General features: G+C 71.8%; 43 protein-coding genes and 1 tRNA gene. 18 read left to right on the top strand and 26 right to left on the bottom strand.

What is annotated here, in order from left to right; translation table 11 throughout:
- Positions 1–151 precede the first annotated feature (151 nt).
- The 3 genes from DVR05_RS11860 to mca form a co-directional block, all read right to left on the bottom strand.
- Positions 152–2,185, bottom strand: a complete 2,034-nt coding sequence (locus tag DVR05_RS11860; RefSeq protein WP_116245912.1) for a thioredoxin domain-containing protein — start codon at positions 2,183–2,185, stop codon at positions 152–154.
- A gap of 80 nt (positions 2,186–2,265) precedes the next feature.
- On the bottom strand, positions 2,266–2,508 hold the full coding sequence (locus tag DVR05_RS11855; RefSeq protein ID WP_116245911.1) for a hypothetical protein: 243 nt from the start codon (positions 2,506–2,508) through the stop codon (positions 2,266–2,268).
- Positions 2,509–2,513: 5 nt separating this feature from the next.
- Positions 2,514–3,392, bottom strand: coding sequence for a mycothiol conjugate amidase Mca (gene mca / locus DVR05_RS11850; protein WP_198659144.1), 879 nt, complete (start codon positions 3,390–3,392; stop codon positions 2,514–2,516).
- Positions 3,393–3,547: 155 nt separating this feature from the next.
- Between mca and DVR05_RS11845 the strand changes: the two genes are divergently transcribed.
- The 3 genes from DVR05_RS11845 to DVR05_RS11835 all read left to right on the top strand — a co-directional run bounded on the left by DVR05_RS11845 (position 3,548) and on the right by DVR05_RS11835 (position 5,364).
- Positions 3,548–3,964: a DUF4307 domain-containing protein gene (locus tag DVR05_RS11845; protein ID WP_116245910.1), complete on the top strand. Its 417-nt coding sequence runs from the start codon at positions 3,548–3,550 to the stop codon at positions 3,962–3,964.
- Between the two features lie 139 nt (positions 3,965–4,103).
- Complete coding sequence (gene greA / locus DVR05_RS11840) at positions 4,104–4,604, top strand: transcription elongation factor GreA (protein ID WP_116245909.1); 501 nt, start codon at positions 4,104–4,106, stop codon at positions 4,602–4,604.
- A 157-nt stretch (positions 4,605–4,761) separates the two neighbouring features.
- Positions 4,762–5,364 (top strand): RDD family protein, encoded by a 603-nt coding sequence (locus DVR05_RS11835; RefSeq protein ID WP_116245908.1) that lies wholly within the window; start codon positions 4,762–4,764, stop codon positions 5,362–5,364.
- Positions 5,365–5,416: 52 nt separating this feature from the next.
- Here DVR05_RS11835 and DVR05_RS11830 read toward each other — a convergent pair whose 3' ends face one another.
- Both DVR05_RS11830 and DVR05_RS11825 read right to left on the bottom strand, forming a co-directional pair.
- The gene (locus tag DVR05_RS11830; RefSeq protein ID WP_116245907.1) at positions 5,417–6,808 is read right to left on the bottom strand and encodes a hypothetical protein; all 1,392 of its coding nucleotides are present in this window, start codon (positions 6,806–6,808) and stop codon (positions 5,417–5,419) included.
- Between the two features lie 127 nt (positions 6,809–6,935).
- Positions 6,936–8,090 carry an FIST N-terminal domain-containing protein gene (locus DVR05_RS11825; RefSeq protein WP_116245921.1) on the bottom strand — a complete coding sequence of 385 codons (1,155 nt, stop codon included), beginning with the start codon at positions 8,088–8,090 and terminating at the stop codon, positions 6,936–6,938.
- A gap of 157 nt (positions 8,091–8,247) precedes the next feature.
- Here DVR05_RS11825 and DVR05_RS11820 point away from each other — a divergent pair, with 157 nt between their 5' ends.
- Positions 8,248–9,666 (top strand): sigma 54-interacting transcriptional regulator, encoded by a 1,419-nt coding sequence (locus tag DVR05_RS11820; protein ID WP_198659145.1) that lies wholly within the window; start codon positions 8,248–8,250, stop codon positions 9,664–9,666.
- A gap of 38 nt (positions 9,667–9,704) precedes the next feature.
- Positions 9,705–10,748, top strand: a complete 1,044-nt coding sequence (locus tag DVR05_RS11815) for a VWA domain-containing protein (protein ID WP_116245906.1) — start codon at positions 9,705–9,707, stop codon at positions 10,746–10,748.
- Positions 10,749–10,766: 18 nt separating this feature from the next.
- Here the strand turns inward: DVR05_RS11815 and DVR05_RS11810 are convergent, their stop codons facing one another.
- A complete protein-coding gene (locus tag DVR05_RS11810) occupies positions 10,767–11,579 on the bottom strand; it encodes a GntR family transcriptional regulator (protein ID WP_116245905.1) in 813 nt (270 codons plus the stop codon).
- Positions 11,580–11,586: 7 nt separating this feature from the next.
- A complete protein-coding gene (locus DVR05_RS11805) occupies positions 11,587–12,315 on the bottom strand; it encodes a GntR family transcriptional regulator (protein WP_116245904.1) in 729 nt (242 codons plus the stop codon).
- A 281-nt stretch (positions 12,316–12,596) separates the two neighbouring features.
- Between DVR05_RS11805 and DVR05_RS11800 the strand changes: the two genes are divergently transcribed.
- Positions 12,597–12,830, top strand: a complete 234-nt coding sequence (locus tag DVR05_RS11800) for a hypothetical protein (protein WP_116245903.1) — start codon at positions 12,597–12,599, stop codon at positions 12,828–12,830.
- Between the two features lie 90 nt (positions 12,831–12,920).
- On the opposite strand, the gene DVR05_RS11795 is transcribed toward DVR05_RS11800, so the two are convergent.
- The 3 genes from DVR05_RS11795 to DVR05_RS11785 form a co-directional block, all read right to left on the bottom strand.
- The gene (locus tag DVR05_RS11795; protein WP_116245902.1) at positions 12,921–14,066 is read right to left on the bottom strand and encodes a cystathionine gamma-synthase; all 1,146 of its coding nucleotides are present in this window, start codon (positions 14,064–14,066) and stop codon (positions 12,921–12,923) included.
- 83 nt (positions 14,067–14,149) lie between these two features.
- The gene (locus DVR05_RS11790) at positions 14,150–14,890 is read right to left on the bottom strand and encodes an acyltransferase (RefSeq protein ID WP_116245901.1); all 741 of its coding nucleotides are present in this window, start codon (positions 14,888–14,890) and stop codon (positions 14,150–14,152) included.
- 140 nt (positions 14,891–15,030) lie between these two features.
- Positions 15,031–16,398, bottom strand: coding sequence for a cystathionine beta-synthase (locus tag DVR05_RS11785; RefSeq protein ID WP_116245900.1), 1,368 nt, complete (start codon positions 16,396–16,398; stop codon positions 15,031–15,033).
- 310 nt (positions 16,399–16,708) lie between these two features.
- On the opposite strand from DVR05_RS11785, the gene DVR05_RS11780 reads away from it, so the two are divergent.
- The 3 genes from DVR05_RS11780 (at position 16,709) to DVR05_RS11770 (ending at position 19,589) form a co-directional block, all read left to right on the top strand.
- Entirely contained in the window at positions 16,709–17,818 is a 1,110-nt protein-coding gene (locus DVR05_RS11780; RefSeq protein ID WP_116245899.1) for an SGNH/GDSL hydrolase family protein, read from the top strand.
- Positions 17,819–17,915: 97 nt separating this feature from the next.
- Positions 17,916–19,136, top strand: coding sequence for an acetyl-CoA C-acetyltransferase (locus DVR05_RS11775; protein WP_116245898.1), 1,221 nt, complete (start codon positions 17,916–17,918; stop codon positions 19,134–19,136).
- Between the two features lie 201 nt (positions 19,137–19,337).
- The gene (locus DVR05_RS11770) at positions 19,338–19,589 is read left to right on the top strand and encodes a DUF4287 domain-containing protein (protein ID WP_116245897.1); all 252 of its coding nucleotides are present in this window, start codon (positions 19,338–19,340) and stop codon (positions 19,587–19,589) included.
- 76 nt (positions 19,590–19,665) lie between these two features.
- On the opposite strand, the gene DVR05_RS11765 is transcribed toward DVR05_RS11770, so the two are convergent.
- From DVR05_RS11765 to pruA, 3 genes are all read right to left on the bottom strand, one after another.
- Positions 19,666–20,613, bottom strand: coding sequence for a Bax inhibitor-1/YccA family protein (locus DVR05_RS11765; protein ID WP_116245896.1), 948 nt, complete (start codon positions 20,611–20,613; stop codon positions 19,666–19,668).
- A gap of 151 nt (positions 20,614–20,764) precedes the next feature.
- A complete protein-coding gene (locus tag DVR05_RS11760; RefSeq protein WP_116245895.1) occupies positions 20,765–21,691 on the bottom strand; it encodes a proline dehydrogenase family protein in 927 nt (308 codons plus the stop codon).
- A gap of 167 nt (positions 21,692–21,858) precedes the next feature.
- Positions 21,859–23,484, bottom strand: coding sequence for an L-glutamate gamma-semialdehyde dehydrogenase (gene pruA, locus DVR05_RS11755; protein ID WP_116245894.1), 1,626 nt, complete (start codon positions 23,482–23,484; stop codon positions 21,859–21,861).
- A 222-nt stretch (positions 23,485–23,706) separates the two neighbouring features.
- Between pruA and DVR05_RS11750 the strand changes: the two genes are divergently transcribed.
- Positions 23,707–25,494 carry a PucR family transcriptional regulator gene (locus tag DVR05_RS11750; protein ID WP_116245893.1) on the top strand — a complete coding sequence of 596 codons (1,788 nt, stop codon included), beginning with the start codon at positions 23,707–23,709 and terminating at the stop codon, positions 25,492–25,494.
- Between the two features lie 46 nt (positions 25,495–25,540).
- Here DVR05_RS11750 and DVR05_RS11745 read toward each other — a convergent pair.
- The 6 genes from DVR05_RS11745 to eno form a co-directional block, all read right to left on the bottom strand.
- Positions 25,541–25,614: transfer RNA gene (locus DVR05_RS11745), tRNA-Leu, on the bottom strand.
- 122 nt (positions 25,615–25,736) lie between these two features.
- On the bottom strand, positions 25,737–27,116 hold the full coding sequence (locus DVR05_RS11740) for an NAD(P)/FAD-dependent oxidoreductase (protein WP_116245892.1): 1,380 nt from the start codon (positions 27,114–27,116) through the stop codon (positions 25,737–25,739).
- Between the two features lie 369 nt (positions 27,117–27,485).
- Positions 27,486–28,463, bottom strand: coding sequence for a Ppx/GppA phosphatase family protein (locus DVR05_RS11735; RefSeq protein WP_116245891.1), 978 nt, complete (start codon positions 28,461–28,463; stop codon positions 27,486–27,488).
- Positions 28,460–29,065, bottom strand: a complete 606-nt coding sequence (locus DVR05_RS11730; protein ID WP_116245919.1) for a DUF501 domain-containing protein — start codon at positions 29,063–29,065, stop codon at positions 28,460–28,462. The genes DVR05_RS11735 and DVR05_RS11730 overlap by 4 nt, the downstream gene beginning before the upstream one ends.
- Positions 29,066–29,105: 40 nt before the next feature.
- On the bottom strand, positions 29,106–29,477 hold the full coding sequence (locus DVR05_RS11725) for a septum formation initiator family protein (RefSeq protein WP_116245890.1): 372 nt from the start codon (positions 29,475–29,477) through the stop codon (positions 29,106–29,108).
- 141 nt (positions 29,478–29,618) lie between these two features.
- Entirely contained in the window at positions 29,619–30,902 is a 1,284-nt protein-coding gene (gene eno / locus DVR05_RS11720) for a phosphopyruvate hydratase (RefSeq protein ID WP_116245918.1), read from the bottom strand.
- 367 nt (positions 30,903–31,269) lie between these two features.
- Between eno and DVR05_RS11715 the strand changes: the two genes are divergently transcribed.
- Entirely contained in the window at positions 31,270–32,727 is a 1,458-nt protein-coding gene (locus tag DVR05_RS11715) for an FtsW/RodA/SpoVE family cell cycle protein (RefSeq protein ID WP_116245917.1), read from the top strand.
- Between the two features lie 36 nt (positions 32,728–32,763).
- Here the strand turns inward: DVR05_RS11715 and DVR05_RS11710 are convergent, their stop codons facing one another.
- From DVR05_RS11710 to cysC, 3 genes are all read right to left on the bottom strand, one after another.
- Positions 32,764–34,137 carry a short-chain fatty acid transporter gene (locus DVR05_RS11710; RefSeq protein WP_116245889.1) on the bottom strand — a complete coding sequence of 458 codons (1,374 nt, stop codon included), beginning with the start codon at positions 34,135–34,137 and terminating at the stop codon, positions 32,764–32,766.
- Positions 34,138–34,469: 332 nt separating this feature from the next.
- On the bottom strand, positions 34,470–35,285 hold the full coding sequence (locus tag DVR05_RS11705) for a MazG family protein (RefSeq protein WP_369974524.1): 816 nt from the start codon (positions 35,283–35,285) through the stop codon (positions 34,470–34,472).
- 9 nt (positions 35,286–35,294) lie between these two features.
- The gene (cysC, locus tag DVR05_RS11700; RefSeq protein ID WP_198659143.1) at positions 35,295–36,854 is read right to left on the bottom strand and encodes an adenylyl-sulfate kinase; all 1,560 of its coding nucleotides are present in this window, start codon (positions 36,852–36,854) and stop codon (positions 35,295–35,297) included.
- A 314-nt stretch (positions 36,855–37,168) separates the two neighbouring features.
- Here cysC and mfd point away from each other — a divergent pair, with 314 nt between their 5' ends.
- On the top strand, positions 37,169–40,765 hold the full coding sequence (mfd, locus tag DVR05_RS11695) for a transcription-repair coupling factor (protein ID WP_116245888.1): 3,597 nt from the start codon (positions 37,169–37,171) through the stop codon (positions 40,763–40,765).
- A gap of 40 nt (positions 40,766–40,805) precedes the next feature.
- On the opposite strand, the gene DVR05_RS11690 is transcribed toward mfd, so the two are convergent.
- Positions 40,806–42,341: a DUF6350 family protein gene (locus DVR05_RS11690; RefSeq protein WP_116245914.1), complete on the bottom strand. Its 1,536-nt coding sequence runs from the start codon at positions 42,339–42,341 to the stop codon at positions 40,806–40,808.
- 251 nt (positions 42,342–42,592) lie between these two features.
- Here DVR05_RS11690 and DVR05_RS27385 point away from each other — a divergent pair, with 251 nt between their 5' ends.
- A complete protein-coding gene (locus DVR05_RS27385) occupies positions 42,593–43,111 on the top strand; it encodes a DUF1707 domain-containing protein (RefSeq protein ID WP_116245887.1) in 519 nt (172 codons plus the stop codon).
- Positions 43,112–43,323: 212 nt separating this feature from the next.
- Here the strand turns inward: DVR05_RS27385 and sucD are convergent, their stop codons facing one another.
- The 3 genes from sucD to DVR05_RS11670 all read right to left on the bottom strand — a co-directional run bounded on the left by sucD (position 43,324) and on the right by DVR05_RS11670 (position 46,143).
- Positions 43,324–44,202, bottom strand: a complete 879-nt coding sequence (sucD, locus tag DVR05_RS11680; protein WP_116245886.1) for a succinate--CoA ligase subunit alpha — start codon at positions 44,200–44,202, stop codon at positions 43,324–43,326.
- Positions 44,203–44,215: 13 nt separating this feature from the next.
- Entirely contained in the window at positions 44,216–45,397 is a 1,182-nt protein-coding gene (gene sucC / locus DVR05_RS11675) for an ADP-forming succinate--CoA ligase subunit beta (protein WP_116245885.1), read from the bottom strand.
- A gap of 344 nt (positions 45,398–45,741) precedes the next feature.
- Entirely contained in the window at positions 45,742–46,143 is a 402-nt protein-coding gene (locus tag DVR05_RS11670) for a cobalamin B12-binding domain-containing protein (RefSeq protein WP_017598034.1), read from the bottom strand.
- 335 nt (positions 46,144–46,478) lie between these two features.
- On the opposite strand from DVR05_RS11670, the gene DVR05_RS11665 reads away from it, so the two are divergent.
- The 5 genes from DVR05_RS11665 to DVR05_RS26585 are packed head-to-tail and all read left to right on the top strand — an operon-like array spanning position 46,479 to position 49,961.
- On the top strand, positions 46,479–47,210 hold the full coding sequence (locus DVR05_RS11665; RefSeq protein WP_198659142.1) for a hypothetical protein: 732 nt from the start codon (positions 46,479–46,481) through the stop codon (positions 47,208–47,210).
- Positions 47,211–47,258: 48 nt separating this feature from the next.
- Entirely contained in the window at positions 47,259–47,540 is a 282-nt protein-coding gene (locus DVR05_RS11660) for a hypothetical protein (protein WP_116245884.1), read from the top strand.
- A gap of 51 nt (positions 47,541–47,591) precedes the next feature.
- Positions 47,592–49,007, top strand: a complete 1,416-nt coding sequence (locus DVR05_RS11655; RefSeq protein WP_116245883.1) for an AlkA N-terminal domain-containing protein — start codon at positions 47,592–47,594, stop codon at positions 49,005–49,007.
- On the top strand, positions 49,004–49,552 hold the full coding sequence (locus tag DVR05_RS11650; RefSeq protein ID WP_116245913.1) for a methylated-DNA--[protein]-cysteine S-methyltransferase: 549 nt from the start codon (positions 49,004–49,006) through the stop codon (positions 49,550–49,552). Before DVR05_RS11655 ends, DVR05_RS11650 begins: the two co-directional genes overlap by 4 nt.
- Positions 49,553–49,610: 58 nt before the next feature.
- Positions 49,611–49,961 carry a hypothetical protein gene (locus DVR05_RS26585; protein ID WP_157982430.1) on the top strand — a complete coding sequence of 117 codons (351 nt, stop codon included), beginning with the start codon at positions 49,611–49,613 and terminating at the stop codon, positions 49,959–49,961.
- The last annotated feature ends 144 nt before the right edge of the window (positions 49,962–50,105 follow it).

Raw genomic sequence — 50,105 nt, 5'->3', positions numbered from 1 at the left:
ACGGTCAAGCCCGTGACCGGAACGGTGTCCGGGTCACGAGCTGAGGTTAAACGCCAAGCTAGGCGGTGTTCCTCGGGTCCTGCGCCGCGCCCCGGACCGGCGCCGGACGCCGGAACGACACCCCCTCGGGGGCCGTTCCACGCGAGTGGTCCTACCCGGACAGCTGCTGCCTCAGCTCCTCCGGCGAGGTGACGGGCAGCCTGCACGTGAAGCCCTCGCACACGTACGCGGTGGCCCGGCCGTCGATCGCCGCGCGCTCGCGCAGCAGAGGCACTCCCCCGTCCTCCCGGCCGTCCCCGCGCGAGAGCACCGTTCCCAGGGGAGCCCAGCGCAGCGCCGTGTTGACCAGCACGTCGACCTGGGGGTCGCCGGGGTCGCCGACGACCGCGACCGCCCGGGGGCCGCTCAGGAGGGCCTCACCCGTGGCCAACCCCCAGCCCGCGAACCGGGCCGCCTTCTCCGCCAGGAGGGAGACCGGGGACAGCGCGGCCTCGGCCGCGTCCCGGTGACGCCGCGACCCGGTCAGCGCCGCGTACGTCAACAAGGCCGAAGCGGCGGCCGACCGCCCCGAGGGGGTGACGTTGTCGGTGGGGTCCTGGGGGCGGCTGAACAGGCGCTCCGCGTCGTCGGCGGTGTCGAAGAAGCCGCCCTCCCCGTCGCCGAAGTGCTCCAGGATCGTGTCCAGCAGCCGCCCGGCCTCGTGCACGTAGCGGGCCTGACCGGTCACACCGTGCAGGGTCAGCAGGCCCTCGGCCATGTCCGCGTAGTCCTCCAGCACGCCCGCGCTGGTCCCGACGCGGCCGTCACGCGAGGTGCGCATCAGGCGGCCGTCGCGGACGTGGACGTCCAGGACCAGGTCGGCCGCGGTCCGGGCGGCGTCCACCAGGTCGGGGCGCTCCAGGAGGACCCCCGCCTCGGCCAGGGCCGCGACGGCCAGACCGTTCCACGCCGCCACCACCTTGTCGTCCCGGTCGGGGGCCACCCGCTCCTGGCGCGCGCGCAGCAGGGCCGCGCGCACGCGCTCGTGGCGCCAGGCGTCGGCGGGGGGCCGCGGGAGCCGGAGGACCGAGGCCCCGCGTTCGAAGGTGCCCTCCTCGGTGACCCCGAACACGCGCGCGGCGAACTCGGCGTCCTCCGGGTCGAGGACCTCGCGCAACTGGGCGGGGGTCCACACGTAGTAGGTGCCCTCCTCACCCTCGCTGTCGGCGTCCAGCGACGAGGCGAAACCGCCCTGGGGGGTGCGCAGGTCGCGGAGCATCCAGTCGGCGGTCTCCTCGGCCACCCTGCGCAGGAGGGCGTGTTCGCCGTTCTCCGCCGGCCCGGAGCCGGGCGGACGGCGGCTCATCCTCGTGTAGGCGCGCAGCAGGAGCGCGTTGTCGTAGAGCATCTTCTCGAAGTGCGGCACCACCCACTCCCGGTCGACCGAGTACCGGGCGAAGCCGCCGCCGAGCTGGTCGTAGATGCCGCCGCGCGCCATGGCCACCGCGGTTCCCCCGGCCATGAGCCCGGCGGGGGTCGGTTCACCGGTGGTCTGCGACGACAGGGTGCGCTCGTGCTGCGCGGTGAGGAACGACAGCAGCATCGACGGCGGGAACTTGGGCGCGGCGCCGAACCCGCCGTTGGTGTGGTCGTAGTCGCTGGCCAGCGCCCGCACCGCCAGATCCAGGGTCTGTCTCCCCGGCGGGGGCGCGGCGGCCAGCGTGCGCGGCCCGCTGAGCGCGTTCACCACCCGTTCGCCCTGCTGGAGGAGTTCGTCACGGCGGTCGCGCCAGGCGGTGGCCACGCCCTCCAGAAGCCGCTGGAAGTGGTCGCGCGGGAAGTAGGTGCCGCAGTAGAACGGCGCGCCGTCGGGGGTGGCGAACACGGTCATGGGCCACCCGCCCTGACCCGTCATGGCCTGGGTCGCCTCCATGTAGACGGCGTCGACGTCGGGGCGTTCCTCGCGGTCCACCTTGACGTTGACGAACAGGGCGTTCATCCGCTCGGCGGTCGCCGGGTCCTCGAAGGACTCGTGGGCCATCACGTGGCACCAGTGGCAGGCGGCGTAGCCGACGGAGACGAGCACGGGCACGTCGCGCCGGCGCGCCTCGGCGAACGCCTCCTCACCCCAGGGCCACCACTCCACGGGGTTGTCGGCGTGTTGCAGGAGGTACGGGCTGGTCGCGTCGCTCAGACGGTTGGGCATACCTCCACTGTGCCACCCGAAGGCCGCTCACCGGGGCTGCCCCTCCCGGTGGAGCGGCCCCGGACGGCGGAGCCCGGCGATCAGTCCCGACCGTTCTCCGCGGTGTCCCCGGAGGCGCCGACCACGGACGCGCCGCTCTCCTCGGTCTCGTCGGCGTCGGCGGACAGGGCGCGGAGCTTCCCGGTCATGCTGCGCATGAGGAAGTAGAGCCCGACACCGACCGCGAACACCGTGAGGAAGCCGAGCACACCCGGGGTCACGAGGCTCCGGTCCATCTGGACCTCGTCCGCCAGCACGGTCGCGGAGGTCAAAAGCGTGTTCATGCCACTCATACTCTCACCGCGTCCGTGACGCCCGCGAAGAGGTCCGTCTCCGGGACCTCCGTGTCGACCAGGGAACGGACCAGGTGGTAGTCCTCCGTCGGCCAGGCCTCGATCCGGACGTCGTTGGGCACCGCGAACCAGAACCCGTCGGGGTCCACCTGGGTGGCGTGCGCCTTGAGCGCCTCGTCGGCGACCTCGAAGTACTCGGCCACGTGGACCTGGGTGGTGATCTCCCAGCGGGGGCGGTCCCGCTCCTTGATCCGGTCGACCCACTCGGCGAACGGGTTCTCCAGGCCGCGTTCGGCGAGCACCTTGGCCAGGGCGTCGAAGCGCTCGGGTGGGAAGGAGACGAAGTAGTAGAGCTTGAGGGGCTGCCAGGGGTCGCCGGAGCCGGGGTAGGCGTCCGGGTCGCCCGCGGTGTCGAAGGCGCGCATCGACACCTTGTGGGTCATGATGTGGTCCGGGTGGGGGTAGCCGCCGTTCTCGTCGTAGGTGAGGATGACGTGCGGACGGAACCGGCGGATCGACGCGACGAGGGGCTCGGCGGCCTCCTCGACGGGGAGGGTGGCGAAGCTCCCCTCCGGGAGGGGCGGCAGCGGGTCGCCCTCGGGGAGACCGGAGTCCACGAAGCCGGCGAACTCCTGCCGGATGCCGAGGATCTCCCTCGCGCGCTCCATCTCCTCACGGCGGACCTGGGCGATGTTCTCTCGGATCTCGGGACGTTCCATCGCGGGGTTGAGGATGTCGCCGCGTTCGCCACCGGTCATGGTGACGACGAGCACGTCGACGCCCTCCTCCACGTAACGCGCCATGGTGGCCGCGCCCTTGCTGGACTCGTCGTCGGGGTGGGCATGAACCGCCATGAGGCGCAGGCGCTCGGACAACGAAGGCTTCTCCTTGACTCGGTGAACGGCTCGATGGGTGGGCCGTCCGGGCACCCCGAATGCACGGCATGGACGACTCACGCGTGGGCCGAGTAGGGGGGTTGTCGGGTCGGGGATATCTTAGACAACACCGTCCCCTCGTTCGGAGATTCCCGATGCCCGCGACCCCGGAAGAAGCCGCCGTGAACAGTGCCGACGCAGCGCCCGCGCTCCGCAAGCGCCATGGCAACGGCCCGCTCTTCTTCCTCTTCGGGACCGTCTTCGCCGTCGTCACGGCGATCGGGTGGGGGTACTCCGTCATGAACTACAACGGGCTGGCCGGTGGGGTGTACCACCAGGTGGTGTCGTTCGAGGCCCGCTCGGCCGAAGAGGCCAGGATCACCTTCGAGGTGAACAGCCGGGGCGGCGCCCACTGCCTCGTCTCGGCGCTGGACGACCAGATGGTGCAGGTCGGTCAGGACAGCGTCACGGTCGAGCCGGGGAACCGGATCGTGACCACGAGCGTTGACACGCTTCGACAGGCTTCCACGGTAGAAGTGGCCTCGTGCAGGGAACAAGACCCGCAGAACTGATCCACCGAACCCTCCCCCTGCCTGGCCCGGTACCAGGGCGGAGTCACGGGACCCGTGTGCGTCGGCACCCGGTGATATTCTCGTGAGTTCAGCTCTGGCCGCCTGGTGGCCATTGCTACTAGTACACCAAGGAGTTCCCGTGACCCAGACCCGCGACGACAACGTCACCTGGCTCACCCAGGAGGCGTACGACCGGCTCAAGGGAGAGCTGGACCACCTGACGGGGCGCGGGCGCGTCGAGATCGCGGAGAAGATCGAGGCGGCCCGGGAAGAGGGCGACCTGAGGGAGAACGGCGGCTACCACGCCGCCAAGGAGGAGCAGGGCAAGATGGAGGCCCGCATCCTCCAGCTCACCGAGATCCTGCGCACCGCTCGGGTCGGTGAGGCGCCCCGGACCGAGGGTGTGGTGGGCCCCGGCATGACGGTCACCATCCGGTTCGATGGTGACGACGAGGAGGTCACCTTCCTCCTCGCCTCGCGTGAGGAGAGCGGGGCCCCCATAGACGTGTACTCCCCGAAGTCCCCGCTCGGCGCGGCCATCAACGGCAAGCGCGTCGGCGACCACGTGAGCTACCAGCTGCCCAACGGCAGGAGCCTGGGCGTGGAGATCATCGAAGCCGTGCCGTACAGCGGGGCCTGAGCACTGCGGTGACCGGTGGGGGGCGGAGGCCCGCCCCCCACCCCCCGCCCGAGGGTGGGCCGGGGCGAGGGACACCGGTCACACCGGCCACGGCCAGCCCGTCGGTACCGTGGGAGGGCACGCCCCGCTTTCCGACGACCGACGCCCGAGGAACCGCATGTCCACCCCCCACTGGAACCCGAAGGATCCCCCGTACGGCCCCCCGCAGGCCCGGCGGGCCGGTTGGGGCCCCGGCGCTCCGCCGTACGGCCCCGCCCCCGCCCCCTGGGGGCACGCCGACCCCGCGGTCCCCGGCGGGCCCGGCGGCCCGGAACTGGCCGGCTTCGGCCGTCGGCTGGCCGCGCGGGCGATCGACTACGTCCTCGCGGTCTTCGCGGCGTTCGCCTTCTTCGTCTTCGTCGTCATCCTGGTCACGGTGCTGACCGGGGGCAGCGACACGAGCGACGCCGAGGCCAACGTGTGGGCGCTGATGTTCGTGTTCGGCTGGGGTCTGCTGCTGTTCTTCTACGACTGGCTGTACCTGGCCGCGTGGGGGCGCACGCTGGGCAAGATGCTGGTCGGGATCAAGGTGGTCAGCGCCGCCGACGGCGGACGGCTCAGCCAGGGCCAGTCCCTGGGCCGGTCGGCGCTGTTCGGTCTCCCCCAGTCCCTGCCGTTCCTGGGGCACCTGTTCTCCCTGGGCGAGTCGATGGCCGCGCTCGGCGACCGGCGCCTGGCCCTGCACGACCGCACCGCGGGGACGGTCGTCATCCGCACCTGAGCGCCCGCCCGGTCTTCCCGCCTCCGGCAGGCGGGGGCGCGCGCCCCGTCCGTCACGGCAGCGGTTCGCAGGCGGGCGCGTCGGCGCCGCCGTCGGCGAACACCGCCGGGACGTAGTTGTCCCGACCGATCCGGTACCAGGTGTCATCCGTCCCGAACGGCCCGCGGGCCGCGTCGCCGACGGCCTGGCAGTCCACGTCCACGACCGCCGTGTGCGCGGCCAGCCCCACCGGGGCGTGGTCGGTACCGGGGCCGTCCCGGACGATCACCGGGTCGCGCCGGCTCTCGGTGGTGATCCTGGTCTTCGACCGGTACTCGGCGGTCCACAGGTAGTCGACCCGCACCCACCCGTTGGTGGGCAGCCGGAGCCCTTCGCGGAACGCGCCGTCGGCCAGATCGATCCCGGCCGGGTTGCGGACCCGGCGGCCGAACCCGTCGAGTCCGCCGTTGTGGCCGTCGGTGTAGGCCGCCTGTGCCTGGGGGCGCCCGTGGCGCAGGTCCGGCCAGGACTGACGGGACTCGTTCCAGTGGTCGTCGGTGACGTTCCACGGACCCACGTCCCACACGGGCAGGTAGGCGCAGCGTGCGACGTGGTCCTCGGGCATGTCCTGGGGGACGGTCGGTCCCAGCGCCCCCGTCGTGCACACCCGGACCGTGTACTCCCCTCCGCCCCGGTTCGCCAGGGCCCGACGTGACGGAAGCGCGACGAAGTGGTCGTCGGGGCGGATGGTGTGCCCGTTGGCGGTGCGTCCGCCGACCAGACCGATCCGTGTGGCGAAGAGACGGGCCGAGAACGGCCCGACCCGTGTGTCCGGCTCGCCCTGTCCCTCCTCGCCCTCGGGCTCCTCCGGCCCTTCCTCGCCCTCCGGCTCCCCCTGGTCCCCGTGCCCCTCCGGCCGGTCCCCCGGCGTGTCCTGCCCGCTCCCCGGCCCGCCCTCGTCCGGTGCGCCGTCCCGCGGATCGGCCACGCGCAGCCCCAGCCCGGTCAGGGCGGTGTCGTCGCCGCCGAGTTCCACCCGCACCTGCACCCGGGAGACGTGTTCGGGCAGGGTGATCGTGCCGCCGCCCCGCGCGGGGTGCCACTCGGTCCACATCCCGTCGGCGCGCACCCCGCGCGCCTCGGCCAGCACGCCGCGGTCGTCCCCCTCGGCCCGCACGCGCACGTCCACCGTGTCGGTGGGCGCGCCCAGGTCCTGTTCGGGGAAGGTGGCCAGTCCGGTGTCGGTCCGCGCGTGCTCCCTGCGGGCCCCGACGCGGTCCTCCGCCCCGGCGACGCCGACGCGCAGCGCGCCGTCGTCGAGCAGCAGACCGACCCGGTCCGCGGAGGCGAGGTCCTGTGGGATCCACGCGGTACGCGCCTGGGCCGGGACCGCGGGCGCCAGCAGGGCGAGAACGCCCAGGGCGGCCAGAGTCCGCACGGTGGTCGGACGGCGTCGGTCGGACATCGCGTATTCCCTCACCCGAAAAGGAGCACATGGTCACTCTCAGTAAGCGTTCTGGTGTGCGCGTACTCAAGGAACTCGTGTCGGGTGTTGGTGATACGACGGTAAAGGTCCGGTGGGTCGGGTGCCCTCAGTCGGCGAAGGCCAACAGGCAGGCGGTGAAGCCGTGGACGTGGTTGACCCCGCCGACCGGGCCGATCTCCCCGGCCGCGAAGAAGCCCCCCACCGCCTCCACGCCCAGGATGCGGCGGACGGCCAGCACGTCGTGGTCGGCCTGCGGGAACAGGGCCTCGCCCCGCCCGTTGCAGGAGAAGAGCAACCCCGCGCCGACCTCGTGCTCGGCGCCGAAGTCGGCCAGTCTGCGGGCCAGGTCCTCGTCGGCGGTGCCCGCGTCACGCACCTGGAAGCGCACGGTCTGGCCCACATCGACCATGTCCCCGACGGCCAGCGCGCCCATCTCCGGGTCGACGCCGCTGAGCGCGCGGATCAGGAAGTCGCCCTGTTCGTGCTGCTCGGCGTACTCGTCCATGGCGATGCCCACGTGCAGCCCCTGGACGGCCAGCGCGCGGTCCTCCTCGCTCAGCGAGTCCACCAGCTCCTCCAGTTTCTCGTAGGCGTTGGTGCCCGCGAGTTCCAACAGGAGGTTGCCCTCGGCCTTGGTGACGGTCATGTTCGGGCCGATCGGGCGGCAGCCCTGACTGACCACAGTCCCGAGCACGCCCTCCCCGCCGACCAGCACGCCGACGGCGCCGCTGTCGACGGCCTCGCCCTCGTAGAACAACCGCACGGAGTCCTCCCCGCGCATGCCGTCGGCCATCCCGCCGACCAGCGGCAGCCCGCCGAGCGCGGGGGTGGACTCGCGGACGAAGGCCTGGGTGGGGAACTCGTAGGGGTTGGCGAGCAGGATCGCCACCCGGTCGCGGGGGCCGGGCTCACGCATCCCGACCACGGCGAGGTGGTCGTCCTCCAGGACCGTGTCCAACCGGAACGGCGTGAGCTCCACGCCCGGGAGCCGCGCGCACCACACGCTGACCGCGCCCTGGTTCTCCACCCCCCGGCCGCCGCCGATCACACCGGTGGAGCTGCACCCCACGCAGACGGCGCCCGAGGCGAGCTCCATGACGCGCCTGCCCGCGAGGGTGACCTCGTCCGGATCGGAGCCGCTGACGAAGAAGCACACCAGGTCGACCGGCCCCCGCACCTGCTCCAGGGCTGCCAGCACGGCCCGTTCGGCCGCGTTCACGAGGTCGGCCCCCGTCGTCAGAGCATTGCCGAACCGTGCCACCAGCCGCCACCCCGCCTTCACCGGCCACCGGCCGGACCTCGGACCGTACCTTCTCCTCCCATTCTTCCACTCCCCACACCGCCCTGGGGGGTTTCACGCCCACCGCGCCCGTCGCCGGCCACCACCCGGAACCCCTAGACTCCGTCGGGTGAGTCCCATCACGCCTCCCGCACCGCCCGAGGACCTGCCGAGCACCCTGGCCGCACTGCGCGAGTCCGGGCACGTCCACCGCCCGGTGGCCGCAGAGGTCCGGGACAACCTGCTGCGCCGGATGGGCGCGGGCCGCCCCCGCTTCCCCGGCCTGCACGGGTTCGACGACACGGTGCTCCCACAGGTCGAACGGGCCCTGATCGCGGGGCACGACATCGTCCTGCTGGGCGAGCGCGGCCAGGGGAAGACACGGCTGATCCGCACCCTGGCCGGGCTGCTGGACGAATGGTCCCCCGCCGTCGCCGGATGCCCGGTCAACGACCATCCGTTCGCCCCCGTCTGCCCGGGGTGCCGCGCGCGGGCGGCCCGCGAGGGCGACTCCCTGCCCGTGGTCTGGCGGCACCGCACCGAACGGTACGGCGAGAAGCTCGCCACCCCCGACACCGGAGTCGGTGAACTGATCGGCGACGTGGACCCGGCCCGGTTGGCCGAGGGCCGGTCGCTGGGCGATCCCGAGACCATCCACTACGGCCTCGTCCCCCGCGCCAACCGGGGTGTGTTCTGCGTCAACGAACTGCCCGACCTGCCCGCGCGCGCCCAGGTGGCGCTGTTCAACGTCCTGGAGGAGCGCGACCTCCAGGTGCGCGGCTACACCCTGCGGCTGCCCCTGGACCTGCTGCTGGTCGCCAGCGCCAACCCCGAGGACTACACGCACCGGGGGCGCATCGTCACCCCGCTCAAGGACCGGTTCGGCGCCCAGGTGCGCACCCACTATCCGCTCGCCCTGGACGACGAACTCGCCCTGCTGCGCCAGGAGGCGGCGATCCCCGAGGGCACGGTCGTCCCCACGCACCTGCTGGAGTCCGTGGCCCGGTTCACCCGGCTGGTCCGTGACTCGAGGAAGGTCGACGGCAGGTCCGGGGTTTCGGTGCGCTTCTCCGTCGCGGCGGCCGAGACCGTCGCCGCCTCGGCCCTGCGCCGTGCCGCGCTGACCGGTGAGGAGGTCCCCGTGGCCCGGGTCTGCGACCTCCCGTCGGCCGTGGAACCGCTGATGGGCAAGGTCGAGTTCGAGATGGAGGCCGAGGGACGCGAGGCCGAGATCCTCCACCTGCTGTTGCGGCGGGCGGTCGCCGAGACCTTCCGCGCCCGGTTGGGGGAGACCGACCTGACCCCGCTCAGCGACCGGTTCGGCGGGGGCGGCACCGTCGAGACCGGGGACCTGGTCGGAGCCGCCGAACTGCTGCGCCGGGTCGGCACGGTCCCGGGTCTGTCCGCGATGATCGAGCGGGCGGCTCCGGAGGCCGAGGACGGTCCGCCCACGCCCGGCCTGGCCGCGGCGGTGGTCGAGTTCGCGTTGGAGGGGCTGTACCTGGAGCGCCGTCTGGCCAAGGACACGCTCCCCGACCGCGACGTCTACCGTTTCTGAGACGCGGGACCCGGGACGCACGGCGGGAGGAGGCAGGCATGAGGTTCCGGTACCGGGCCTACACCGGCGGCCCGGACCCGCTGGCCGACCCCGACCCGCCTTCGCGGGAGGAGCGGGTCGAGACCGTCGCGCTGGAACGCCTACGGGCGCGGGAGGTCGACGGCGACGGTGAGGGCGGGGGCGTCCGGGCCAGCCCCGCGGGCGGGTCGCTGAGCGGCGGCCTCCTGGCCCCCCCGGACCGGAACGGCCACGGCCTGACCCCCCGTGAGCTGCGACGGCTGGGTGAGACGGCCCTGCGCGACATCGAACGTTCGGCGCGGGGCCCCGGCGGCGGGCACCCGGGCGGCGGTGGCCGGGGCGGTGATCCCACCGGGGCGCACACGCCCCGCGAGGCGGGCGACGACCGTCCTCTCGACCCGGTGGCGACCGTCCGCGCGGCGGCGCTGCGCCGTGCCGTGTCCCCCGGGCCGCTCCTGCGCGCCGGGGACCTCCGCGTCGCCCAGACCGAACCCGTCGGCGCGGCGGCGGTGTCGTTGCTCGTCGACCTCTCGCACTCGATGGTGGAGCGCGCGCTGCACACGGCGGCCACCCGGACCGCCCTGGCCCTGCACACCCTGGTCCGCACCCGTCACCCGGACGACCGGATCCAACTGGTCGGTTTCGGGGAGAGCGCCCGCGAGCTCACGCCCGCCCGACTGGTCGCGCACGAGTGGCGGCGGACCCCCGGCACCAATCTGCACCACGCGCTGCGCCTGGCCCGGGGACACGTGCGGCGCCATCGCGGCCTCAGGCCCCTGGTGCTCGCGGTCACCGACGGGGAGCCCACCGCCCACCTGGGCGGGGACGGCCGTTCCCGGTTCGCGTGGCCGCCCGACCCGCGGACCGCCGAACTCACCCTGGCCGAGCTGGACCGGCTGCTGCGCGAGGGCGCGGAGGTGGTGTTCTTCCTGCTCGCCGACGATCCCCGACTGCGCGACTTCGCCGCCGAGATGGACCGGCGGCGGGCGGTACGGGTCGTGCGCGCCGACGCCGAGGCCCTGGGTCCGCTGGTGGTGGACCGGTACCTCGGGCGTCGCGGCTGAGCGGCGCGGGGGCGGCGCTCAGAACTCGAAGACGTTGACGTCGGAGGCCAGGACGAGCAGCTCCTCCGGGGCGTCACCGCCGGAGTAGAGGAGCTGGTGGCGGTTGGCGGGCATGATCGTCTCGGTGAAGCGCAGCGTGACGTTCCCGGCGTAGGCCACGCGCTCCTGGACGAGCAGCGGGATGCCGGGGCCGAGTCCGAACGCCTCGGCTTCGTCGGGCGCCGGCATGCGCGCACCGACGACGTCCCAGTTCCAGGTCTCCGCATAGCCCAGGTCGCGCAGGGTGGCGCTGACCCCCTGGGTGAGGCGTTCGGGAGACATCAGCGGGGTGTTGTTGGCGATGGTGTAGGGGAGGTAGGTGACCTGGGACTGCCAGAGTCCGCCCTCGACGAAGCGGTCGCAGGAGCGGATGACGACGAGACCGCCCTGCGGGGTGTCGGGGTCGGCCTCCGGGCGCAGGCGCTTGGCCACGCGCGGGCGCATGGTGTCCAGGCTGACCTTGATGCTCTCGTGGATGTTGTGGTATCCGGCGTCGCGCAGGTGCGGCTGGTAGCCCTCCTGGAACCGCTCGGAGTCCGAGCCTCCGGAGACGGGTGTGGCCAGGTGGACGATGGGCCGGTGGTCGGCGGCGTAGGATCCGCGTCCGGCGCGGATGGCGATACGCCCCTCGTCCTGGAGGATGCGCATCCCCATCCGCGCCGTGGCGCGGGAGACGCCGAACCGCTCCGCGAGTTCCTCCTCCCCCGGCAGACGCTCGCCGGGCTTGTACTCGCCCCTGGCCAGCGCCTCGCGCAGGTGGTCGGCGACCACTGTCTTCTTCGACGTGCTCATGCTGTGCTCAGTCCCGGTGGTAGGCCTTGAGGTTGCCGTGTTCGAACTGGTATCTGATGCTGTGCCCCGCGTAGACGGTGTGTACCACGCGGATGGGGCGCTCCTCGGAGTAGTCGGTGCGGTGCACGTTCAGCACGGGGACACCGGGGGGCAGTTCGAGCTGGGACGTCTCCTGGGGCGTGGGCATGCGGGTCTCCACCTCGTCCACCCAGCCCGCCTGGCGGTGACCGTGTTCCATGAGGACCTCCAGGGCGCTGTCCACGTCCTCGGGGAGCATGAGGGCGGTGTCCTGGACGAGTTCCATGGGGTAGTAGGCCGAGCTGATGGATCCGGAGACGTCCCCCGAGAAGCGGTACATGCGGCGAACGACGGTCATGTCCCCCTCGGGGACGCGGAGGCGGCTGGCGATGTCCGGGGTGGCGCTCAGGAGTTGGAGTTCCTCCAGGGTCTGACCGGCCAGGGCGGACTCGTTGAGGCCCGTGCGCTGGGTGGGCCGGGTGGCGTAGAAGGTCTCGGGGACGACGTTCTGGACGAAGTGTCCGCGCCCGGGCCTGCTGAGGATGAGCCCCTGGTTGCGGAGCATGCCCAGGGCGAGGCGGACGGTGTTGCGGGAGGCCTCGAAGCGCTCCTCCAGCTGCTTCTCCGAGGGGAGCTGTCCTCCGGGGGGAAGGGTGCGTTCCTGGATCTCACGGCGCAAGACCCGGGCGATCTGTCGATATCTACTCTCTGCCCGCATAAGTCCACCCTCAGGGGGGTAATAATCCAACACGTTCGCTTGTACCAACAAGGTGATCGCAACACCAACAGAACACGTACAGCCGGGTCACCTGGATCCATCTTAAACGAAGGGCACCCTCAGTACACGGCCCCCGGACCCGGAGCCGGAGGAGACCGTCCGCGGTCATCGCCCCCGCCGACCACCGAGGACACGGAAAGACCTCGTGGACACACGCGAAACCCCCTCACCAGGTGAGGGGGGAGTCAGCGGAACTGCACCGTCAGCCGTGAGGAGAACACATGATCCCCCTCGTCATCGCGTTCGTCGGCCTCGTCCTCCTGGGCCTGGCCGCGGGGTTCCTCCTGGCCATCTCCATCGGGATCCGCCGCCAGGACCGCCGCCGCGGCTTCCGCTCCCTGCGCGAGGAGGACGACAACAACGTCCTGTCCCGCGCGGGAAGCCTCGTCGTCGGCCTGCGCTTCGCCAACGACACCCGCTCCCCCGAGCAGGAGCGCACCCCCAGCACGGTCTGACGCGCCTGTCCCGGTCCGCCGCTCGGCTTCGGACCGTGTTCGGCCACCCGAACGGCGAACCCCTCAGGCGGCTGCCCCAGGAAACGGTCCCTAGTCCTCCAGGGCCCGGAGCAGGTCCGCCACCAGGTCGTCGCCGGACTCGATGCCGACGGAGATCCGGACCAGGTCGGCGGGCACCTCCAGCGGGGAACCCGCAGTGGAGGCGTGCGTCATCCGCCCGGGGTGCTCGATCAGGGACTCGACCCCGCCGAGCGACTCCCCCAGGGTGAAGACCTCGGTGCGCTCGCACAGCCGCAGCGCCGCCTTCTCCCCGTCCCGCAGGGCGAAGGAGACCATCCCGCCGAAGGAGCGCATCTGCCGCTCGGCGAGCTTGTGCCCCGGGTGACCGTCCAACCCGGGGTAGTAGACCCGGCGGACCGCCGGGTGCCCCTCCAGCTCGGCCGCGATCCGCTCGGCGTTGGCGCTGTGCCGGTCCATCCGCACACCCAGGGTCTTGATCCCCCGCAGCGTCAGCCAGGAGTCGAACGGCCCCGGCACGGCGCCCATGGTGTTCTGGTGGAAGGCCAGCCGCTCACCCAGGTCGGCGTCGGCCACCACCAGGGCGCCGCCGACCACGTCGGAGTGCCCGCCCAGGTACTTGGTTGTGGAGTGCACGACCACGTCCGCGCCCAGCGTCAGCGGCTGCTGGAGGTAGGGCGAGGCGAAGGTGTTGTCGACGACGTACAGCGCGCCCGCGTCGTGCGCGATCCGCGCGACCGTCTCGATGTCGGTGATGTTGAGCAGCGGGTTGGTGGGCGTCTCCGTCCACACGACCTTCGTGGTGGGACGCACCGCCGCGCGCACGGCCTCGGGGTCGGTCTGGTCGACCGCGTCCCAGGACACGCCCCAGCGCTCGACGACCTTGGAGACCAGGCGGAAGGTGCCCCCGTAGGCGTCGCCGGGGATGATGATGTGGTCGCCGGGTGACAGGACCGTGCGCAGCAGTGTGTCCTCGGCGGCCATGCCCGAGGCGAAGGCCAGCCCCCGGACCCCGGACTCCAGCGCGGCCAGGCACTCCTCCAGGGCGGCGCGGGTCGGGTTGCCCGTGCGCGAGTACTCGTAGCCCTGGCGCAGACCGCCCACACCGTCCTGGGCGTAGGTGCTCGTCTGGTAGATCGGCACCACCACGGCCCCGGTACCGGCGTCCGGTTCCTGCCCCGCGTGGATGGCCAGCGTTTCAAACCCCTCGAACGTCATGGGGTCACAATAGCCGCCGTACCCCCCGTGAACCTCACGTTTCACATGGGTCGGAGCACGACGGAGCCGTGCTCCCCGCTTCCTCAGGCGGGCGGGAACCTGGTGGCCGACCCCGGTTCGGGCGGCTCGGTCGGCGCCTCGGGCGGCAGCCCCGTGGCGGGGGTGGGCACCCTGGTGGGCGTACCGGACTCGCGCATCGGCGGGTCCCAGCCGAGTTCGGGGTCGTGGGTGCGCACGACCCTGCCGGGTACCCCGGCGAGGACGCTGTGGTCGGGGTAGCGACCGGGGCGGACCACGGTGCCCGCCGCGACGACGCAGTTGCGGCCGAGGTGGACACCGGGCAGGATCACCGCGTTCGCACCGATCCAGGTGCCGTCGCCGATGCTCACCGGGTCGTCGACGGGCCACTGGAGGCCGACGGGGATCTCGGTGTTGGCGTAGGAGTGGTTCTGGTCCGTGATGTAGACGTAGGGGCCGGTGTAGACGTGGTCACCGATGTCCACCGACCTGTGCGCGACGATGTGCGAGCCGCGACCGATCGCACAGCCCGAGCCGATCCGGACGACGGTGTCGGGCCCGAGGTCGTAGTCCGGCCCCATGCCCGCGGCCAGGGTCATGTCACCGCCCAGCACGGTGTGCACGCCGATCTCGATCCACGGCTCGCCGTAGAGGGTGGCCGTGGGGAAGGCGATCGCGGAACCCGCGCCGAAGCGCGCGAACTTCCGCGCGGCCTTGGAGTCCGCGCGGATTTCGGCGTTGCTCCGCGCGTACGACCAGGCGGAGCGGATGATCCAGGACAACAGCCGCGACACGCGAGCTCCCATGTATTACCTGCCAGTAACGTTGTCGCGAAGGGTAGCAGTGTCCGAGTATGCGACGCTCCGTCCGGTCCGCACACGGCGGGGCCCCGAACCGCGCTCGGTCGAACGCGGCCGGGGCCCCGGATGCGGTGCGGTCGCCCGCCTCAGCCGGACAGGTGGGCCAGCAGGTCCTGGCGGGTGAGGATGCCCACCGGTCGGCCGTCGCGCAGCACCACCAGCGCTCCGGAGCCGCGCAGCAGCCGCACGCAGTCGCTGACCGGCGTCCCCGTGCCGACCGTGGCCAGCGGCTTGCCCATGTGCGTCTCCACGCTGTCGTCCAACTGGGCGCGCCCGTCGAAGAGCGCGTCGAGGACGTCGCGCTCGGCGATGGAGCCGACCACCTCGGCCGCCATAACCGGCGGCTCCTCCTTCATCACCGGCAGCTGGGAGACGCCGTACTCGCGCATGATCGCCACGGCCGTCCCGATCGACTCGTGCGGGTGGGTGTGCACGAAGTCGGGCATCTCACCGCCCTTGCCGCCCAGCACCTGGCCCGCGGTGGCCTCCTCGGTCTCGGCCGACAGGAAGCCGTAGTCGGCCATCCACTCGTCGTTGAAGATCTTGCCGAGGTAGCCGCGGCCACCGTCGGGCAGCAGGACGACGATGACGTCGTCGGGGCCCGCGTCCCGGGCCACACGCAGGGCCGCCTCGACCGCCAGGCCGCAGGATCCGCCGACCAGCAGCGCCTCCTCGCGCGCCAGGCGGCGCGTCATGAGGAAGGATTCCTTGTCGCTGACGGCCACGATGTCGTCGCAGATCCCCGTGTCGTAGGTGCCGGGCCAGATGTCCTCGCCCACGCCCTCGACCAGGTAGGGGCGGCCCGACCCGCCCGAGTACACCGAGCCCTCCGGGTCGGCGCCGACCACCTTCACCCGCCCGCCGGAGACCTCCTTGAGGTAGCGGCCGGTGCCGCTGATCGTCCCGCCGGTGCCGATGCCCGCCACGAAGTGCGTCACGCGGCCCTCGGTCTGCTCCCAGATCTCGGGTCCGGTGGAGTGGTAGTGGGACTCGGGGTTGTTCCGGTTCTCGTACTGGTTGGGCTTCCACGCCCCGGGGATCTCCTCGGCGAGCCGGTCGGAGACCGAGTAGTAGGAGTCGGGGTGGTCCGGAGCGACCGTGGTCGGGCAGACCACGACCTCGGCGCCGTAGGCGCGCAGCACCGCCAGCTTGTCCGGGCCCACCTTGTCCGGGCAGACGAAGACGCAGCGGTAGCCCTTCTCCTGCGCGACCATCGCCAGCCCGATACCGGTGTTTCCGGAGGTCGGCTCGACGATCGTGCCACCGGCCCTGAGCTCGCCGCTCTTCTCCGCCGCCTCGACCATGCGCAGGGCGATGCGGTCCTTCACCGAACCGCCGGGGTTGAAGTACTCCACCTTGGCGAGGATGGTCGGCGCGAGCCCTTCGGTGACCTTCCGGAGTCGCACCAGAGGGGTGTCCCCCACCAGGTCGATCAGTGAGTCGTGTACCCGCACTGTGGGCTCCCTCAGCATCGCGGCGGCCGGATCCGTCGGCCCGCCTGGTCCTTCGCCCCGGTCGCGCCTTCCGGGGCCGTGGGCCGGTCTGGCCCACCACACCTCGACCCTAATCCGTTCCCGCGCCGTTCGCGCCGTTCACACCGGGTGTCGACACCGCCGACCGTCACGCGCGGGCTCGAACCGGCTCACCGGACGGCGCGGATCGTGTGCCGCCCGGGGTACGTGACCCGGGGCCGCCGCGGTTGTAGCCTCGGGATCGAACCGGCCCGCCCCAGGGCGGACGGAGACCAGGCCCGGGGGTGGTCCGATGCTGCGAGCCGCACGCGCACGGCGCATCGCCGCCGCCACGGCGTTCGGCGGCGGCGGGGTGACGCTCGTGGGCGCGGGCACCGTCGCCCTGCTCTACCTCCAGGCCCGGCTCGCACGGCGCGCGGTCGGCGTCACCGACTGGGACCGGCCCTGGGTGAACGGAATCCACGGCGCCGGTGACGGGCCGCCGCTGCGGATGCTCATGCTGGGCGACTCCACCGCGGCCGGGTTCGCGGTCGCCGAGGCCGCGCAGACGCCCGGGGTGCTGCTGGCGACGGGGATCGCGCACGCGGCCGACCGGCCGGTGCTGCTGCGGTGCACCGCCTCCCCCGGAGCGACCTCCGCCGACCTGGCCGCCCAGGCTGAGGGGGCCGGGGCGTTCGAGGACGCCACCCGCTTCGACGTGGCGATCGTCTTCATCGGGGCCAACGACGTCATCCGCCGGGTCCGCCCGAACGACGCCGTCGAACAGCTGCGCGACCTCACCCGCCGCCTCGTCGACCACGGCACGGAGGTGGTCGTGGCGACCTGCCCGGACCTGGGCACCGTCCGGCCGATCGGATGGCCGCTGCGGTCGGTCGCACGGCGCGCCTCACGCCAGCTCGCCGCCGCCCAGACCATCGCGGTCACCGAGGTCGGCGGGCGCACGGTGTCGTTGAGCGACCTCCTCGCCGACGACTTCCGGTCCGACCCTGGGTCCATGTTCGGGCCCGACCGATTCCATCCGTCAGCCCTCGGGTACGCCCAGGCCGCCTCCGCCGTCCTGCCCTCGGCGTGCGCCGCGCTCGGCCTGCTCCCCGAGGTCGGGGAGATCGGACGTCCCGAGGGGATCCTGCCGGTGGACCGCGCGGCGGTCGTGGCCGCCGAGACCGCGGGCACCGAGGTCTCCCGGGTCCCCGTCGAGCATTCGGGCAGGCGGGGGCGCTGGGCGGCGCTGATCAGAGCCCCCTTCCGCCCCCGCGGGACCCGCGGGGAGGCTGCCGAGGGGACCGGGTCCGCGGACCGGACGGTCGAGACGGCCGGCCGGACCACCGGGGAGGGAACCGCCACCCGGGGCGGCGCGCCAAGGCCGACCCCGGGTGGCGAGGGCGAGGGCCCGAGATGTTAACTGGTCAGTAACAAGACGCGCCGCGAGGTCGAGGCAGGCGCCCGGCCACCCGACGGAGCGTCACCGCAGCACCCCGACACCGAATGGGACGAAGCACATGCCCGAAGCAGTCATCGTCGCCACCGCGCGCTCCCCGATCGGCCGCGCCTTCAAGGGTTCCCTGAAGGACATCCGCCCCGACGACCTGACCACCCAGATCGTCGGCGCCGCCCTGGCCAAGGTGCCCGAACTCGACCCCAAGGACATCGACGACCTCATGCTGGGCTGCGGCCTCCCCGGCGGCGAGCAGGGCTTCAACATGGCCCGCATCGTCGCCGTGCAGCTCGGGCTGGACACCGTCCCCGGCACCACCGTCACCCGGTACTGCTCCTCGTCCCTCCAGACCACCCGCATGGCCTACCACGCCATCAAGGCGGGCGAGGGCGACGTGTTCGTCTCCGCCGGCGTGGAGACCGTCAGCCGCTTCGCCCACGGCAGCAGCGACAACCCGCAGAACGAGAACCCGATCTTCGCCGACGCCAAGGCCCGCACCGAGAAGCGCGCCGAGGGCGGCGCAGAGGTCTGGACCGACCCGCGCGAGGACGGCGCCCTGCCCGACGCCTACATCGCGATGGGCCAGACCGCCGAGAACGTCGCCCAGATCACCGGCGTCTCCCGCCAGCGGCAGGACGAGTTCGCGGTCCGCTCGCAGAACCTCGCCGAGAAGTCCCTGGACAACGGCTTCTGGGAGCGCGAGATCACCCCGGTGACCCTCCCGGACGGCACCGTGGTCAGCACCGACGACGGCATCCGCCGCGGCACCACCTACGAGAAGGTCAGCCAGCTCAAGCCGGTGTTCCGCCCCGACGGCACCGTCACCGCGGGCAACGCCTGCCCCCTGAACGACGGTGCCGCCGCACTGGTCATCATGAGCGACACCCGCGCCGCCCAGCTCGGCATCACCCCGCTGGCGCGCATCGTGTCCACCGGGGTCAGCGGCCTGAGCCCGGAGATCATGGGGCTGGGCCCGGTGGAGGCCTCCAGGCAGGCGCTGGCCCGCGCCAACATGGCCATCGGCGACATCGACCTGGCCGAGATCAACGAGGCCTTCGCCGCGCAGGTCCTGCCCTCCGCCGACCAGCTCGGCATCGACATCGACGCCCAGCTCAACGTCAACGGCGGCGCCATCGCGGTCGGCCACCCCTTCGGCATGACCGGCGCCCGGATCACCGGCACGCTGCTCAACGGCCTCCAGTTCCACGACAGGACGTTCGGTCTGGAGACCATGTGCGTCGGCGGCGGCCAGGGCATGGCGGCCGTCTTCGAGCGTCTGAGCTGACCCGCGCCGCACGGCCACATCCGCCCGGGTCTCCCCTCAGGAGGTCCGGGCGGAGCCGTCCGCGGGGCCGGTCGGCGCGCCCGCTGACAAACGTTCCCCCTCGCCCAAGGTAAAAGCTGGTGACCGGGGCTTGTCCAAAGCGTGATCCTGATGCAGTGTCGCAGGTAAGTGCCACACGCCAACGCGCCTCCGGAGGTGCCCATGTCGCTAACCCACTCGCCGGAGATCCACGCCAAGCTCATCGAACGCGTCCCGGCCGTGACCGGCCGCGGACTCCCCGAGTGGTTCGACGCCCTCGACAAGGGCCCGAGCCTGCTCCGCTGTTCGGACCGCTCGAACTGGCTCGCCGACGAGTACGAACTGCCGCACTGGTACGCGCAGGCGATCGTCACCGAGTACGAGCGCCGCCGCCGTAACCGCTCCATTCCCGCCCCGCGCCGCGACGGGACCTGACCCGTCGAACGGCGAAGGGGCCACCCCCGGGCGACGACCCGGGAGGCGGCCCCTCGCCACGTCCGACGCGACGCCGTTACTCGGCGAACATCGACTTCAGGATCCAGAGCAGGCGCAGGATCTCGATGTAGAGCCAGACCAGGGAGACGGTCAGGCCGAAGGCGAACTGCCAGGCGAACTTCGCCGGGATCCCGACCTGGACGCCCTCCTCGATGCCGCGGAACTCGATCGCGAGCGTCAGCGCCGCGATGACCACGAACACCAGGCTGACCCCCAGCCCCAGCAGGGTGGGCTCACGCAGGCCGAGACCGCCGGCCATGAAGAAGCTCAGCACGAAGTTGACCAGCATCAGGGCGGCGGCGCCGAGCACCGCGAAGGTGACGGCCTTGACGAAGCCGTCGGTCACCTTGATGATCCGGAACTTGTACAGCGCCAGCATCACGGCGAACACGGCGACGGTGCCGACCACGGCCTGGGAGACCAGCGAGGCGCTCGCACCGGCGTCACCGGTGCTCGCGGCCAGCTGCGCTCCGAGCAGGGCGGAGAACCCGCCGACGAGCAGACCCTCAAGGCCCGCGTAGGTGAGGATCAGGCCGGGGCTGGTGCTCTGCTTGAAGCCGATGATCAGCCCCAGGACGAGGCCGCCCAGGGCCCCGACCACCGTCAGCAGCAGGGCGAGGCCCGGGTTGAAGCTGAAGAGGAAGTAGTTGACGGCGCCGAGGAGGGCGACCGTACCGAGCGTCATGCCGGTGCGGACGACGACGTCGTCGATGGTCATCGGCTGGGCGTCGGCGCCCTGGACCGGAGCCGCGGGGTACCCGGGCTGCGGGTGTCCGGGCTGTGCGTAGCCCTGCTGGGGGTAACCGGCCTGGGGGTACGGCTGTCCGTAGCCCGGCTGACCATAACCCTGCTGGGGGTATCCCTGCTGCGGGTACGGCTGTCCGTAGCCCGGCTGGCCGTAACCGCCGGTCCCGGACTGCTTGAGCGCCCGCTTGAGGACGGGGTTGGAACTCCGCAACCTCATGTCTCGTCATGGCCTTTCACGCGTGGTTTGCTGCCCACAAAGTAACGTATCGGCCCTCCGGCGGGTTCCCGGGGCAGGTCACCATTGCGACACGGCACGGCGCGGGGCCGACCACCGGGAGGCGCCGGCCCCGGAGCACGCGTCCGGACGGTCAGTTCCGGGTGATCACCGACCGCGCCATGAACAGGACGTTGGCCGGGCGCTCCGCCAGGCGGCGCATGTAGTAGCCGTACCACTCGTCGCCGTAGGGGACGTAGACGCGCACGCGCTTGCCCTCGGCGGCCAGCCGGACCTGCTCGGTGTCGCGGATGCCGTAGAGCATCTGGTACTCGTAGTCGTCCGCGGAGCGGCCGTTGGTCTTGGCCAGCTCCCCGGCGATGGCGACCATCCGCGGGTCGTGCGAGGCCACCATCGGGTAGCCGTCGCCCTCCATGAGGATGCGCAGGCAGCGCACGTACGCCCTGTCCACCTCGGCCTTGTCGCGGTAGGCGACGGAGGCGGGCTCGTCGTAGGCGCCCTTGCACAGGCGCACGCGCGAACCGGGGCCGCTGAGGTCGCGGCAGTCGGCCTCGGTGCGGTGCAGGTAGGCCTGCAGGACCGCGCCCACGGAGGGAAAGTCCTGCCGCAGTTCGCGCAGGATGCCCAGGGTGGAGTCGGTGGTGGTGTGGTCCTCCATGTCCAGGGTCACCGTGGTGCCGATCGCCGCCGCCGCCTCGGCGATCCGCCGGGCGTTGTCCAGGGCGATCTTCTCGCCGTCCCGGTTCAGGAACTGGCCGACCGCCGACAGCTTGACCGACACCTCGGCGCGCCCGCCCAGACCGGCCTCGCCCAGGGCGGCCAGCAGGTCCTCGTAGGCGGTCACCGTGGCGTTGGCCTGCTCCAGGTCGGTGGTGTCCTCGCCCAGGTAGTCGAGCGTGACGTAGCGGTCGGTGGTCAGCTCGGCGACCGCGGGCAGCGCCGATTCGAGGGTGGAGCCGGCGACGAACCGGGAGACCAGGCCCCGGGTGACGGGTGTGCGCTCGACGATCGTGCGGCAGGTCTTGGACCTGGCGGCGAGCAGCAGGGGCTTACGAAGCATGGAGACCTCGAAGAAGACGTGCGCGAGCCGGTGGGCTGGCGCGGACTGCGGTGACTGCCGGAGATGACCGGCCGTACCGGTGAACTCCTCGGGGGGTGTGGCCCGCCCCGCGCCGCCGGGATGGCGGCGGCGCGGGGCGGTGCGCGGACCGTGCGGGATCGACCCGACTAGTCCATGTGCGGGTAGGAGGAGGTCGTCGGGGCGACGAAGGTCTCCTTGATGGCGCGCGGGCTGGCCCAACGCGACAGGTTCTGCGCCGAACCGGCCTTGTCGTTGGTGCCGGAGGCGCGGCCGCCGCCGAACGGCTGCTGGCCCACGATGGAACCGGTCGGCCGGTCGTTGATGTAGAAGTTGCCCGCGGTGAAGCGCAGGGCCTCGGTGGCCTTGGCGATCGCGGCGCGGTCCTTGGCCAGCACGGCACCGGTCAGCGCGTAGGCCGAACCCTGGTCGACGGTCTCCAGGACCTCGTCGAACTTCTCGTCCTCGTAGACGTGGACGGCGACGATCGGACCGAAGTACTCGGTGCGGAACACGTCGTGGGAGGGGTCGGTGCCCTCGATGACGGTCGGGCGCACGAAGTATCCCACGGAGTCGTCGGCGGTGCCGCCCGCGATGATCGACAGGGTCGGGTCGGACTTGGCGTCCTCCAGGACCTTGGCGAGTTTGTCGAAGGCGCGGCGGTCGATGACGGCGCCGATGAAGTTCGACAGGTCGGTGACGTCGCCCATCCTGATCGCCTCGACCTCGGCGACGAGGTCGTCGCGGACCCGCTCCCAGACGGATCGGGCGACGAAGGCGCGCGAGGCGGCCGAGCACTTCTGGCCCTGGTACTCGAAGGAGCCGCGGACGATCGCGGTGCGCAGGACGTCGGGGTCGGCGGAGGAGTGCGCGACGATGAAGTCCTTGCCGCCGGTCTCACCGACGATGCGCGGGTAGCTCCTGTAGTTCGCGATGTTCTCGCCGACGGACTTCCACAGGTGCTGGAAGGTGCGGGTCGAACCGGTGAAGTGCACACCGGCCAGGTCCGGGTCGTTCAGCGCGATGTCGGAGACGGCCAGGCCGTCGCCGGTCACCATGTTGATGACGCCCGGGGGAAGACCGGCCTCCTCCAGCAGGCGCATCGTGAACTCGGCGGCGAACTGCTGCGTCGGGGACGGCTTCCACACGACCACGTTGCCCATGAGGGCCGGGGCGGTGGGCAGGTTGCCCGCGATGGCGGTGAAGTTGAAGGGCGTGATCGCGTAGACGAAGCCCTCCAGCGGCCGCTGCTCCATGCGGTTCCACACGCCGGGGACGCTCAGCGGCTGCTGCTCGATGAGCTGCCGGGCGTAGGAGACGTTGAAGCGCCAGAAGTCGATGAGCTCGCAGGCCGAGTCGATCTCCGCCTGCTGCACCGTCTTGGACTGGCCGAGCATGGTGGCGGCGTTGATCGTGGCGCGCCACGGGCCGGACAGGAGTTCGGCGGCGCGCAGGAGGATGGCGGCGCGGTCGTCGAAGGACATCGCGCGCCAGGCCGGGGCCGCGGCCTTGGCGGCGGCGATCGCGTCGCGGGCGTCGTCGTGGGTGGCGTTGGCCGTGGTTCCCAGGACGGCGGAGTGGCGGTGCGGCTGCACGACGTCGATGCGCTCACCGCCGCCCATGCGGCGCTCACCGCCGATGTACATCGGCAGGTCGATGCGCTCCCGGCCGAGTTCGTCGAGCTTGGCCACGAGCTCGGCGCGCTCCGCGCTGCCGGGCGCGTACGACAGAACGGGCTCGTTCTTCGGCAGCGGGACGTTGGTCACGGCGTCCATGGGCACCTCCCTGGAAAGTCTGTCCCTGTTCTACGCAGGGTTGATCTGATTCAACGCTCTCAGAACGAACGTATGGGATCCTTGTGGGACAGGCCACTCTTTGCCAGGCTTATTTGTCCAGTAGGACAAAATGGTACGTATATGAGCACAGATGCCCCACTCACCGGCCCGATCCGCCCCGGAGACGACGAGCCTCGCCTCCCCGCCGCGCACCCCGGCGTCATGCCTGGTCACTCCGGCACGTCCGAGGACGGGGGGACGGGTATCCCGCTGCGGCGACTGCTCCTCGTCGTCGGCGACCCGATCATGGACGTCGCCGCGGCGCCCGCCGGTCTTGATGTTCAGGTGGACAATGTGGTCATCCTCGACCCGGAGGACCGCACGGACGCCCGCTCGGGGGACCTCGTCCTGCTGATCGGCGCCCGCGGCGGGGCCGCCCGGCGGCTCGTCCGGACACTCGCCGAGCGCGGCGCGACGGCCGTGGCGGTCAAGACGAGCGGCCGCTCCGCGGAGGAGGTGCTGCCGCCGCCCGCCGGTGCGCGCGGGGGCCGACCCTACCGCTCCGGGGGGAAGGACGAGCTGGCCGCCCTGCGCGCCGAGGCCCAGGACGCCGGGATCGCGTTGCTCGCCGTACGGCCCGAGGTGCGCTGGGACCAGTTGCAGTCGGTGTGCCAGAACATCGTGGACGACGCCCGGCCGGGCAACCCCGACGACCTGGGCGAGACCTCCGGTGACCTGTTCTCCATGGCTCAGACGATCGCGCGGCTGACCAACGGCCTGGTAGCCATCGAGGACTCGGCGAGCCGGGTGCTGGCCTACTCGTCCGGCTCCGAGGTGGACGAGCTGCGCCGCCTGTCGGTCCTGGGCCGCCGGGGCCCGGAACCGTACCTGGCGCTCCTGCGGGAGTGGGGCGTGTTCACCAAGCTCCGGTCGGGTGAGGAGGTGGTGCGGATCGACGAGCACCCCGAACTGGGCATCCGCCGCCGCCTGGCCGTCGGCATCCACGCCGGACGCCAGCCGTTGGGGTCGATCTGGGTCCAGGAGGGGTCGGAACCGCTGTCCGAGCACGCCGAGGAGGCGCTGCTGGGCGCGGCGCGCACGACCGCGTTGCAGATGATCCGGCAGCGTACGCAGGCCAGCGCCGGGCTGCGCCTACGCGAGGACCTGCTGTCGAGCCTGCTGGAGGGGCGGATCGACGCCAGCGCGCTGGCCGACACGGTGGAGGTGCACACCGACCGGGGCGCGCTGGTCGTGGCGTTCTCCCTCACCCAGCAACCGGTGTCGGCCGGGGACACGGAGGCCGAGGAGCACGCGGAGCGGCCCGGGCCGCCCGACAGGCCCGAACGTGAACTGCGCCGCCGCCAGCTCATCGACCTGGTGTCGGTGCACACCGCCGCCTACCGGCGCAGCGCCCTGGTGACCGAGTTGGGCGGCCGGGTGTACGCGCTCCTGCCCGACCTCGTGCGCGGCAGGGAGGGGTGGCGCGGCGTGGAGCAGTCCGTGCTCGCGCTGACCCGGAAGACGGTCGCGGCCGCCCGGGCCGCGCTGGACCTGGAGGTCCAGGCGGCCGTGGGGTCGCTGGTGGAGCGGCTGGGTGAGGTCCCCGACTCCCGCGCGGAGGCCGACCGGGTGCTGGACGCGATGGGCCGCGACCTGGACCGGGGGCTGGACTGGGAGGTGGCGACCATCTCCGACGTGCGTTCGCGGGTGCTGATCAGCGAGACCCTCGCCCACCTGCGGGCGGATCCGTCGTTGCGCGACCCCCGGGTGAGCAGGCTGATCGAGTACGACCGCTCGGGCGGCGCCGACCTGGTGAACTCGCTCCTGGCCTACCTGGAGGCGTTCGGCGACGCGCGGTCGGCCGCCGAGCGGCTGCACATCCACCCGAACACGCTGCGGTACCGGGTGCGGCGGGCCGCGGCGGTGAGCGGTATCGACCTGGGCGACCCGGGCGAGCGGCTGTTCACCCAGCTTCAGTTGTTGATGGAGCACCACGGCCCGACTCGCTGACCCGGCGTCCGGCCCGGGCCGAGCCCGCGAGGGCGCGCAAGCACAGTACCCCCGGTCGGACTCGAACCGACACTTGTGACCCTTTTAGGGGGCCTGCCTCTTCCATTGGGCTACGAGGGCGAGCCCATCATACCGGCCGGGGTGATTGCCCACTTTGGTTCGGCTTGGCCGGATGGGGACACGAAACGGCCGGCTTCCCCGGGGAAGCCGGCCGTTTCGTGCGCATGAGGTGCGAGCCGGTGTCAGCTGACGCGGCGCAGGCGGCCGTCCTGGACGATCTGCGGCTCGCTGGCCTCCTCGAAGGCCTGGCGCGGCTCGACCATCTCCGGAAGCGCGGCGAAGTCGCGGCGCAGGAGGAAGGCGAGCGTCCAGTCGGCCAGCACCCGCATCTTGCGGTTGAAGGTGGGGACCGCGTACAGGTGGTAGGCGCGGTGCGCGTACCAGGCGAGGCGGCCGTTGAGCTTGACCTTGCCGAAGAGCTGGGCGGCGCCCTTGTGCAGGCCGAGCCCGGCGACGGCGCCGAGGTTCTTGTGGCGGTAGGGCTTGAGCTTGCCGCCGCGCAGGGTGGCGATCACGTTGTCGGCGAGCACCGGAGCCTGGCGGACGGCGTTCTGGGCGTTGGGCGGGTAGTAGCCGCCGTTGCCGTCGGGCACCTGGGCGTTGTCGCCGCCGGCGAAGGCGTTGTCCACACCGTTGACGGTGAGGTACTCGGTGGTGTCGACGTGACCCTTGGGACCGAGCGGCAGGTCGCTGGCGGCGACCACCGGGCTGGGCTTGACACCGGCGGTCCACACCAGCGTGCCCGCGTCGAACTCGGTGCCGTCGCTGAGCTTGATGCGCTGGTCGACGGCCGACTCCAGGAAGGTCTTGAGCCGGACGTCGATGCCGCGCTGGCGGAGCTGGTTGAGTGCCTTGGTGCCCACCTCGGGGCCGACCTCGGGCAGGATCTTGTCGGCCGCCTCGATGAGGTAGAACTGGACGTCCTCCAGGCCGATCGAGCTGTACATGCGGACCGCGTCGCGGACCAGGTCCTCCAGCTCGGCGATGGCCTCGGCCCCGGCGAAGCCGCCGCCGACGAAGACGAAGCGCAGCGCCTTGGCGCGGATCTCCTCGTCGTCGGTGGAGTCGGCGATGGCGAGCTGGTTGAGGACGTGGTTGCGGAGGTAGGCGGCCTCCTCCACGGTCTTGATGCCGATGCCCCACTCGGCCAGGCCCGGGATGGGCAGGGTCCGCGAGACGGCGCCCGCGGCCAGCACGATGTGGTCGTAGTGGATGGTCTCGGGCTCGCCGACGTTGGGCTCGTAGCGGACGGTGCGCTCGGCGTGGTCGATCCGCACGACGCGCCCGCCCAGGACGCGGACCCGGTCGAAGACCTTGCGCAGGGGGACCACGACGTGGCGCGGGGAGATGCTGCCGGCCGCGGTCTCGGGCAGGAACGGCTGGTAGGTCATGTAGGAGTTGGGGTCGATCACGGTGATACGGGCCTCACCGGCGCCCAGCTTCTTCTCCAGCCGCCTCGCGGTGTACATCCCGAGGTAACCGCCGCCGACGATGAGGACGTGCGGGATCTCCGCCTCGTCCCCTCCGCCGTGTACCAGTCGGTAGTTCCTGCTCTCGGTCATCGCATTTCCGCCCTAACGGTGTTCTGTGGCGCCCTTGCCCAGGGCAGCGAAGAGTGTCACGGTCTTCGGTCGCCCCGTCGAAACACCCGGTAGGACCCCTGCTGGACCCCTTCGGGTGTTACGACCCTGTTGCTTGTGCATTCTTTCACAAGCCCCTACCGACAGAGAAGGTTCACAGCCGTTCACCTTCTGACCACTTTGCAGCCCACGCCCATGACGTTTACGCAGGTCAGAGTGGTTGTGAATGCTTTCACAAGCCTTCCGCGGGTGACGCGTCTCACCCGTGGGAGCAGGTCAGGGGCCTTGCGGCCCCGACCCACGTGTGCCCGTTCCGGCGAGAGCGAAGCGGAGGGCCGGAACACCCACGGTCTAGCCGACCAGGCTCCAGGCGACACCGTCGAGGATGTCGTGCTCACTGGCCGTGAAGTGGTCGGCGCCCGTGCGCGCCAGCACCCGGGACAGCACCAGGGCGCCCGCGCCGATCACGTCCACCCGGCCGGGGTGCATGACCCCGATCCGCGTCCGCTCGTCGTGGGTGGAGGCGAGCAGTTCGGCGGTGATGCGTTCCAGGTCCGCGACGTCCACCCGGGTGTGGTGAATCCGCCCGGAGTCGTACTCGGGCAGGTCGAGGGCGATCCCGGCGACCGTGGTCGCCGTTCCCGCCACACACACCACCGACCCCGCCTCACGCAGCGGGACGACCTTCTCCACCTCGTCGAGCGCGGCCTCGATGTCCGCGGTGGCCGCCGCGACCTGCTCGACGGTGGGCGGGTCGTCGCGCAGGTGCCGCTCGGTCATCCGCACGCAGCCGACGTCCACCGACAGCGACGCCCGGACCAGTTCACCGTCCGGACCGCCCTCGCCGCCGAGGACGAACTCGGTGGACCCGCCACCGATGTCGACCACCAGGAACGGCGGGGTGAAACCGTTGTCCTCCGCCTCGGCCTCGAACTCGGCGGTGGCGCCCACGAAGGACAGCTCCGCCTCGTCCAGCCCGGTGACGACCTCGGGTTCGACACCGATGATCTCCCGGACACCGTCCACGAACACCTGGCGGTTGCTGGCGTCCCGGGTCGCGCTGGTGGCCACCATGCGCACGCTGTCCGGCCCCAGGTCGATCCCGTGCGCCCGGATCGCCTCGGCGTACCCGCGCAGCGCGTCGAACGTGCGCTCCAGGGCCTGGGGCGCGAAGGCCCCCGTCTCGTCGACGCCCTCGCCCAGGCGGACGATCTCCATCCGCCGGTCGACGTCGACCACCTCGACCTCGTCGCCGTCCACGTGCACGACCTCGGCGACCAGTAGTCGGATCGAGTTGGTTCCGCAGTCGATGGCCGCGACACCGCTCATGAAACGTCCTCTCCCTCGGGCGCGTCCTCATCGACACACACGCACGGTCCCCGGTCCCACCAGTCCGGGAGTTCCTCCAGCGCCTCGGCGCCGAACGGGTTGGTCCCCGGCGCCGCCAGCTCGTGGGCGACCAGGGCGTGCAGGCACTTGACCCGGGTCGGCATGCCCCCGGTGCTCTGCATGCCCTCGGGCAGCGGCTCGACACCGTCGAGCCGCGCCTGCTCGGCGCGTTCGGCCAGGTAAGACTCGTGCGCCCTGGTGTAGGCGGCCCGGAGCTCGGCGTCCTCGGCCAGCCGCTCCTGCATGGCGCGCATCCGACCCTCGTTCTCCAGCCGACCGATGGCGGAGGCGGCGCGCGGGCAGGTCAGGTAGTACAACGTCGGGAACGGCTCGCCGCTCTCCAGCCGCGGCGCGGTGCGGACCACGTCGGGCAGGCCGCACGGGCACCGGTGGGCGACCGCGCGCACCCCGCGCGGCGTACGGCCCAGCTGACGTTCGATGGCGGCGACGTCGCGCGCGGAGACCGGACCCTGTGGCCGGTCGGCGCCCTCGCTCACGGCGTCCTCGTGGTGCCCGGGGGCGGGCTGATCTGCGGAAGTCATGACGGGGCCCAGCATACGGGCATCGGAGAACGGCGGCCGCTCAGATCCCCCCGTCGGGCTGGGGGCTGTCGGCCGCCACGACCGAGCGCCACAGGGTCTCGAACCACGGCTCCGAGGGCGGCGACTCGAGCCCGTCCTCGTCCTCGTCCTGGGGGCTGATGACGATGTAGGTGATCTCGTCGGGGTACTGGTAGTGGAGCCGGGTGCGCGCCTCGCGCTCCACGTACTCGTCCCGGGTGAGCTGTTCCTCACGCTCCTGGAACGCGCGCACGCTCTCCTCCATGCGGGCGCGGTCCGCCTGGAGAGCGGCGATCTGCGAGCGTTGCAGGACGTACTCGCGCAGCGGGTAGGCCAGGCTGAGCGCGATCACGCCCACGACCAGGGCCAGGATCGCCGCGCGACTGGTGAGCATGGGCCGCACCCGCCGGGTGCGGCCCTCGCTCGTCGCCGGCGCCTCCGCGTCCCGGGCAGCCCTCTCGGTGGACCCGTCGGCTCTGGTGGCCTTCGTCGTCTTTGGGGGCTGCTGTTTGGATTCGCGGGACACTGGGGCAGACTAGCCGCGGTTGGCGAACCTCGGGAAGGCCGACACGCCCGCGTACACGGCGGCGTCGGCGAGCTCCTCCTCGATCCGCAGCAGCTGGTTGTACTTCGCGACGCGCTCGCTGCGGGCCGGGGCGCCGGTCTTGATCTGACCGGCGTTGGTGGCCACCGCGATGTCGGCGATGGTGGTGTCCTCGGTCTCACCGGAGCGGTGGCTGATCATCGCCGTGTAGCCGCTGCGCTGGGCGAGGCTGACCGCGTCCAGGGTCTCGGTCAGGGTGCCGATCTGGTTGACCTTCACCAGCAGCGAGTTGGCGGTGTCGGAGTCGATGCCGCGCTTGAGCCGCTCGGGGTTGGTGACGAACAGGTCGTCGCCGACCAGCTGGACCTTGTCGCCCAGTTCGGCGGTGAGCTTCTTCCAGCCCTCCCAGTCCTCCTCGTCGAGCGGGTCCTCGATCGAGACGAGCGGGTAGTCCGCGACCAGCTCGCCGTAGTAGGCCGCCATCTCCTCGGAGGTGCGCGGCTTGCCCTCGAAGGTGTACACGCCCTCCGAGTAGAGCTCGGTGGCGGCCACGTCCAGGGCGAGCGCGACGTCCTCGCCGGGGGTGTAACCGGCCTTCTTGATCGCCTCGACGATGAGGTCGAGGGCGGCGCGGTTGCTCTCCAGGTTCGGGGCGAAACCGCCCTCGTCGCCCACGCCGGTGCCCAGGCCGTGGGACTTGAGGACCGACTTGAGGGAGTGGTAGATCTCCGCGCCCCAGCGCACGGCCTCGGAGAAGGTGGCCGCGCCGATCGGCGCGATCATGAACTCCTGGATGTCGACGTTGCTGTCGGCGTGCGCGCCGCCGTTGAGGATGTTCATCATCGGCACGGGCAGGACGTGCGCGTTCGGCCCGCCGATGTAGCGGAACAGGGGCAGCCCGGCCTCGTCGGCGGCGGCCCTGGCCACGGCCAGCGAGACGCCGAGGATGGCGTTGGCGCCGATCCGCGACTTGTCGGGCGTGCCGTCCAGATCGATGAGCGCCCGGTCGATGAGGCGCTGCTCGTCGGCGTCGATGTTCTCCAGCGCACCCGCGATCTCGTCGTTGACGGCGGTGACGGCCTTGGTCACGCCCTTGCCGCCGTAGCGCTCGCCACCGTCACGCAGCTCGACGGCCTCGAACTGCCCGGTGGAGGCACCGCTGGGGACACCCGCGCGCGCGAAGGTGCCGTCGTCGAGCAGGACCTCGACCTCGACTGTCGGGTTGCCCCGGGAGTCGAGGATCTCCCGCGCCTGTACTGACTCGATGGACGCCACGGTCACTCTCCGTATCTTGGTTGGTCGGACCACTGGTTCTGGACCCGACACGAGGGTAGCGACCCCACCCCCCGCACCGCGCGCCCACCCGGCCGGATTGGTCTAGCCCACCACCGCCCGGGGGCCGCTCCGCGGCCGGACTGGACACCCTCAGCGGACGCCTCCGACACGCCGTCCGCCCCTTCGGGGCGTGCCCGCCTCCCTCCGGGGGAGCGGCTCACCCGGCCTCCCCGGCACGCCTTACGCCCGTCCGACACCATGTGTGCCTATAGTGCGAGAACGCGGCGAAACCTCCCCTCTTCCGACCGGCGCGGGCGCTGTGACGGGCGCCCCGCCCCTCACCTGGACGGCGGGACGGCACGACGACATGGGCGACCCTCAGGCAGAGACGAACGACTCCGAACGGGCGCTGCCGCCCGTCCGCCAGAGATCGGCGGAGCTGCGTCTGCTCGTCCCCGCGCTGGCGACCGGGGCGGCCGGGCTGGTCGCCGCCTCACTCTCACTCACCGGGACGGTCGATCCGTCCGTCACCCTCACCATCGCCGTGGTCAGCGCGTGCGCGGTCGCACTGCACGTCCTGCTGCGGTTCCTCGCCCCCTACGCCGACCCCGTGATCCTGCCGGTGGCCACCGTTCTCAACGCCCTCGGCCTCACCATGATCTGGGCTCTCCAGATGTCCGAGGCCGAACCGGCGCACGGCGACGCCGACCGGCAGCTGCTGTGGACCGTGGCGGGGACGGTCCTGTGCGGAGCCACGATCGCCCTGGTCCGCCGACCGCGCCGCCTGACCATGTACACCTACGTCATCGCCGTGGCGGCCCTGCTGCTGCTTCTGCTGCCGCTCTCACCCCTGGGGATCGAGGTGCTGGGGGCGCGGCGGTGGATCGGGATCGGCCCGTTCACCATGCAGCCCTCGGAGTTCGCCAAGGTCCTGCTCGTCATCTTCCTCTCCTCCTACCTTGGGCGGCGACGCACCGTGATGTCCCTGGTGACGCACACGGTGCGGATCGGCCGGGTCAAGGTGTTCAGCGTCCCGCGCGCCAGGGACCTGGCCCCCATGGCGGTGGGCTGGGGGATGGCGATCCTGCTCCTGGTCGGCACCCGCGACCTGGGCACGTCGCTGCTGCTCTTCGGCACCTTCCTCGCTCTGCTGTACGCCGCGACCGGCCGCAAGTCGTGGGTGGCCATCGGGCTCGTCGCCTTCTCCGCCGGGGCCTACGTCGCCTACCTGCTGTTCGGGCACGTGCGCAACCGCGTGGAGATCTGGCTCAACGCCTTCGACCCCGAGGTCTACGGGCGACCGGGAGGCAGCTTCCAGGTGGTCGAGGGGATGTTCGCGCTGGCCAACGGCGGGGTGCTCGGCACGGGCTTCCACGACGGCTTCGCCCAGGAGGTGTTCGCCGCCGACAGCGACCTCATCCTGGTGTCGATCGGTGAGAAGCTGGGACTGACCGGGCTCATGGCCGTCCTGGTCCTGCTGTTCCTGCTCGCCGAACGCGGCTTCCGGATCGCGCTGGCCTGCCGCGACGTGTTCCTCAAACTCACCTCCCTGGGCTACGCCTTCCTCCTCGCCTTCAACGTGTTCATCGTCCTGGGCGGCGCCACCCTGGTCATCCCGCTCACCGGCATGACCACGCCGTTCCTGTCCGCGGGCGGATCGGCGCTGATGGCCAACTGGGTGATCGTCGGACTGTGGCTGGTGATCAGCGAGCACACGCGCCGCCCCCAGGAGAGCTTCAGCGCGGGCCTGGCCCCAAACGACCCCTCGACCGAGGTCATCGACGTGCGCCGGGTGCCGCGCCGCCCGCCCCGGGACGGGCGGTGAGCCGCCGCTCCGCGCCGGCGGCGGGCCGCTCCCGGATCAGGTGAGGAAGGTGACGCACAGCGAGGCGACGACGAAGCCGAAGAGCGTCACCACCGCCGAGTAGCCCAGGACGCTGCCCGCGCGCAACCGGGTCAGGGCGAGCAGCGGCAGCGCCCAGAACGGCTGGATGCCGTTGGTGAGCTGGTCGCCCATCGCCACCGCCATGACGCCGACGCCCGGGGCGATGCCCAGAGACTCCGTGGCTCCGATGACCACGGGACCCTGCACCGCCCACTGGCCGCCTCCCGAGGGCACCGCGAAGTTGACCAGGGCGGCGCTGGTCAGCGCCCAGAACGGGTAGCTGGCGGGGGTCGCGAAGGAGACGAAGGACTCGGTGACGACCGCCAGCAGACCGGAGCCGGCCATCACGCCCATGATCCCGGCGTAGAAGGGGAACTGGATGATCACCGCGGAGGCGTTGCGCGCCCCCGCCGCGGCGGCCGCGGAGTAGCCCGCCAGGGTGCCGTGCAGGCCGAGCCCCGCGATGAGGAAGGTGAAGTTGAGCAGGTTGATGTTCATGCCCACGATCCCGTCCCGGGCGAGCGCGGGCACCAGGTACACCAGCCCCACGGCCACCACCAGGTAGACCGGCAGGCGGCTGTGCATCAGGCGCTGCGCGGGGGACAGTTCGCGCAGCGCGGTCGCGGTGCCCCCGCCGCCCGCACCCGCCCGGTCGGCGGCGCCACCGGCCCCGGGCGCGCCGCCGTCGTCGGCCTCGATCTCCTCGCTGTCCTCCGCCCTCGGGTGCATGCTCATCAGCAGCAGCGGCGCACCGATCAGCATGGCCGCGAGGAAGACCAGGTTGAACGGCTGGAGGACGGTCTCGCTGAGCGGGATCAGCCCGATCCGCTCCTCCAGGAAGTGCCCCGGGGTGTTGACCAGCAGCGGCGCCGACCCGGACAGGCCGCTGTGCCAGACCATGAGGCCGACGTAACCGCCCGCCGCCACCAGCGGGAAGTGCACCCGGATGCCGCGCTCCCGGCAGGACCGCGCCACCTCCACCGCCAGCAGGGCGCCCGCGATGAGCCCCAGTCCCCAGTGCAGCGTGCCCAGCAGGGCGGCGCCCACAGCGGTGACCGCGACCGCCGAGAGCGGGCCGCGGGTACGGCCCGCCACCCAGCGGATCGCCCGTTCGGCCGGGGGCGAGGAGGCGAGCGCGTACCCGGTGACCAGTACCAGGGTCATCTGCATACCGAACTGGAGGAGGTTCCAGAACCCGTCGTACCAGTCGCCGACCAGTTCGAGCGGGGTGCGGTCGGTCAGCCCCAGGGCCAGGCCGAAGACGAGGACGGAGAGGAGGATCGCGAACACGAAGGCGTCCGGCACCCAGCGGGTGCTGAACGCGGCGAGGACGTTTCCGAACCGGCGCATGACGCTCCCATCGTCGGGCGCCCCGGCCCGGGGAGACGGGGGTCCGGGCCCGGGGGTGTGCCCATACCGGAGCACTGTGTGCCATGCGTCACATGGGAGTCAAGTCCCGTTCACACCGTTTCCCGGCGCCACGATGTGTGCGGCGGACACACCCCGACACACGGCGGGCCGCCTTCAGCGGCCTGTTCCCCGGAACGGCCGCCCCGAAGGGGAAGAACCCCGGCCTCTTCGAGCGCCCGGCGAGAGCGGGGGTCGCGCCGCAGGCGTCCGTTGAGGGCGGTGGAGGGCGACGGGCGGGCCGAAGCACGACCCGGCCCCGAAGAGAACACGCCCTACCCCTGGCGGGGATCCCCGCTCCGGCGCCAGTACCCCCGCCACTCGTCCTCGGACAGCTCCCGGGGATCGCGACCGTCCGCCCGGGCCAGCGCCTCGGCCGCGCGCACCCGGGCGTCGAACCGTCGCGCCGCCGCCCGCAGGTCGCCCTCGGCGTCACGGCCCCGCTCGCGCTCGGCCGCCACCGCCGCGAACAGCCCGCCGCCCGCACCGCCGTCGTCGGCGACCAGATCGGCCGGGACGCCGTTGCGCACCGCCCGCCGCTGCAACTCCTCCGCCAGCAGCACCGCGGGCTGGGCGAAGGGCACGCCGTCCAGGACCGACCCCTCGCCGTCGTGCCCCCGCGCCCTGGCCTTCTCCCTGCGCTCGGCGGCCTTGATCGCCTCCCAGTTGCTCTTGACCTCGTCGGCGCCGGACACCTCCACCCCGCCGAACACGTGCGGGTGGCGTCGGGTCATCTTGTCGATGATGGCGTCGGCGACGTCGTCCACGGTGAAGTGGGCCGGATCCTCCTCCGGGCGCTCGGCGGCGATCGCCGCGTGGAAGACCACCTGGAGCAGGACGTCCCCCAGCTCCTCCGGCAGCAGGGACGGGTCGCCCTCCTCGATGATCTCCAGCGTCTCGTAGGCCTCCTGGATCAGGTACTTGGCCAGCGACTCGTGCGTCTGGCCGCGGTCCCAGGGGCACTCCCTGCGCAGGGTGGCCATCACCTCGACCAGGCGCGGCAGCCGGTGCCCGGGGACCGCGCGCGGATCCCGGGGGCGCGCCTCCCCGGGGGTCTCCCGCTGTCCGCCACCGTCACGGATCTCGTGCATCACCGTCTCCTACCCGTCCCTGTCCGGCAGCCATCCGCCCTCGCGCAGCGCGGCCAGCACCCGCGCCGCCGACTCGTGGGGGTCCTCGTCCACCGTGTCGATGACCATGTCGGCGTCGGTCGGCTCCTCATAGGGGTCCGAGACCCCGGTGAACTCGGGGATCTCCCCCGCCCGCGCCTTGGCGTACAGACCCTTGCGGTCCCGCGCCTCGCACACCTCCAGCGGGGTGGCCACGTGGACGAGGAAGAAGTCGCCGTACTCCTCCACCATCGCGCGCACCTCGGCCCGGCTCCGCGCGTAGGGGGCGATCGGGGCGCAGACGGCGACCCCGCCGTGCCGGGTGATCTCCGAGGCGACGTAACCGATCCGGCGGACGTTCATCTCGCGGTCCTCACGCGAGAAGGTCAACCCCTTGGACAGCATGAGCCGGACCACGTCGCCGTCGAGGAGCGTCACCGTACGGCCCGCGCGGTTGATGCCCTCCCGCACCCGCTGCGCGATCGTCGACTTGCCCGACCCGGACAGACCGGTGAACAGCAGGGTCAGCCCCCGCCGGGTCCGCGCCGGACGCAGCCGGGCCAGTTCCGCGCCCACCCGGGCCGGGGTGAACCAGACGGGCAGTTCCCGGCCGTGCGCCAGCTCCGCCGCGACCTCGGCGTCGTCGGGTTCGGCACGGCGCGCCTCCTCGGGGACCTCCGCCGAGGGGCGCCACACCGCGCCGACCGTGTCGTAGCTCCACGGCTCCGGGACCACCAGCGTGACCGGCGGCTCCAGGGCCGCGGCGCCCGCCGTGTCGACGCCTGCGGGGCCCGCCTCCACCATCATGTGCGTGGCGCCGTAGGCGGCGGCCACGTGCCCGGCCAAGGCCACGTCCCGGGCGCCCCAGCGCCCGCCGAGGGGCCCCTCCGAACGCGCGGCCGAACGCGGCAGCGTGCACACGACGAACCGCGCATGCGCCGACAGCAGCGGCTCGGCCGCGAGGACGGCCGGGGCCAGCCCCTCGTCCTCCAGCGGGGCGTCGACGATCACCAGCACGTCGGCGTGGCCCAGCGCCTCGGCCCGGTCACGGATCTGGTGGAGGGCGCGGTGGTGCAGCGGGCGGTCGGTGACCACGGCCAGGAGCGGGTGGTCGGGGCCGAGTTCGCGCTGGCCCCGCACCTCCGCCGGGGGGACGCGCAGTTTGCGCAGCACACCGCCCATGGGCGGGTTGGTCAGGGCCACGTCGCCGGCCACGTGCCTGCGCCCGGCCCGCCCCTCCCAGCGCTCGGTCACCGTCAGCTCGGCCAGGGGGAAGCCCTCCGGGTCGGCCAGGACCAGCCGTTCCGCGTCGGCCAGGTGCTCGGGAACCGTCAGGGTGACCGGAACCGGCCAGGCGCCGCCGCCGGGCAGCCGCCCGTCGCGCTCCACCGACGCGGCCTGCTCCCTGGTCATGAAACCGGGCAGCGGACAGGCGCCGTTGAGGATCAGCTCCAGGTGCGCGAGCTCGTCCTGGGCCGGGGTCAACACCCGTGCCTCCGGCCGGTCGGATTCCCCGACCGGCGTGCGTCCCCACCCGTTGGCACTCACCACACGCTCCCTCTCCTGTTCGCGGTCCGCGTCGCGTCCAGCGTATGCCCGCCCCGGTCACGGCCTCGGCGCTGATCCACACGACCCGGAATAGGAGCAGGTCAACGCGGGTTTGACTCCCTGTGTACCGTCTCGCTGGCCCGGAGCGGCCCCGAGGACGTGTGTCCCGCGCCGCCGTCCACAGCCGACCGCGCGAAGCCGACGGAGTCGCTAGGCTGATGGAGACCGGGCTGCCGTCCACGACACTGCCGCCCTCCACCGTGCAGGCCGCGACCATCGCCTGATCCGGACCACTCCCATCTCTCGCTCCTGGTGCTATGAGCCTCATTGGACTTCTCGCCGACGTCTGCAAGGACCCGGCACTGCACAGCGCGATCGAGGCCGCCCGCGGCGGCCGCGATCCCCATACCGACCTCATCGCCCCGACGGCGCTGCGCCCCTTCATGGTGGGCGCGCTGGCCGCCGACGCGCCCGTGGGCGCCGCCCGGCCGGTCCTGGCGATCACCGCCACCGAGCGGGAGGCCACCGACCTCACCGACGCCCTGGGCTCCCTGCTGCCCGCCGACACGGTGGCGCACTTCCCCGCCTGGGAGACCCTTCCCCACGAACGGCTGTCCCCTCGGTCGGACACCGTCGGCCAGCGCCTGGCCGTCCTGCGCCGCCTCGCCCACCCCGACCCCTCCGACCCCCTGACCGCCCCACTGCGCGTGGTCGTGGCCCCGGTGCGCAGCGTCCTGCAACCGCTCGTCGGCGGCCTGGGCGACCTGGAGCCGGTGCGCGTCCGCCCGGGCGACGAGGTGCCCCTGGAGGACGTGGTCGAGGCCCTGGCCATGACCGGCTACGCGCGCGTCGACCTGGTCGAGAAACGCGGTGACATGGCGGTGCGCGGCGGCATCCTGGACGTCTTCCCGCCCACCGAGGAGCACCCGCTGCGCCTGGAGTTCTGGGGCGACACCGTCGAGGACATCCGCTACTTCCAGGTCGCCGACCAGCGCTCCATCCAGCCGCACGAGGGCGCGGACGGCCGGGGCGCCGACGCCGCCTCGGGCCTGTTCGCCCCGCCGTGCCGGGAACTGCTGCTCACCGACGCCGTCCGCGGACGCGCCCGTGCCCTGGCCGACGAACACCCCTCCCTGGCCGAGATCCTCACCAAGATCGCCGACGGCGTCACCGTCGAGGGCATGGAGGCGTTCGCGCCCGTCCTCGCCGACCGCATGGAGCCGTTCTTCCACTACCTGCCCGAGGGCGCCCTCGTGGTCGGCTGCGACCCCGAACGCATCCGTACCCGCGCCCTGGAGCTGGAGGCGACCAGCGCCGAGTTCCTGGACGCCTCCTGGATCAACGCCGCCTCCGGCGGCGAGGCCCCCATCGACCTGGGCGAGTCGGCCTACATGTCCATCGCCGACCTGCGCGCCACCGCCAGCGAGCTGGGGCTGCCCTGGTGGGGACTGACCCCCTTCGGGGCCGGCGGGGAGGGCGCCGCCGAGGAGGACCACGCCGTCGTCGTGGGCGCGGTCCCCGCCGAGTCCTACCGCGGCGACACCGAGCGCGCCCTGGCCGACGTCAAGGGCTGGCTGCACGACAACTGGAGCGTCGTGCTGGTCACCCAGGGCCACGGCCCCGCCGAGCGGCTCGTGGCCATGCTGCGCGACGCCGGGCTGGGCGCCACCCTGACCGCCGAGCTGTCCGAACCCCCGGCCCCGGCCGTGGCCACCGTGACCACCGGCCTGGTGGACCACGGGTTCCTGCTCAGGTCGGTGCGCACCGTCGTCCTGACCGAGACCGACCTGGTCGGGCAGAAGTCCTCCACCCGCGACATGCGCAGGATGCCGAGCCGGCGGCGGGGCACGGTCGACCCGCTCCAGCTCAAACCCGGCGACTACGTCGTGCACGAACAGCACGGTGTGGGCCGCTACCTGGAGATGGTCAGCCGCCAGGTCCAGGGCGCCACCCGCGACTACCTGCTCATCGAGTACGCGCCCTCCAAGCGCGGCCAGCCCGGTGACCGCCTGTTCGTGCCCACCGAGCAGCTGAGCGAGATCACCCGTTACGTCGGTGGCGAGGCGCCGACGCTGTCCAAGATGGGCGGCGCCGAGTGGAGCAAGGCCAAGAGCCGCGCCCGCAAGGTCGTCCGCGAGATCGCCGGTGACCTCATCCGCCTGTACTCCGCCCGCCAGGCCTCCCCCGGCCACGCGTTCGGCCCGGACACCCCGTGGCAGCGGGAGCTGGAGGACGCCTTCCCCTACGTCGAGACGCCCGACCAGCTCGCCGCGATCGACGAGGTCAAGAAGGACATGTCGCGATCGGTCCCGATGGACCGGCTGATCTGCGGCGACGTCGGTTACGGCAAGACCGAGGTCGCCGTGCGCGCCGCGTTCAAGGCGGTGCAGGAGGGCAAGCAGGTCGCCGTCCTGGTGCCCACCACCCTGCTGGTCCAGCAGCACCTGTCCACCTTCACCGAGCGGTACGCCTCCTTCCCGGTCACGGTCAAGCCGATGTCGCGGTTCCAGACCGACGCCGAGGTGGAGCTGACCCGGGAGGGGCTGCGCAACGGCGAGGTGGACGTCGTCATCGGCACGCACCGGCTACTGTCCGCCGAGACCCGGTTCAAGGACCTGGGCCTGGTCATCATCGACGAGGAGCAGCGCTTCGGCGTCGAGCACAAGGAGTCGCTCAAGCGGCTGCGCACCCAGGTCGACGTGCTCGCCATGTCCGCCACCCCCATCCCGCGCACCCTGGAGATGGGTCTGACCGGCATCCGGGAGATGACCACCATCCTCACCCCGCCGGAGGAGCGCCACCCGGTGCTCACCTTCGTCGGCCCCTACGAGGACAAGCAGATCACCGCCGCGATCCGCCGCGAGCTGATGCGTGAGGGACAGGTGTTCTTCGTGCACAACCGCGTGGCCTCGATCGACAAGGTGGCGGCGTCCATCCAGCGTCTGGTGCCCGAGGCCCGGGTGGCCTACGCGCACGGCCAGATGAACGAGCAGCAGCTCGAGAAGGTGATGGTCGACTTCTGGGAGAAGAACTTCGACGTCCTGGTCTGCACGACCATCGTCGAGTCCGGTCTGGACGTGCCCAACGCCAACACCCTCATCATCGACCGCGCCGACACCTACGGCCTGTCCCAGCTGCACCAGCTGCGCGGCCGGGTCGGGCGGGGCCGGGAACGCGCCTACGCCTACTTCCTGTACCCGCCGGAGCGGCCGCTCACCGAGACCGCCTACGAACGCCTGGCCACGGTCGCCCAGCACACCGAGACCGGTGCGGGCATGTACGTGGCGATGAAGGACCTGGAGATCCGCGGCGCGGGCAACATCCTGGGCGCCGAGCAGTCCGGAACCATCGCCGGGGTCGGCTTCGACCTGTACGTGCGCATGGTCGGTGAGGCGGTGGCCGAGCTCAAGGGCGACCAGGACGCCGCCGAGGAGGTCGAGACCAGGGTCGAGCTGCCCATCAACGCGCACATCCCGCACGACTACGTGCCGGGGGAACGGCTGCGCCTGCAGTCGTACAAGCGCATCGCCAGCGTCACCAGCGAGGAGGACATCCTCGCCGCCTACGAGGAGCTCACCGACCGGTACGGCGCCCCGCCCGAACCGGTGGACAACCTCATGGCGGTGGCCCGGTTCCGGGTGCTGGCCAAGTCGGCGGGCCTGTCCGACGTGGTCATGCAGGGCAACCAGATCCGGTTCGCCCCCGTGGAGCTGCGTGAGTCGCAGGAGTTGCGGCTGCGCCGGATGTACCCCAAGTCGGTGCACAAGGAGGCGACGAAGACGCTCCTCGTCCCGGTGCCCAAGGCGGGCGGGATCGGCGGCAAGCCGCTGCGCGACCTGGAGCTGCTGGCGTGGTGCACCGAGCTGGTGAACGCGATCTTCGAGCCGGAGAAGAGGACCGCCGCCAGGGGCTGACCTCCCCGGCCCCGCCGCACGCGGCGGGGCCGGTCGCGTCTCAGGGGACGTCGATCTCTTCGGGGTCGGCCTCGTAGCTGATCCCGTACATCTCCTCGGACTCCCCGCCCCCGCGTCGGCTCCGGCGTCTGCGCGCCCTCAGGGCCCGCCGCTCCTCCCTGCGCTGGGCTCGCAGTTCCGCGCGGGCCTCCCGGCGCGCGGCGCGCTCCGCCTTCTTCGCCTCCCTGGCCCTGTCCCGCGCGCGCTGGCGTTCGGTGAAGCGCTCGGCCTCGGACGGCTCCCGCTCCTCGGCCGCTGTCCCGTCGTCCGCCTCCTCCTCACGCGGGCGCAGCGGCGTCACCGTCGCCAGGCCCGCCCCGACCGGCACGGACTCGACCGGCTCCGCCCCGGTCTTCTCTTCCGGCTCCTCCTTCACCGGAGCCTCGGCCGCCGCCGCGACGGCCAGACGCATCCTGCGCGTGTACCACCAGTTGGAGATCCAGGCCGCGATCGCCGCGGCCACCCCGACCTCCAGGGCCGCGACCAGGCCCACCTGCCACGACGAGGGACCGATGTCGGTCAGCCGCTCCGCCCCCAGGGAACCGCCCGCCAACTCGCCCAGGGCCGCGCAGACCATCCCCGTGGTCACCCCGCACACGAACCCCCACAGCGGAGCCGCCTCGCTGACCACGTCCGGCGCGCTGCGCTGGGTCAGCACACCGCCGACCGCGCCCGCCACGAAGGGGACGGCCAGCGCCACGAGCGACACCACGGGCGCTGCGCCGTTCGCGGGCAGGGCCGCCAGCATGGGGAACAGCGGCAGCGCCCCGACGGACACCCCCGTGGGCGCCACGATGGTCGCCTCCCCCATCGTGAACCCCGGTCCGAGCGCGTAGCAGACCGCGAACACGACCGCGTTGGGCAGGTAGGCGAGCTGCACGAGCAGGAGCAGCGTCCCCCCGACCATCCCGGGCGCGAGCGCACGGGTCGCGTCGATCGCCTCGGGCAGGTTCACCGCCAACGCGGCGAGGAACAGCAGCAGACCGCCCAGCAGCAGGGAGCCGGTGGCGGCCCCCATCCCCACGAGCAGCGAGCGCGCACGCCCCGGCATGAGGCCCAGCAGCGCGCCTACCGCCACGCCACGGTCCCGCATCATCTGGCGCAGCGCTCCCAGCCCGCCGGACAGGAAGGCGATGACGAAGCCCATCAGCAGCGCACGCGGCATGCTGGGCTCCATGACGTCGGTGCGCGCCAGCAGCGCGAGCGTGCCCGCGATCGCTGCGTAGGGGCTGGCGATCGCCAACGCCGCCCGGTAGACGTGCCGCAGCCGACCGATCTCGCAGCTACGCGCCAACCACCGGCCTGACCGGTACAGAAGCAGGGCGGGGATGAGGACGAGCCCGATCGGCAGCAGCCCGAACTGTCCGTCCTCGATCGTGAAGGACACGTGGTGGCTCACCAACCACGCCAACACGGCCCCCTGGAGGAGCTCGACGACCTCCTCACCGAAGGGCGAGTGCGGCGCGGCCACCCACCCGACGATGGTCAGCGTGACGATCACGGCGAGGCCGATGCCCGCGGCGGTGGCGGCGGCGATCCCTCCGGTCGGGTAGAGCGGCCGAGGCCCGTGGGAGGGGTCCCGGGGCGCGTCGACCGGTGTGCCGCTCGGCCGCTTCCGGCCGCGGTCAGGGGGAGATCCTGGCGTACTCACCCGACTTATGCTGCCAGGCACCGGAATGCTCCGCGGTATCCCGGCGTCGCGTGTCGTGGGCGAGCCGAACCCCGCGCCCCGGAGCGCCGTCCCACCACAGGAGACGAGACACCCCCGCCCCCCGGAGGCGCACCCCCATGACGAGCCCCGACCGCCACCTCTCCGACCGCCAACGCGACGAGGCCCTGACGGCGTTGCGGGCGGCCCACTCGGCCGGATGGCTGATCACGGCCCAGCACGAGACCCGCACGGACGCCGTCCTGCGCGCGACCACCGTGTCCGACCTGGTTCCGCTCTTCGCGGACCTCCCCCGACGGTTTCGTCCCCCCGTTCTGAGGAGGGGCGAGGTGTTCACCGTGCTGCCCTTCCTGGGACTCGCCCTGTCGGTCGGAGCCTTTCTGGTGATCGCCGCCACGAACCCCCACGCCATGTTCACCTGGGGCCCGGTCCTGATGGTGTGCGCGGCCCTCAACTTCGCCGGGATCTTCTGGATCGGCGTCCGGTCCGGAGGAGGTCGTGGCGGCGGCCGTGGCGGCGCAAGCGGCGGTGGAAGCTGGCTGGGCGGCGGATTCGGCGACGGAGGCGGAGGCGGGTTCGGCGGTGGTGACAGTGGCGGTGGTGGCGGTGGTGGCGGTGGCGGTGGTGGCGGTATGTGACCCGCGGCGCGCCCCCGCCGGAACGTCCCGGGACGCACCGGAACCCGAGACCGCCGAACGACCTCCCACCGCGTCTGCGCCCCGCGACGCTCACGGACCAGGCGCCCGTCGACCGGTCCGGCGCCCGTCGCACCGGCGCCGCGGCGAGGTCGAGGGCGGATAGGCGGACGGCCCCGCCCACACGGGGGACGGGGCCGTCACGGCGCGGTGTCCTAGAACAGCTCGCGCACCAGCTTGGCGGTCTCACTGGGGGTCTTGCCGACCTTGACGCCGACGGCCTCCAGGGCCTCCTTCTTGGCGGCGGCGGTGCCGGAGGAGCCCGACACGATCGCGCCCGCGTGACCCATGGTCTTGCCCTCGGGGGCGGTGAACCCGGCCACGTAGCCGACGACCGGCTTGGACACGTTGTCCTTGATGAACTCGGCGGCGCGCTCCTCGGCGTCACCACCGATCTCACCGATCATGACGATCGCGTCGGTGTCGGGGTCGGCCTCGAAGGCGGCGAGCGCGTCGATGTGCGTGGTCCCGATGATCGGGTCGCCACCGATGCCCACGGCCGAGGAGAAGCCGATGTCACGCAGCTCGTACATCATCTGGTAGGTCAGCGTCCCGGACTTGGACACCAGCCCGATGCGGCCCGGCTTGGTGATGTCGGCCGGGATGATGCCCGCGTTGGACTGCCCCGGCGTGATCAGACCCGGGCAGTTGGGGCCGATGATCCGCGTCTTGTTGCCCTTGGCGCCCGCGTGCGCCCAGAACACGGCGGTGTCGTGGACCGGGATGCCCTCGGTGATGACGACCGCGAGACCGATCTCGGCGTCGATCGCCTCGATGACCGCGTCCTTGCAGAACTTCGGCGGGACGAAGATGACGGTGACGTCGGCGCCGGTGGCCGCCATGCCCTCGGCGACGGAACCGAAGACGGGGACCTGGGTGCCGTCGAAGTCGACGCTCTGCCCGGCCTTGCGCGGGTTCACGCCACCGACGATGTTGGTACCCGACGCGAGCATGCGGCGGGTGTGCTTGGTGCCCTCAGAGCCGGTCATGCCCTGGACCAGCACCTTGCTGTCCTTGTTCAGGAAGATAGCCATGGTGTCCGTTCCCCTACTTCGCCGCGAGCTCGGCGGCCTGAGCGGCGGCGCCGTCCATCGTGTCGACCTGTCGCACGGCCGGGTGGGCGCGCTTGGTGAGGATGTCGCGGCCCAGCTCGGCGTTGTTGCCGTCCAGGCGGACGACGAGCGGCTTGGAGACGTCCTCGCCGCGGCCCTCCAGCATCTCCAGGGCCTGGACGATGCCGTTGGCGACGGCGTCGCAGGCGGTGATGCCGCCGAAGACGTTGACGAACACGCTCTTGACCGCGGGGTCGCCGAGGATGATCTCCAGACCGTTGGCCATGACCTCGGCGGACGCCCCGCCGCCGATGTCGAGGAAGTTGGCGGGCTTGACGTTGCCGTGCGCCTCGCCGGCGTAGGCGACCACGTCCAGGGTGGACATGACCAGGCCCGCGCCGTTGCCGATGATGCCGACCTCGCCGTCGAGCTTGACGTAGTTGAGGCCCTTCTCCTTGGCGGCGACCTCGAGCGGGTCACCCTCCTCCGGGAAGGTGAGGCTCTCCAGGTCCTGACGGAACTCGGCGTTCTCGTCCAGGGTCACCTTGCCGTCGAGGGCGACGACCCGGCCGTCCTTGGTGAGGATGAGGGGGTTGACCTCGACGAGGGTCGCGTCCTTGCCGACGAAGGCGTCCCACAGCTTGGTGATGACCTCGGCGGCGCCCTCGGCGGCGGCCTGCGGGAGCTTGCCCGCCTTGACGATCTCCGCCGCGACGTCGGCGGGAGCACCGGTCAGCGGGTCGACGGCGATCTTGGCGACCGCGTCGGGGTTGGAGACCGCGACCTCCTCGATCTCCACGCCCCCCTCGGCGGAGCAGATCGACAGGAAGGTGCGGTTCGCGCGGTCCAGCAGGAAGGAGAAGTAGTACTCCTCCGCGATGTCGGAGGCTTCCTCGACCAGGACGCGGTGGACCGTGTGGCCCTTGATGTCCATTCCGAGGATCTGCTCGGCCTTGGCCTGGGCGTCCTCGGGGCCCTCGGCGACCTTCACACCGCCAGCCTTGCCGCGGCCACCGGTCTTGACCTGCGCCTTGACGACGACGCGCGGCTTACCGGCGGCGGCGAACTCCTCAGCGATGGCACGTGCCTCAGCGGCCGTGCTCGCCACCTTCCCCTGGGGCACGGGAACCCCGTACTCTGCGAAGAGTTGCTTCGCCTGGTATTCGAACAGGTCCACGAGGGTCCGTCCTTGTAACTCGCTGGCTCAAGAGTGTCTGCCGGGGTGGCCTCGTCCGGATCGGCTGTGACCCACTGATCATGTGTCACACGACGCGCAGCCTCGTGGGCTGAGCCGCTGCAGAAGATCGAGAACGCCGCGGAGTTGCCACCCGCGACATGGGCAAAGCTTAGTCGCCCGACATCCGGCCGACGGACACCGGGGGCGTGTTGTCCAGGGCCGTTCCGGCTCGATCACCGCGCATACGGCGCTGCGCACCGCCCTCAATGGGAATTCGTGTGACCAGAGACACCTCCAATCACACCAGACGGGATGGTTTCACCCGTTGTGTGATGCGACGAAGCTCACCCGTGGGCGGTCGCCGGACGCACGTTCTCCCGCACCCAGTCGGCGATCTCGGCGGTCGGCGCGCCGGGGGTGAAGATCTTGGCGACGCCCATCCGCTCCAGTTCCTCGATGTCGGCGTCGGGGATGATGCCTCCGCCGAAGACCCGGATGTCGGTCGCGTCGTTCTCGCGGAGCAGCTCCATGACACGGGCGAAGATGGTCATGTGGGCGCCGGAGAGCACGGACAGGCCGATCGCGTCGGCGTCCTCCTGGAGCGCGGCGGCCACGATCATCTCGGGGGTCTGCCGCAGCCCGGTGTAGATCACCTCGACCCCGGCGTCGCGCAGTACCCGGGCGACGATCTTGACCCCGCGATCGTGCCCGTCCAGACCGGGCTTGGCGACGACGACCCTTGTCATGGCACACCCCTCTCCGTCTGAAGGGTAACCCAGGGGTGGCCACCGTGCTCAGGGTTTCAACTGTTGGTGGCTCGTAACGCACAAGCGCGTACGAGCAACGATCACGTGAGGAGACCAGGCTGTTCTGGTAACTGTGAGGCCCCAGCCCAGATGGTTGCACCCATCCGCGCACTCCCAGTAATGTCGGCATGTGTCGAACGTGTGATCGATTTTCGTGTCGAGGGGTGGGCCCCTACCGAAACCGCGCACGCAGACGCCTCTGCGGCCGGTCGCGGCGCCGTTCGTCGCCCCCGGACCGTCGGGCGTGGCGATCCGCAGCCGCCTCAAAGGTCCTCGTGCTGGTCGGTGACCACCTGGGCTCGCTGGCCGGGAAGGATCTCAAAGTCCGGTGCTCCGCTGGCCTGGACCATGACCGGGACGGCTGGTCGGCCCGTAAGCGGGTCCTGACCGAGGAGTCCTCCTCCCGGTGGGCCGGGGCGATCACGAAGGCCCCCACGACCAGTGGGGACTGGTCCGCCGTGCCCAACTCGCCCACATCCAGAACCTGGAGACCGGGGGGCAGGACGATCCGTCACCGTCTGTCCCTCCAGGCCGGAGCGAAGGGCTGCCAGCGTTCCCCGGGCGGATACCGCACCCGGCAGGAATGGTTCGCCAAGACCCGGCGGCTGCGCCTACTGCGAGACCGGCTCGCCGCCGAGCGGGCTGACTGGGAGACGGGCCGGGTGCGAGTGGTGCGCGGCGGCAACCGGCTGCTCCACACCCGCATCTGGCCGCCGCAGGCAAGACCCCCCGAACATTGGCGGGCCGAATGGGAGGCCTCGCGCCGGTTCCTCCAGGCCGATGGCGAGTCCGGCAAGAAGTTCGGCAACGAGACCATCCGCGTCACCCCCGACGGCGGGGCGAGCATCAAGCTGCCCGCCCGGGCCCGACCCGGAGGCCGTAGACGTGAGGGAACCCGCCCTGCCCGGCCCGGACCGCGCACACGATGCGCGCCGCCGACTGCGGGAGCGCACGCGGGGGACCAGGACATCCAGGACCGTTCGGGATGTTCGGCTGATCAGGTGTGAGTCCAGGACTCACTTCCACTCAGTCTTGAGGAACGGTATCTTCCTCGCATGGGGGAGAACTTCGAGCAGCTCAGCACCGACGACCTGCGGGACCGGGCCGTGGAACTCGCACGCAAGCGGTGGGACGTGCGCTTCTTCTGGCGTCTGCTCGGCCTCATTCCGGCGGCCGAGGCGGTCGCGGGCAACAGAGAGGCCAGTGAGGCCAGCGTCGCGCAGGCGTCCGGGTTCCTGTACGAGGCTCTGTCCGTGGAGACGGACCCGAAGGTCCAGGAGGCGCTGCGCCCCGTCTACATCGAGTACCTCCGTGAGCACGGGGAGCGGGAGAGCTGAACGTCCGAAAACCGCCAGCCGGGGGTCCGGCACGTCGGTGAACATGGAGGCATGGACGACGACCAGCGCTACCGCGCCGTGCGCAGCCGCGACGCCCGCTTCGACGGGGTGTTCTACACGGCGGTGCGCACGACCGGTATCTACTGCCGCCCCAGCTGCCCGGCGGTGACCCCGAAACGGGAGAACACACGTTTCTTCCCGACGGCCGCCGCGGCCCAGGAGTCCGGCTTCCGGGCCTGCAAGCGCTGCCGCCCCGACCGGACCCCCGGTTCCCCCGAGTGGAACCTGCGGGCCGACGTCGTGGGGCGTGCGATGCGGCTCATCCAGGACGGCGCGGTGGACCGGGGCGGAGTCGGCGCCCTGGCGGCGGCGGTCGGCTACAGCGAACGCCAGCTCAACCGGCTGCTGACCGCGGAACTGGGGGCGGGCGCCCTGGCCTTGGCCAGAACCGAGCGCGCGCAGACCGCCCGCGTCCTCGTGGAGACCACCGACATGCCGCTGGCGGACGTGGCCTTCGCGTCGGGCTTCTCCAGCGTCCGGCAGTTCAACGAGACCATGCGCGCGGTCTTCGACCGGACCCCGAGCGAGATGCGCGCGGGCGGTCCGGCGCCGGAGGGGACGCTCACGCTCCGGCTGCCCTACCGGGAACCGATCGACCTCGACCGGATGCTGCGTTTCCTGGGCGGCCGCGCGGTGCCGGGTGTGGAGGAGTTCCGGGACGGTGTGTACCGCCGTACCCTGTCCCTCCCCCGCGGCCCCGGCATCGTCGAACTGTCCCCGGGACGGGGGCACGTCGTGTGTCGGCTCCGGCTGGCCGAGCCGAGCGACCTGATGAGCGCCGTCCACCGGTGCCGGTTGCTGCTGGACCTGGACGCCGACCCTCGCGCGGTCTTCGAGGCCCTGCGGGACGACCCGCTCCTGGGTTCCACCGTGGCCGCTCATCCCGGGATCCGCTCCCCCGGCCACGTGGATCCGGCCGAACTGGCCGTCCGTGCGGTGCTGGGCCAGCAGGTGTCCGTCCAGGCCGCCCGGACGCTGGCCGGACGGCTGGTCGAACGGTTCGGCGCGCCGCTGCCCGAGGGTCTGGAGGATGTGGGGGGCGGACTGACGCACCTCTTCCCGGCCCCGGCGGTGTTGGCGGCCGTGGACCCGAGCGACCTGTCCATACCCGTGTCGCGGGGGCGGGCCCTGGTGGGGCTCTGCGCGGCGATCGCCAGCGGCGACGTCGACCTCGGACCCGGTTGTGACCGGGAGCGGACGGAGAAGGACCTGCTGGCGCTCCGCGGCATCGGCCCGTGGACCGCGAGCTACATCCGCATGCGCGGCCTGGGCGATCCGGACGTCTTCCTCGACGGGGACCTCGGGGTCCGCCAGGCCCTGCGCGACGAACAGACCACACCGGAACAATGGAGTCCGTGGCGGTCCTACGCCACACATCTCCTGTGGGCGAGAACGGACACAACATGAATCAGCCAGTGTTGCCGCTGAACGTGGAAGTACCGACCCCGGAGGAGCCGTCCCGGTTGCCGAGGAAGGAGTTCCGGACGGCCAAGGGACCGACCCGCTTCGCCCTGATGGACTCGCCCATCGGCGAGCTGACGCTCTTCGGCGACTCCGAGTCCCTCAGCGGGGTGTGGACCCGCCCGAAGGCCGTCCCGGAGGACTGGGAGAGGGACCAGGCCGCCTTCAGGGAGGCGATCGCGCAGCTGACCGCCTACTTCGCGGGTGACCTGAGGGAGTTCGACCTCGCCCTGTCCCCCACCGGGACGGACTGGCAGTTGGAGGTATGGGCCGCGCTGACCACGATCCCGTACGGGGAGACCGCCTCCTACGGTGAGTTGGCGGAGGAGCTGGGCCGTCCGACGGCCTCCCGTGCGGTGGGGATGGCCAACGGGCGCAACCCGATCAGCATCATCGTGCCGTGCCATCGGGTGATCGGGGCCGACGGCTCCCTCACCGGGTACGCGGGCGGTCTGGAACGCAAACGCTTCCTCCTCGCTCTGGAGTCGTAGCGGAGACAGGGCAGCCCGGGAGGGTGCGCTCCTCCCGGGCTCAGGGGATGATGCCCGTATGTCGTTCTCCCGACTCCACATGCCGACTGCTCTCGTCGCGCGATACCGAGCGGTCGATCGCGAGACTGTCGGTTCCGCGCTCGCCGACACACCTCGTCATCTGGATGCGTTGACGGTTGACATCGGAAAACGCGGAATCCTGACGCCGCTCCGCCTTGGATTCAACGAGGAGTTCGGAACGCTCGACGGCAACCACAGGATCGCCGTGGCCATTCGGCTTGGCCTGGATTCAGTCCCCGTCACATTGTTCAGAGAACCGCTGGATCCCCGCCCCGGTCACGCGCAGCCCATGCTTCCCGAAGACCTCATCGTCCTTCAAGCCGCCTCGGAACTGGAACATCCTTCGTGAATCGCCGTCGGCAAGTACCGACCTGACCCCGGGCACAAAAAAGGGGGTGTCCACCCGGACACCCCACCCACACTTCACAACCGCACAAGCCCGCGCACAAAAAAGAAGAAGAGGGCCACCCACAACAGGCGACCCCCTCCCCAA

The organism is Nocardiopsis sp. FIRDI 009 (assembly GCF_003386285.1).
Taxonomy (GTDB): domain Bacteria; phylum Actinomycetota; class Actinomycetes; order Streptosporangiales; family Streptosporangiaceae; genus Nocardiopsis.
The sequence above is the reverse complement of the archived record's forward strand: the minus strand, read 5'-3'. Positions and strand labels throughout refer to the sequence as shown.

Bases quoted from the DNA above. Each gene is read 5' to 3' on its own strand.
- DVR05_RS11860 (WP_116245912.1), bottom strand. From the start codon at position 2,185: ATGCCCAACCGTCTGAGCGACGCGACCAGCCCGTACCTCCTGCAACAC.
- DVR05_RS11855 (WP_116245911.1), bottom strand. From the start codon at position 2,508: ATGAACACGCTTTTGACCTCCGCGACCGTGCTGGCGGACGAGGTCCAG.
- DVR05_RS11845 (WP_116245910.1), top strand. From the start codon at position 3,548: ATGCCCGCGACCCCGGAAGAAGCCGCCGTGAACAGTGCCGACGCAGCG.
- DVR05_RS11835 (WP_116245908.1), top strand. From the start codon at position 4,762: ATGTCCACCCCCCACTGGAACCCGAAGGATCCCCCGTACGGCCCCCCG.
- DVR05_RS11830 (WP_116245907.1), bottom strand. From the start codon at position 6,808: ATGTCCGACCGACGCCGTCCGACCACCGTGCGGACTCTGGCCGCCCTG.
- DVR05_RS11815 (WP_116245906.1), top strand. From the start codon at position 9,705: ATGAGGTTCCGGTACCGGGCCTACACCGGCGGCCCGGACCCGCTGGCC.
- DVR05_RS11810 (WP_116245905.1), bottom strand. From the start codon at position 11,579: ATGAGCACGTCGAAGAAGACAGTGGTCGCCGACCACCTGCGCGAGGCG.
- DVR05_RS11805 (WP_116245904.1), bottom strand. From the start codon at position 12,315: ATGCGGGCAGAGAGTAGATATCGACAGATCGCCCGGGTCTTGCGCCGT.
- DVR05_RS11800 (WP_116245903.1), top strand. From the start codon at position 12,597: ATGATCCCCCTCGTCATCGCGTTCGTCGGCCTCGTCCTCCTGGGCCTG.
- DVR05_RS11795 (WP_116245902.1), bottom strand. From the start codon at position 14,066: ATGACGTTCGAGGGGTTTGAAACGCTGGCCATCCACGCGGGGCAGGAA.
- DVR05_RS11790 (WP_116245901.1), bottom strand. From the start codon at position 14,890: ATGGGAGCTCGCGTGTCGCGGCTGTTGTCCTGGATCATCCGCTCCGCC.
- DVR05_RS11780 (WP_116245899.1), top strand. From the start codon at position 16,709: ATGCTGCGAGCCGCACGCGCACGGCGCATCGCCGCCGCCACGGCGTTC.
- DVR05_RS11775 (WP_116245898.1), top strand. From the start codon at position 17,916: ATGCCCGAAGCAGTCATCGTCGCCACCGCGCGCTCCCCGATCGGCCGC.
- DVR05_RS11770 (WP_116245897.1), top strand. From the start codon at position 19,338: ATGTCGCTAACCCACTCGCCGGAGATCCACGCCAAGCTCATCGAACGC.
- DVR05_RS11765 (WP_116245896.1), bottom strand. From the start codon at position 20,613: ATGAGGTTGCGGAGTTCCAACCCCGTCCTCAAGCGGGCGCTCAAGCAG.
- DVR05_RS11760 (WP_116245895.1), bottom strand. From the start codon at position 21,691: ATGCTTCGTAAGCCCCTGCTGCTCGCCGCCAGGTCCAAGACCTGCCGC.
- pruA (WP_116245894.1), bottom strand. From the start codon at position 23,484: ATGGACGCCGTGACCAACGTCCCGCTGCCGAAGAACGAGCCCGTTCTG.
- DVR05_RS11750 (WP_116245893.1), top strand. From the start codon at position 23,707: ATGCCTGGTCACTCCGGCACGTCCGAGGACGGGGGGACGGGTATCCCG.
- DVR05_RS11740 (WP_116245892.1), bottom strand. From the start codon at position 27,116: ATGACCGAGAGCAGGAACTACCGACTGGTACACGGCGGAGGGGACGAG.
- DVR05_RS11735 (WP_116245891.1), bottom strand. From the start codon at position 28,463: ATGAGCGGTGTCGCGGCCATCGACTGCGGAACCAACTCGATCCGACTA.
- DVR05_RS11730 (WP_116245919.1), bottom strand. From the start codon at position 29,065: ATGACTTCCGCAGATCAGCCCGCCCCCGGGCACCACGAGGACGCCGTG.
- DVR05_RS11725 (WP_116245890.1), bottom strand. From the start codon at position 29,477: ATGCTCACCAGTCGCGCGGCGATCCTGGCCCTGGTCGTGGGCGTGATC.
- DVR05_RS11715 (WP_116245917.1), top strand. From the start codon at position 31,270: ATGGGCGACCCTCAGGCAGAGACGAACGACTCCGAACGGGCGCTGCCG.
- DVR05_RS11710 (WP_116245889.1), bottom strand. From the start codon at position 34,137: ATGCGCCGGTTCGGAAACGTCCTCGCCGCGTTCAGCACCCGCTGGGTG.
- DVR05_RS11705 (WP_369974524.1), bottom strand. From the start codon at position 35,285: ATGCACGAGATCCGTGACGGTGGCGGACAGCGGGAGACCCCCGGGGAG.
- mfd (WP_116245888.1), top strand. From the start codon at position 37,169: ATGAGCCTCATTGGACTTCTCGCCGACGTCTGCAAGGACCCGGCACTG.
- DVR05_RS27385 (WP_116245887.1), top strand. From the start codon at position 42,593: ATGACGAGCCCCGACCGCCACCTCTCCGACCGCCAACGCGACGAGGCC.
- sucD (WP_116245886.1), bottom strand. From the start codon at position 44,202: ATGGCTATCTTCCTGAACAAGGACAGCAAGGTGCTGGTCCAGGGCATG.
- DVR05_RS11670 (WP_017598034.1), bottom strand. From the start codon at position 46,143: ATGACAAGGGTCGTCGTCGCCAAGCCCGGTCTGGACGGGCACGATCGC.
- DVR05_RS11660 (WP_116245884.1), top strand. From the start codon at position 47,259: ATGGGGGAGAACTTCGAGCAGCTCAGCACCGACGACCTGCGGGACCGG.
- DVR05_RS11655 (WP_116245883.1), top strand. From the start codon at position 47,592: ATGGACGACGACCAGCGCTACCGCGCCGTGCGCAGCCGCGACGCCCGC.
- DVR05_RS11650 (WP_116245913.1), top strand. From the start codon at position 49,004: ATGAATCAGCCAGTGTTGCCGCTGAACGTGGAAGTACCGACCCCGGAG.
- DVR05_RS26585 (WP_157982430.1), top strand. From the start codon at position 49,611: ATGTCGTTCTCCCGACTCCACATGCCGACTGCTCTCGTCGCGCGATAC.